Annotated in this window: 49 protein-coding genes (2 of these 49 only partly in view); 35 read left to right on the plus strand and 14 right to left on the minus strand. The window is 70.2% G+C overall.

What is annotated here, in order from left to right; all coding sequences use genetic code 11:
- From ASG49_RS00275 to pntB, 6 genes are all read left to right on the plus strand, one after another.
- Positions 1-150 carry the end of an SDR family NAD(P)-dependent oxidoreductase gene (locus ASG49_RS00275; protein ID WP_082533671.1) on the plus strand. It extends 615 nt beyond the left edge of the window, so only the last 150 of its 765 coding nucleotides appear in the window; its start codon lies beyond the left edge, outside the window; the stop codon is at positions 148-150.
- Positions 151-214: 64 nt separating this feature from the next.
- Positions 215-994, plus strand: a complete 780-nt coding sequence (locus ASG49_RS00280) for an SDR family oxidoreductase (RefSeq protein ID WP_200936164.1) — start codon at positions 215-217, stop codon at positions 992-994.
- A gap of 2 nt (positions 995-996) precedes the next feature.
- Positions 997-2,616: a class I adenylate-forming enzyme family protein gene (locus ASG49_RS00285; protein WP_082533672.1), complete on the plus strand. Its 1,620-nt coding sequence runs from the start codon at positions 997-999 to the stop codon at positions 2,614-2,616.
- Positions 2,606-3,412, plus strand: coding sequence for an enoyl-CoA hydratase/isomerase family protein (locus tag ASG49_RS00290; RefSeq protein ID WP_056535579.1), 807 nt, complete (start codon positions 2,606-2,608; stop codon positions 3,410-3,412). The genes ASG49_RS00285 and ASG49_RS00290 overlap by 11 nt, the downstream gene beginning before the upstream one ends.
- Complete coding sequence (locus ASG49_RS00295) at positions 3,405-5,015, plus strand: Re/Si-specific NAD(P)(+) transhydrogenase subunit alpha (protein WP_235561953.1); 1,611 nt, start codon at positions 3,405-3,407, stop codon at positions 5,013-5,015. The genes ASG49_RS00290 and ASG49_RS00295 overlap by 8 nt, the downstream gene beginning before the upstream one ends.
- Positions 5,012-6,442, plus strand: a complete 1,431-nt coding sequence (pntB, locus tag ASG49_RS00300) for a Re/Si-specific NAD(P)(+) transhydrogenase subunit beta (protein WP_056535583.1) — start codon at positions 5,012-5,014, stop codon at positions 6,440-6,442. Before ASG49_RS00295 ends, pntB begins: the two co-directional genes overlap by 4 nt.
- Positions 6,443-6,478: 36 nt before the next feature.
- Here the strand turns inward: pntB and ASG49_RS00305 are convergent, their stop codons facing one another.
- Positions 6,479-7,951, minus strand: coding sequence for a 3-hydroxyacyl-CoA dehydrogenase (locus ASG49_RS00305; protein WP_200936165.1), 1,473 nt, complete (start codon positions 7,949-7,951; stop codon positions 6,479-6,481).
- A gap of 221 nt (positions 7,952-8,172) precedes the next feature.
- Between ASG49_RS00305 and ASG49_RS00310 the strand changes: the two genes are divergently transcribed.
- From ASG49_RS00310 to ASG49_RS00350, 9 genes are all read left to right on the plus strand, one after another.
- Entirely contained in the window at positions 8,173-9,099 is a 927-nt protein-coding gene (locus tag ASG49_RS00310) for an acyl-CoA dehydrogenase family protein (protein WP_056535589.1), read from the plus strand.
- Complete coding sequence (locus ASG49_RS00315; protein ID WP_056535591.1) at positions 9,096-9,845, plus strand: FadR/GntR family transcriptional regulator; 750 nt, start codon at positions 9,096-9,098, stop codon at positions 9,843-9,845. The genes ASG49_RS00310 and ASG49_RS00315 overlap by 4 nt, the downstream gene beginning before the upstream one ends.
- Positions 9,842-11,044 carry a CaiB/BaiF CoA-transferase family protein gene (locus ASG49_RS00320; protein ID WP_056535594.1) on the plus strand — a complete coding sequence of 401 codons (1,203 nt, stop codon included), beginning with the start codon at positions 9,842-9,844 and terminating at the stop codon, positions 11,042-11,044. Before ASG49_RS00315 ends, ASG49_RS00320 begins: the two co-directional genes overlap by 4 nt.
- Positions 11,041-11,811 (plus strand): enoyl-CoA hydratase/isomerase family protein, encoded by a 771-nt coding sequence (locus ASG49_RS00325; RefSeq protein WP_200936166.1) that lies wholly within the window; start codon positions 11,041-11,043, stop codon positions 11,809-11,811. The genes ASG49_RS00320 and ASG49_RS00325 overlap by 4 nt, the downstream gene beginning before the upstream one ends.
- The gene (locus ASG49_RS00330; protein WP_056535599.1) at positions 11,808-12,977 is read left to right on the plus strand and encodes an acyl-CoA dehydrogenase family protein; all 1,170 of its coding nucleotides are present in this window, start codon (positions 11,808-11,810) and stop codon (positions 12,975-12,977) included. Before ASG49_RS00325 ends, ASG49_RS00330 begins: the two co-directional genes overlap by 4 nt.
- Positions 12,978-13,002: 25 nt before the next feature.
- A complete protein-coding gene (locus tag ASG49_RS00335; protein WP_056535604.1) occupies positions 13,003-14,490 on the plus strand; it encodes an aldehyde dehydrogenase in 1,488 nt (495 codons plus the stop codon).
- Complete coding sequence (locus tag ASG49_RS00340) at positions 14,487-15,692, plus strand: CoA transferase (RefSeq protein WP_056535612.1); 1,206 nt, start codon at positions 14,487-14,489, stop codon at positions 15,690-15,692. Before ASG49_RS00335 ends, ASG49_RS00340 begins: the two co-directional genes overlap by 4 nt.
- 28 nt (positions 15,693-15,720) lie before the next feature.
- On the plus strand, positions 15,721-16,671 hold the full coding sequence (locus ASG49_RS00345; RefSeq protein ID WP_056539407.1) for a MaoC family dehydratase: 951 nt from the start codon (positions 15,721-15,723) through the stop codon (positions 16,669-16,671).
- Positions 16,672-16,735: 64 nt separating this feature from the next.
- A complete protein-coding gene (locus tag ASG49_RS00350) occupies positions 16,736-17,674 on the plus strand; it encodes an NAD(P)-dependent oxidoreductase (protein WP_056535615.1) in 939 nt (312 codons plus the stop codon).
- A 60-nt stretch (positions 17,675-17,734) separates the two neighbouring features.
- Here ASG49_RS00350 and ASG49_RS00355 read toward each other — a convergent pair whose 3' ends face one another.
- Both ASG49_RS00355 and ASG49_RS00360 read right to left on the minus strand, forming a co-directional pair.
- The gene (locus ASG49_RS00355; protein WP_056535618.1) at positions 17,735-18,457 is read right to left on the minus strand and encodes a Crp/Fnr family transcriptional regulator; all 723 of its coding nucleotides are present in this window, start codon (positions 18,455-18,457) and stop codon (positions 17,735-17,737) included.
- Positions 18,454-19,197, minus strand: a complete 744-nt coding sequence (locus ASG49_RS00360) for an SDR family oxidoreductase (RefSeq protein ID WP_056535622.1) — start codon at positions 19,195-19,197, stop codon at positions 18,454-18,456. The genes ASG49_RS00355 and ASG49_RS00360 overlap by 4 nt, the downstream gene beginning before the upstream one ends.
- A gap of 180 nt (positions 19,198-19,377) precedes the next feature.
- Here ASG49_RS00360 and ASG49_RS00365 point away from each other — a divergent pair.
- The 10 genes from ASG49_RS00365 to ASG49_RS00410 all read left to right on the plus strand — a co-directional run.
- Positions 19,378-20,439, plus strand: a 1,062-nt coding sequence (locus ASG49_RS00365; RefSeq protein WP_235561841.1) for an acyl-CoA dehydrogenase family protein, incomplete at its 3' end; no start/stop codon positions are given.
- A 149-nt stretch (positions 20,440-20,588) separates the two neighbouring features.
- On the plus strand, positions 20,589-21,146 hold the full coding sequence (locus ASG49_RS00370) for a GNAT family N-acetyltransferase (RefSeq protein ID WP_056535625.1): 558 nt from the start codon (positions 20,589-20,591) through the stop codon (positions 21,144-21,146).
- Positions 21,143-22,114, plus strand: coding sequence for an alpha/beta fold hydrolase (locus ASG49_RS00375; RefSeq protein WP_056535628.1), 972 nt, complete (start codon positions 21,143-21,145; stop codon positions 22,112-22,114). Before ASG49_RS00370 ends, ASG49_RS00375 begins: the two co-directional genes overlap by 4 nt.
- A 1-nt stretch (position 22,115) precedes the next feature.
- The gene (locus ASG49_RS00380) at positions 22,116-22,424 is read left to right on the plus strand and encodes a hypothetical protein (RefSeq protein WP_056535631.1); all 309 of its coding nucleotides are present in this window, start codon (positions 22,116-22,118) and stop codon (positions 22,422-22,424) included.
- A complete protein-coding gene (locus ASG49_RS00385) occupies positions 22,421-23,545 on the plus strand; it encodes an alpha/beta hydrolase (protein ID WP_056535633.1) in 1,125 nt (374 codons plus the stop codon). The genes ASG49_RS00380 and ASG49_RS00385 overlap by 4 nt, the downstream gene beginning before the upstream one ends.
- A complete protein-coding gene (locus ASG49_RS00390) occupies positions 23,538-25,193 on the plus strand; it encodes an AMP-binding protein (RefSeq protein ID WP_056535636.1) in 1,656 nt (551 codons plus the stop codon). The genes ASG49_RS00385 and ASG49_RS00390 overlap by 8 nt, the downstream gene beginning before the upstream one ends.
- 13 nt (positions 25,194-25,206) lie before the next feature.
- Positions 25,207-26,604 (plus strand): wax ester/triacylglycerol synthase domain-containing protein, encoded by a 1,398-nt coding sequence (locus ASG49_RS00395; RefSeq protein ID WP_056535639.1) that lies wholly within the window; start codon positions 25,207-25,209, stop codon positions 26,602-26,604.
- 15 nt (positions 26,605-26,619) lie between these two features.
- The gene (locus tag ASG49_RS00400) at positions 26,620-28,032 is read left to right on the plus strand and encodes an MFS transporter (RefSeq protein ID WP_056539410.1); all 1,413 of its coding nucleotides are present in this window, start codon (positions 26,620-26,622) and stop codon (positions 28,030-28,032) included.
- Between the two features lie 323 nt (positions 28,033-28,355).
- Positions 28,356-29,522, plus strand: a complete 1,167-nt coding sequence (locus tag ASG49_RS00405) for an IS110 family transposase (protein ID WP_056535642.1) — start codon at positions 28,356-28,358, stop codon at positions 29,520-29,522.
- A 77-nt stretch (positions 29,523-29,599) separates the two neighbouring features.
- A complete protein-coding gene (locus tag ASG49_RS00410) occupies positions 29,600-30,451 on the plus strand; it encodes a hypothetical protein (RefSeq protein WP_056535645.1) in 852 nt (283 codons plus the stop codon).
- A 154-nt stretch (positions 30,452-30,605) separates the two neighbouring features.
- On the opposite strand, the gene ASG49_RS00415 is transcribed toward ASG49_RS00410, so the two are convergent.
- The 5 genes from ASG49_RS00415 to ASG49_RS00435 all read right to left on the minus strand — a co-directional run bounded on the left by ASG49_RS00415 (position 30,606) and on the right by ASG49_RS00435 (position 37,890).
- Positions 30,606-34,376, minus strand: a complete 3,771-nt coding sequence (locus ASG49_RS00415) for a hypothetical protein (protein WP_056535647.1) — start codon at positions 34,374-34,376, stop codon at positions 30,606-30,608.
- A gap of 238 nt (positions 34,377-34,614) precedes the next feature.
- Positions 34,615-35,010 (minus strand): cupin domain-containing protein, encoded by a 396-nt coding sequence (locus ASG49_RS00420; RefSeq protein ID WP_056535650.1) that lies wholly within the window; start codon positions 35,008-35,010, stop codon positions 34,615-34,617.
- Between the two features lie 14 nt (positions 35,011-35,024).
- Positions 35,025-36,071 (minus strand): alcohol dehydrogenase catalytic domain-containing protein, encoded by a 1,047-nt coding sequence (locus tag ASG49_RS00425; RefSeq protein WP_056535653.1) that lies wholly within the window; start codon positions 36,069-36,071, stop codon positions 35,025-35,027.
- Between the two features lie 68 nt (positions 36,072-36,139).
- Complete coding sequence (locus ASG49_RS18100; protein ID WP_082533677.1) at positions 36,140-36,493, minus strand: cyclophilin-like fold protein; 354 nt, start codon at positions 36,491-36,493, stop codon at positions 36,140-36,142.
- Between the two features lie 200 nt (positions 36,494-36,693).
- Positions 36,694-37,890 (minus strand): multidrug effflux MFS transporter, encoded by a 1,197-nt coding sequence (locus ASG49_RS00435; RefSeq protein WP_056535659.1) that lies wholly within the window; start codon positions 37,888-37,890, stop codon positions 36,694-36,696.
- A gap of 218 nt (positions 37,891-38,108) precedes the next feature.
- Here ASG49_RS00435 and ASG49_RS00440 point away from each other — a divergent pair, with 218 nt between their 5' ends.
- The 5 genes from ASG49_RS00440 (at position 38,109) to ASG49_RS00460 (ending at position 42,476) form a co-directional block, all read left to right on the plus strand.
- Positions 38,109-38,996 carry a helix-turn-helix transcriptional regulator gene (locus ASG49_RS00440; protein ID WP_056535663.1) on the plus strand — a complete coding sequence of 296 codons (888 nt, stop codon included), beginning with the start codon at positions 38,109-38,111 and terminating at the stop codon, positions 38,994-38,996.
- Positions 38,997-39,090: 94 nt separating this feature from the next.
- Positions 39,091-39,879 carry an enoyl-CoA hydratase/isomerase family protein gene (locus ASG49_RS00445; protein ID WP_056535667.1) on the plus strand — a complete coding sequence of 263 codons (789 nt, stop codon included), beginning with the start codon at positions 39,091-39,093 and terminating at the stop codon, positions 39,877-39,879.
- 45 nt (positions 39,880-39,924) lie between these two features.
- Entirely contained in the window at positions 39,925-41,166 is a 1,242-nt protein-coding gene (locus ASG49_RS00450) for an MFS transporter (RefSeq protein ID WP_200936167.1), read from the plus strand.
- A gap of 120 nt (positions 41,167-41,286) precedes the next feature.
- Entirely contained in the window at positions 41,287-41,982 is a 696-nt protein-coding gene (locus ASG49_RS00455; protein ID WP_156384133.1) for a DUF6152 family protein, read from the plus strand.
- A gap of 11 nt (positions 41,983-41,993) precedes the next feature.
- The gene (locus ASG49_RS00460; protein WP_056535670.1) at positions 41,994-42,476 is read left to right on the plus strand and encodes a DUF6644 family protein; all 483 of its coding nucleotides are present in this window, start codon (positions 41,994-41,996) and stop codon (positions 42,474-42,476) included.
- Here the strand turns inward: ASG49_RS00460 and ASG49_RS00465 are convergent, their stop codons facing one another.
- Positions 42,477-43,118: a TetR/AcrR family transcriptional regulator gene (locus ASG49_RS00465; RefSeq protein WP_056535673.1), complete on the minus strand. Its 642-nt coding sequence runs from the start codon at positions 43,116-43,118 to the stop codon at positions 42,477-42,479.
- Positions 43,119-43,245: 127 nt separating this feature from the next.
- On the opposite strand from ASG49_RS00465, the gene ASG49_RS00470 reads away from it, so the two are divergent.
- Entirely contained in the window at positions 43,246-44,145 is a 900-nt protein-coding gene (locus tag ASG49_RS00470; RefSeq protein WP_056535676.1) for an aldo/keto reductase, read from the plus strand.
- Positions 44,146-44,180: 35 nt separating this feature from the next.
- Complete coding sequence (locus ASG49_RS00475; RefSeq protein ID WP_369814191.1) at positions 44,181-45,053, plus strand: aldo/keto reductase; 873 nt, start codon at positions 44,181-44,183, stop codon at positions 45,051-45,053.
- Positions 45,054-45,072: 19 nt separating this feature from the next.
- Here the strand turns inward: ASG49_RS00475 and ASG49_RS00480 are convergent, their stop codons facing one another.
- Positions 45,073-46,140, minus strand: coding sequence for a helix-turn-helix domain-containing protein (locus ASG49_RS00480; protein WP_056535679.1), 1,068 nt, complete (start codon positions 46,138-46,140; stop codon positions 45,073-45,075).
- A gap of 9 nt (positions 46,141-46,149) precedes the next feature.
- Positions 46,150-47,112, minus strand: a complete 963-nt coding sequence (locus ASG49_RS00485) for an alpha/beta hydrolase (RefSeq protein WP_200936168.1) — start codon at positions 47,110-47,112, stop codon at positions 46,150-46,152.
- Between the two features lie 249 nt (positions 47,113-47,361).
- Between ASG49_RS00485 and ASG49_RS00490 the strand changes: the two genes are divergently transcribed.
- The gene (locus ASG49_RS00490; protein ID WP_056535681.1) at positions 47,362-48,540 is read left to right on the plus strand and encodes a serine hydrolase; all 1,179 of its coding nucleotides are present in this window, start codon (positions 47,362-47,364) and stop codon (positions 48,538-48,540) included.
- Positions 48,541-48,757: 217 nt separating this feature from the next.
- On the opposite strand, the gene ASG49_RS00495 is transcribed toward ASG49_RS00490, so the two are convergent.
- Together ASG49_RS00495 and ASG49_RS00500 are read right to left on the minus strand one after the other, a co-directional pair.
- Entirely contained in the window at positions 48,758-50,494 is a 1,737-nt protein-coding gene (locus ASG49_RS00495; protein ID WP_056535684.1) for a hypothetical protein, read from the minus strand.
- Positions 50,495-50,799: 305 nt separating this feature from the next.
- Positions 50,800-51,399 carry a TetR/AcrR family transcriptional regulator gene (locus ASG49_RS00500; RefSeq protein ID WP_056535686.1) on the minus strand — a complete coding sequence of 200 codons (600 nt, stop codon included), beginning with the start codon at positions 51,397-51,399 and terminating at the stop codon, positions 50,800-50,802.
- Between the two features lie 81 nt (positions 51,400-51,480).
- Here ASG49_RS00500 and ASG49_RS00505 point away from each other — a divergent pair, with 81 nt between their 5' ends.
- On the plus strand, positions 51,481-52,929 hold the full coding sequence (locus ASG49_RS00505) for an MDR family MFS transporter (protein WP_082533678.1): 1,449 nt from the start codon (positions 51,481-51,483) through the stop codon (positions 52,927-52,929).
- Between the two features lie 40 nt (positions 52,930-52,969).
- Here ASG49_RS00505 and ASG49_RS00510 read toward each other — a convergent pair whose 3' ends face one another.
- Positions 52,970-53,725 (minus strand): alpha/beta fold hydrolase, encoded by a 756-nt coding sequence (locus tag ASG49_RS00510; RefSeq protein WP_235561842.1) that lies wholly within the window; start codon positions 53,723-53,725, stop codon positions 52,970-52,972.
- A gap of 296 nt (positions 53,726-54,021) precedes the next feature.
- On the opposite strand from ASG49_RS00510, the gene ASG49_RS00515 reads away from it, so the two are divergent.
- Positions 54,022-57,671, plus strand: partial view of a hypothetical protein gene (locus ASG49_RS00515; RefSeq protein WP_156384134.1) — the start only. It continues 14,452 nt past the right edge of the window; 3,650 of the gene's 18,102 nt are visible here — the first part of the coding sequence; it begins with the start codon at positions 54,022-54,024; the stop codon falls past the right edge of the window.

Raw genomic sequence — 57,671 nt, forward strand, 5'->3', positions numbered from 1 at the left:
CTTGCGAGCGTGGTGCGAGCGATCCCGCTGCGACGCGCCGGTGACCCGGCGGAGATCGCCGCGGCGATCGAGTTCATGTCGTCCCCGGCCGCCAGCTACGTCACGGGCCAGACGCTCTGCGTCGGTGGCGGTCTCACGATGAGCTCGTGACGATCCCCGATGCCCCGCACCACCACCGTTCCGACACGACCGACCGCACCACAGAGGTGAAGCCATGAGCATGCAGGACAAGACCGTCATCATCACTGGAGGCTCCCGCGGGATGGGCCAGCGTCTGGCTCTCAAGCTGGCGGCGCAGCAGGCCAACGTCGTCGTCAACTACCGGCGCGACGACCAGGCCGCCAAGGACACGGTGGCCGAGATCGAGGCCCTCGGCGGGACCGCCCTCGCGGTGCAGGCCGACGTCGCCGACACCGCGGCCGTCGAGTCCCTCGTCGCCCAGTCGGTCGAGCGCTTCGGGAGCATCGACGTCGTCGTCGCCAATGCCGCGGCGAGCGCCTTCAAGCCGCTCTCGCAGATCCACGGCCGGCACATCGACAAGACGATGAGCCTGACCGTCCAGGGGTTCCTCGACCTGGTGCGCCTGACGACCCCGCACATGAACCACGGTGGGCGGGTGATGGCGGTCTCCGGGTGGGACAGCTTCCGGGTCCTGCCGGGTCACGCGCTCCTGGGGGCGGCCAAGGCCGCGATGGAGACCTTGGTGAAGTACCTCGCCATCGAGCTCGCGCGCGACCACATCACCACGGTCGGGGTGTGCCCGGGCCCGATCGACACCGACTCGTTCCGGTACTACGCGGGCGACGCCTGGGAGGACTACGCCCAGCAGTGGCTGGCGCAGACCCCGTCCGGGGCCTACCCCACGCCCGACGAGGTCGCCGACGTCATGGCCTACCTCGTGTCGCCCCAGAGCGCGGCCATCAACGGTCAGACCATCGTCGTCGACGGCGGCCTGTCGCTGGCCACGATGCCGATCGGCTTCGGGCAGGACTGACGGTGAGCAGCGCGAATCCGGCGGTCGCTCAGACCGTCGTGCAGCTCGTGCGGCAGGTGGAGCGTCGTCCCCTCGCACAGGTTGCGGTCGAGGAGTCCGGGGGCGGTCGGGCCCTCACCATCGGCCAGCTGGCCGAGTCCTCCAACCGTCTCGCCAACGCCTTCGTGGGGATGGGTCTCGCGCGAGGAGCCCGGGTCGCCTACGTGGCTCAGAACCACCTGGAGTACGTCGTCCTGGAGTTCGCGCTCCTCAAGGCGGGGCTCGTCAAGGTGCCCCTCAACCCTCGCTTCACCCCGCACGAGCTGCGTCGCTGCCTGGAGCTCGCCGAGGTCCGCCTCGTCGTCGCCGACGAGGCCTCGGCTGCCGCGGTCGACGAGGTGTTCGACGACGGGGGACCCCTCCGGGCCGTGATCGGCACGCGTGAGGGCTGGATGGGCTTCGACGACCTCGTCGCCTCCGGCGCGGCCGGTCCGGTCGCTGTGGAGGTCGCGCCCGACGACCTGTACCACATCCGATTCAGCTCGGGCTCGACCGGAAAGCCCAAGGGAATCGCCATCTCCCATCGCGGGGCCCGCGCCGCGATCTTGGGCAACACCTGGGTGATGTCCACCAGTGGTCCGACGCTCTCGCCGCGGACCCTGCAGGTCGCCCCCCTCGTGTACGCCGGCGGGTGGAGCGTCCTGCCGACCCTCGTGTGCGGCGGCACCAACGTCGTGATGAACCGGTTCGATCCCGACGAGATGCTGCGCGTCGTCGTCGAGGAGCGCATCACCTGGATGTTCGCGGTGCCGACGATGCTCCGACGAGCGGCCGGCTCCTCGGAGCTGCCACGGCTGCGAGGGTCTGCCCTGTCCTGCCTCATGCTTGCCGGGGAGCCGGCCGCCCTCCCCGCGCTCGAGGCCGTCAGCGAGCACACCGACGCGTTGGTGCAGTGCTGGGGCCAGACGGAGGCGCCCGCGTCGACCACGTTGCTCAGCCGTGAGGAGATGGCCCGACCCGAGCTGTGGTCGTCCATCGGGCGGGCCGTGCCGGGTGTGGAGTTCTCGTTGTACGCCGACGGACACGTCCTCGACCGACCCGAACCCGGCGTCGACGGCGAGCTCGTCATCCGCACGCCCAGCATCGCCGCCACGCTGCTGGGCGGGGAGGCGGAGCACGCCGAGCGCCTGCTCCCGGACGGGTGGTGGCGCACCTCCGACCTGGGTCACCTCGACGAGGAGGGCCGCATCTACATCGTCGGACGCGCGAGCGAGACCATCATCACCGGCGGCACGAACATCCAGCCGGTGGAGATCGAGCGGGCGCTCGAGGCGCACCCCGACGTCCGGGAGGCCGTCGTCGTCGGCGTGCCCGACGAGGACTGGGGCGAGACCCCGGCGGCGTACGTCCACGTGGAGGCGCTGGATGCGTCGATGGGGGAGCGGCTCCAGGAGCACCTCCGCTCGCAGCTCGCCGGGTTCAAGCGACCGCGCCACTTGTTCCTGTCCTCCGACCCCCTGCCGCGCGCGTCGGGCGAGTCGAAGATCGCGCGCGGCGACGTCAAGCGCCTGGTGCGGTCATGGGTCGAGGACCCGTCCAGCAGACCTCAGAACGTGGAGAAGGTGGTGCGCCATGGTGGATGACATCGTCGTCGAGGTGACCGACTCGGTCGGCACGGTGCGGCTGAACCGCCCCGACCGGGGCAACTCGGTCACGCCCGACGTGGTGACCCGGCTCGCGGAGTCGGTCCTGGACCTGACGGCCAGGCACGACGTCGGGGCCGTGGTGCTCACGGGCACGGGGTCGGTCTTCTGCGCCGGCGCCGACGTGAAGGACATGTACGAGATCCAGACCGCGCACGGCGCCGACGGCCTCATGGACTACCTCGGCGAGACCTGGATGCCGGCGGTCCAGCGCACCGTGCGGGCGCTGTGGTCGGCACCGAAGCCCGTCGTCGCGGCGTACAACGGTGCCGCGACCGCAGGGGGCCTCGACTTCGGCCTGAGCTGCGACGTCCGCCTGGCCGCTCGGTCGGCACGCTTCGCCGAGAGCTACGTCAACCTCGGCATGGTGCCGGTCGCTGGAGGCGCCTACCTGCTGCCCATGCTGGTCGGGCTCGCCGACGCCACGCGGATGATCGCCTCGGGCGGCTTTGTCGACGCCGGCGAGGCGCTGCGGCTCGGGATGGTGAGCGAGGTCTGCGACGACGGGTCGCTGCTCTCACGCGCCCACGAGGTGGCGGTGGAGATGACGCACGGTCCGTCGGCGACCTTCGCCCGTGCGAAGACGGTGGCACGCGGGGCGCGGACGGCCGAGCTGCATGCCGCCCTCGACGAGAGCCTGGCCGCGAACATCGACCTCATCGCCCTGCCGGAGGTCCGGTCCAAGATCCTCGACGTCATGGAGCGCTACGCCCGGGCGCGTGCCCGTCGTGGCTGAGCCGGGACCCGTACTGACCGACGACGGCGGCCGGGTCGACCCGGGTGCCGTCGTGGGCGTCGTGGGCGAGTCGACGCCCGGGGAGCGGCGGGTAGCGGCGACCCCCGACACCGTCGCTCAGCTGGTCAGGCTCGGCTACCGGGTCCGAGTCGAGGCCGGAGCGGGCACCGGCGCCGACTTCAGCGACGCGGCCTACGCAGCGGCCGGAGCGTCAGTGGCATCACTCACGGAGGCGTGGTCGGGGGATCTGGTGCTCAAGATCAATCCGCCCGACCTTCAGGAGCTCGACCTCCTGGCGGCCGGTGCGACGCTGGTCTCGCTGCTGTCGCCGGCCTTGAGGCCCGACCTCGTCGAGGCGCTGGCCGCCCGTCCCGTGACGGCGTTGGCGATGGACGCCGTCCCGCGGATCTCGCGCGCGCAGTCGCTCGACGTGCTGTCCTCCATGGCCAACATCGCCGGCTACCGCGCCGTGATCGAGGCCTCGCACGCGTTCGGGCACTTCTTCACCGGGCAGATCACCGCGGCTGGCAAGGTCCCGCCGGCCAAGGTCCTGGTCGTGGGCGCCGGCGTCGCGGGCCTGGCGGCCATCGGGACCGCCGGCTCGCTCGGTGCCGTGGTGCGAGCGACCGACCCGAGACCGGAGGTCGCCGAGCAGGTGAGATCACTCGGCGGCACCTACCTGGCCGTGGCGGAGGAGCAGGACGAGGTCTCGTCCACCGGCTACGCCCGCGAGATGGGGGACGACTACCAGGCCCGCGAGCGACGGCTGTACGCCGAGCAGTGCGCCGACGTCGACATCGTCATCACCACCGCGCTCATCCCCGGACGACCCGCGCCGCGCCTCGTCACCGCCGACATGGTCGCCGCCATGCGGCCGGGAAGCGTCATCGTCGACATGGCGGCCGCCAACGGCGGCAACGTGGAAGGGACCGTGACCGGCGAGAGCGTCACGACCCCCCATGGCGTCACGATCATCGGCTACACCGACCTGGCCGGGCGTCTGCCCGCCCAGGCCTCCCAGCTCTTCGGCACCAACCTCCTCAACCTCGTGAAGCTGATGACCCCCGAGCGCGACGGGCGTCTCGTCGTCGACTGGGACGACGTGGTGCTGAGGTCGATGACCGTCGTGCGGCACCACGACGGGGTGACGGAGACGACCTGGCCACCCCCACCTGTGAAGGTCTCCGCGACACCCGCACCGCCTGCCCCGACTGCGACCACGCAGTCCGCCCCCGACCGCGCTCCGAGCCGGCTCCGCCGCCCGATGGCCGTCGCGGGCGCGATCGCACTGTTCGCGCTCGCCGCCCTCTCCCCGCCGCCGCTGCTCGGACACCTGACGGTCTTCGCCCTGGCCGTCGTCGTCGGCTACTACGTGATCGGTCACGTCCACCACGCGCTGCACACGCCGCTGATGTCGGTGACCAACGCCATCTCCGGGATCATCGTGGTCGGAGCCGTCCTGCAGATCGGTCACGGCGACGTCGTCGTCACCGTGCTGGCGACGGCGGCCGTCCTGCTGGCCAGCATCAACGTGTTCGGCGGGTTCGCGGTCACCACGCGGATGCTCTCCATGTTCTCCCGCAGCGGGGGCGGGTCCGCGTGAGCGACGTCGTGACGGTGGAGACGACGGCCCGTGCGGCGTACGTGGTGGCGGCGCTGCTGTTCATCCTGGCGCTGGCAGGCCTCTCCCGGCACGAGTCGGCCACGCTGGGCAACCGGCTGGGGATCACCGGCATGACCGTGGCGTTGGTCGCCACGGTGGCGTTGGCGGTGGACCGCGGGATCTCTGCGACGGGGCTGTCGTTGCTGGTGCTCGCGACCCTGGTCGGCGCAGCCATCGGACTCTGGCGTGCCCGGGTCGTGGAGATGACCGGTATGCCGGAGCTCATCGCCCTGCTGCACTCGTTCGTCGGCCTCGCCGCCGTGCTGGTCGCCTGGAACGGCTACCTCGGTGTCGAGGCGGACCCTTCCGGTGCGGAGCGCTTGGCGCTGGAGGCCCAGGGGATGGCGGGCATCCACTCGGGGGAGGTGGTCGTCGGGGTCTTCATCGGGGCCGTGACGTTCACGGGCTCGGTGGTGGCGTTCCTCAAGCTGTCCGCGAGGATCGGTTCGCGCCCCCTGGTGCTGCCCGGCAAGAACGCGCTCAACATCGGCGCCCTGGTGCTGTTCGCCGGGCTCACCGTCTGGTTCGTCGTCACCCCGGAGCTGTGGGTCCTGGGTCTGGTGACCGTGGTCGCGCTGGTCCTCGGCTGGCACCTCGTCGCCTCGATCGGCGGCGGGGACATGCCCGTCGTGGTCTCGATGCTGAACTCCTACTCCGGGTGGGCAGCAGCTGCCTCCGGGTTCCTGCTGGACAACGACCTGCTCATCATCACCGGCGCCCTCGTCGGATCGTCCGGTGCCTATCTCTCTTACATCATGTGCGCCGCCATGAACCGCTCGTTCGTCTCGGTGATCGCCGGGGGGTTCGGGATCGAGGCCCCGGCCTCGGGCGACACCGAGCACGGGGAACACCGTGAGACCACGGCGGAGGCCGTCGCGGAGCTGCTCGGCTCGGCCTCCTCCGTGGTCGTCACCCCCGGTTACGGCATGGCGGTGGCGCAGGCCCAGCACGGTGTGGCCGACCTGTGCCGGCTGCTGCGCGAACGCGGCGTCGACGTCCGCTTCGGGATCCACCCGGTGGCGGGGCGCCTGCCCGGTCACATGAACGTCCTCCTGGCCGAGGCGAAGGTTCCCTACGACGTCGTGCTGGAGATGGACGAGGTCAACGACGACCTCGCGGCCACCTCGGTCGTGCTGGTGATCGGGGCCAACGACACGGTGAACCCGGCCGCCATGGACGACCCGACCAGCCCGATCGCCGGCATGCCCGTCCTGCGCGTGTGGGAGGCGCAGGACGTGGTCGTCTTCAAGAGATCCATGGCTGCGGGCTACGCCGGTGTGCAGAACCCACTGTTCTTCCGCGACAACACCCAGATGCTGTTCGGCGACGCCAAGGACCGCGTGGAGGACATCCTCCGCGCCCTGTGAGGGGCGCGCCGCAGCAAGCGGGCCAGGCGCGAAGGCCTACGTCGGCAGCCGGAGCCGACGACTCGCCCGGTAACGGGTGTCGTGGTACGCCGACCAGAGGCCGTCGACCAGCTCGAGCACATCGGCCTGTCCCCAGCGTCGCGTCCATTCGAAGGGGCCCGACGGGTAGTTGGTGCCGAGCTGCATCGCGACGTCGATGTCGTCGGGCGACGCCACGCCGTGGAGCGCTGTCTCCCAGGCCTCGTTGATGATGACGGCCAAGGTGCGTGCGAGGACCAGGCCGGGTGCGTCCGCGACCTCGTGGACGCTCACCCCGGCGTCGCCGAGGATCGTCGCGAGCTGACCGAGGGTGTCGCCGGTGCCGGCTGAGGTGGCCACCGCGACGGCAGAGGCGTCGTCAGGACTCAGCACGCGGTCGACCAGCACCACGGGAGCTCCGCCCAGGGCTGCGGACTCCTCCTGGGCCGTGCGTCCCCGCGTGATCCGCACGACCGTGTCGTCGAGGAGCACCACGCCAGGCTCGGACTGCGGGTCGTGCTCGACCTCGACGCCGGCGCGCACCAGGAACGAGTCGAGCTGCGAGGACCCTCGGCCGGAGACCACCTGCAGCGGGCGGCCGGCGGGTGCGACGGGGGTCGACCGAGGTGGGGTCGCGCCCTCGGCGTAGGAGTAGAAGCCCTGGCCGCGCTTGCGGCCGTACCGGCCTGCGGCCACGAGCTCGTCCTGGATGCGCGACGGCTCGAACCGAGGGTCGAAGTTGAAGGCGGTCCACACCGACCGGGTGACCGCCGCGTTGACGTCGTTGCCGATGAGGTCCATCAGCTCGAAGGGGCCCATGCGGAACTGCCCCGCCCCCCGCACCACGGCGTCGATCGTCGCGGGGTCCGTGACCTGCTCCTCGACCAGGCGCAGCGCCTCGCCGTAGAACCCGCGCGCGACGCGGTTCACGATGAAACCGGGGGCGGACCGCACCCGGGCCACGTCCTTGCCCCAGGCGACGGCGAGGTCGGCGACCTCGTCGGCGACGTCCGGGTCGGTCTGCACCCCGCGCACCACCTCGACGAGTCGCATGACCGGGACGGGGTTGAAGAAGTGCATGCCCACGACCCGCTCGGGGGTCGGGGTGCCGGCGGCGATCTCGGTCACCGACAGGGAGGAGGTGTTGGTGGCGAGGATGGCTTGGGCGCCGAAGTGCTCCGCCGCGCTGCTCAGCACGTCGGTCTTCACCGCGAGGGACTCGAGCACCGCCTCGATCACCAGCGTGCGGGGGCCGACGGCTGCGTCGGCCACCGCGGTGTGGGTGTGCAGGAGCTCGCCGAGCCGGCCGGCGACGTCCGGGTGCCGGCGGGCCAGGCGGGATCCGATGTCGGTGGCGGCGGCGTGCAGCTGCGCGCTGTCGGGGTCCACCAGTGCCACCGAGTGACCCGCCGCGAGGGCGATCTGGGCTATGCCCCGGCCCATCGTCCCCGCTCCGATCACGCAGACGGTTGTCAGCTCACGGGTCGTCACAGCGTCGTCCTCGCTTGTCGGCCCGATCGAGCGGGCGGTTGCTTGCCGGTAGGTGTCAGACAATGTACGGTACTGTCAGACTTTTACCAATGGGCAATCGCCTGACCATGGCGGGGCGGAGGATTCACGGGGATGATCTGTCAGCACGCCGACGTCTCGGTCGGCAAGGGCGTGGCCACCGCCACGACGATCCGTCATCACGGGCCCGGCAGGTCCTGCCGATGAGCGGCCTCAACAGCGACCTCCGGGAGTTCCTCGACGTCGTCGACAAGGTGGCTGCCGCCGCGGCGGACGTGACCGACGACGTCGACCGCTGGGCACCGGTGGAGAGCGCCGGTCTGTGGACCCTGGCGCGCGACACCGCCGAGGAGTCCGACGCCGTCGAGTGGCTGGCGCACACCGTGCGCGTCGCCGCCGGACGATTCCCCGCCCTCGGATACGTCCTCGCAGGCAGGTACGCCGCGGACCTGGTCGTCGACACCGACGCGGTTCAGTCACCGACCTTCGCGCTGGTGTCGAGCCTCGCCAAGCCCGTCGTGGCGACCTCCCCGGCGCCGGACGCGATCGTCCTCCTCGACGTCGACGCCGGGTCGTTGCACCTGGTGACCTGGGAGGACGTCGAGGCCGAGCACGCCCCACGGACCGGTCTCGAGGCCGCACGTGCCGCGGTCCTCGCCTCGCCGACGGCTCCGTCGGCACTGGCAGCCGACCAGGCCGAGGTGCTCGCCGCGTGGGAGCTCCTGGTGGGCGCAGCACTGGTCGGCGTCGCGGAGCGGGCGGTGCAGCTGACGTCGTCGTACGTCCTGGAGCGCAAGCAGTTCGGTGTCCCGATCGGATCGTTCGCCGGCCTGCGAGCTCTCGTGGCCGGCATGTCCCTGCGGGTGGAGCCCGTGCGGGCGCAGCTCGACCTGGCGCTCCGGGGCGAGGCGCCGGGGGACGGGGTTGCGGCGTCGGCGGGGCGCGTGGCCGTCGACAACTGTCTCGACGCCATCCAGTGCCACGGCGGCTACGGCTACATCGACGAGTACCCGGTCGCCGGACTGCTGAGGGACGCGATCAGCCTGCAGGCGCGCTCGGGCGGCCGCCGGCTGCACGTCGCGCGGGTAGCGACGCGTGGCCTCGGCGAGCCTGCGGGACGGCCGTCGTGAGCGCCGATCCGGCAGCCCTCGGTGCGCCCTTCCGGGCCACCCAGATCCTGCGACCGCGGGCCCAGGTCGAGCACCAGATCCGCGAGGGCATCTTGGGCGGGGACTTCCGGCAGGGCGAGAAGCTCCCGCCGGAGACGGCGCTCGCCCAGCAGTTCGGCGTCAGCCGTCCGACGGTCCGCGAGGCGCTGGGCTCGCTGGTGGCCGCCGGGCTCATCCGCAAGGTCCCCGGCGTCGCCGGAGGAAGCTTCGTCAACAGCGTCACCCCCGACTCGCTCAGCTCGATGCTCAGCGAGTCGATGGACACCATCGTCCGCCTGGGCTCGCTCGACATCGACGAGCTCACGTCGATGCGCCGCGTGCTCGAGGTCCCAGCCGCCTCCTGGGCGGCCCGCAACCGCCAGGAGCGTCAGGTCGTCGTGCTCCAGGACATCGTGCACCGCCAGCGCACCACGACCATCGACGATCCCGACATCGCGGTCTACGACCGCGACTTCCACGTCGAGATCGCGCGCGCCTCGGGCAACAGGTTGCTGTCGGCCTTCATCGCCGCGATCCACGAGACCACCCTGCCCGCGCAGTACCTGTGCGTGACACCCGAGGTCGGCCGCGAGACGGTCCGGCAGCACATGGCCATCGTGAGCGCGATCCGCGACGGCTCGGCCGACGACGCAGGGCGGGCCATGGACCAGCACCTGGAGTACGTCCTGCGGTACTCCACCACGACCCCGAACGAGGTGGACGCATGAGCTCGACCGGACCGCTCCACGGCGTGCGCGTCGTCGACATCGCTTCGTCGTACGCCGCTCCGACCGCGTCGATGTACCTCGCCGACATGGGCGCCGACGTCATCAAGATCGAGCCGCTGCGCGGTGACGACGCGCGGGGCTGGGGGCCGCCGTTCCTCAACGGCGAGGCCGCCTGGTTCCTCTCGGTGAACCGCAACAAGCGCAGCATGTGCCTCGACCTGCGCAGCACCCGAGGGCGCGAGCTGCTCTTCGAGCTGCTGGAGTCAGCCGACGTCTTCATCGAGAACATCGTCCCGACCAAGCTCGAGAAGCACGGTCTCGGCCTGGCGGACCTGCACGCGCGGTTCCCTCGGCTGGTCATCTGCGCGTTCTCCGGGTTCGGGCTCGACGGCCCGGACGCGGGGCTGCCTGGCTACGACCTGATCGCGCAGGCACGCTCGGGGATGATGAGCGTCACCGGTGACGACGGCATCCCCCAGCGTGTGAGCACGGCGCTGTCCGACGTCGCCTCCGGGACCGTGGCCGCGTTCGCCATCGCTGCCGCCCTCGTGCGCCAGCAGCAGACCGGTGAGGGTGAGATCGTCGACATCGCCCTGCTCGAGGCCGACCTCGCCCTGATGTCGCCGCGCGTCGCGAGCTTCCTCGCCGGGGACCCCGAGCCCGCGCCGTGCGGGGGGTCGGACTCCGTCGTGGCGATCTACCAGTCCATGCGGACCGCCGACCGCACCATCGTCATCGCCCTCGGCAACGACAACCACTGGCAGCGCGCGTGCGCGGCACTGCACCTCGAACACCTCGCCGAGCGCGAGGACCTCCGCACGAACGCGGGCCGGCGGGAGTCGCGCAGCGAGGTCGTCGGGGAGTTCCAGGCCAGGCTCGAGACGATGCCGTCCGCGCACGTGCTCAAGCTGCTCCAGGAGGTGGGTGTGCCCTGCGCGCCCATCAACTACCTATCCGAGGTCGTGACGGATCCCCAGGTCGTCGCCCGAGGAGCCATCGTCGACTACGAGCACCCGGTCGCAGGGGTGTTCCGCGGCGTGGGTGCCCCCTGGCGCCTGTCCTCCGACCCGGTCGATCGTCAGGCACGTCTCCCGGCGCCGCTGCGCGGCGAGCACGGCCACGAGATCCTGGAGGAGCTGGGTCTGGACGAGCACGCCATCGCCCGGCTGGCCGAGGAGAGTGTCGTATGGGTCCCATGATCGAGACGTCACGCTCCGGGCGGGTCCTGACCATCGAGCTCTCCCGCCCCCAGCAGCTCAACGCGCTCAACTCCGAGGTCCTCACGCTGCTGCGGGAGACGATCACCGACGCCCAGCACGATGCCGCGGTCGGCTGCGTCGTGATCCGCGGCGCCGGGCCTCGCGCGTTCAGCGCCGGGGCCGACCTCGAGGAGATCCGCGGTCTCGGTGTGGAGGCGGCTCAGGAGTTCATCAACGCCGGTCACCGCACGATGAAGGCGATTGCCGCTTCCGACGTCCCCGTCATCGCTGCCGTGGACGGCTACGCCCTCGGCGGCGGCTTCGAGCTCGCCCTGGCCTGCCACCTGGTGGTTGCGTCCGACCGCAGCCAGTTCGGTCTGCCGGAGGCTCGCATCGGCTGCATGCCGGGCTTCGGCGGCACCCAACGACTTCCGCTGGCGGTCGGGGCACCCGCTGCCATGCACCTGCTGCTGACGGGTGAGCGCATCCGCGCTGACCGTGCCTGGCAGGTCGGCCTGCTCTCGGTGCCGCCGCTCGACCCCGGGTCGCTGGAGGAGGAGGTGACCCGCATCGCGGACCTGATCGCGTCGGGCAGCCGCCGCGGTGTAGCCAACATCCTGGACGCAGCGCGCCGTGCCGTCGCGCCGGCCGCGCTGGAGCACGAAGCCGCCCTGGCGGCCCTGTCCATCGCGTCCCGCGACGGCCAGGAGGGCATCACCTCCTTCGCCGAGCGACGCGCCCCCCTGTTCCACGAGGAGCTGTCATGACCCACGTCTGGCCCACGGTCGACGCCGACGTCATCAAGACCGTCGACACAATCATCGACCGGACCATCCATCCTGCTGCCGCGACCACCGACGCCGGAGGCGTGTTCCCAGCAGAGGCGATCGCCGACCTCGCCCGTGAGGGCCTCGGCGTCATGCTGGTGCCGACGGACCTCGGCGGCGCCGACACCTCGAGCTCGACGTACGCGGAGGCGCTGGCCCGGATCAGCGCTGCCTGCGGGTCGACCTCGACGGTCTACATGACGCAGATGCACTGCGCCCACCCCCTGCACCTGCAGGCGACGCGCGAACAGGCGCACACGTGGGTCCGGCGACTGTGCGACGGGAGCGCGATCGGCTCGATCGCCCTCACCGAGCCCAGCGCCGGGTCGGACGTCAGCACGATGCGGACCCTGGCGCGACGCGACGGTGACGAGTACGTCATCACGGGCGAGAAGACGTTCATCTCCAACGGCGACCGGGCCGACGTGGTCGTGCTGTTCGCCTCGGTCGACCTGGCCCAGGGCAAGCAGGGCGTGACCGCGTTCCTGCTCGAGACCGAGGGCCTGGCCGGCCTCGAGGTCGGCCGACCGATGAAGAAGCTGGGGCAGAAGGGTGCCTCGACGGTCACCCTGGCGCTGCAGGAGTGTCGGATCCCGGTGGCCAACCGCATCGGCGAGGAGGGTGGCGGCTACCCGCTGCTGCTGCGCTCGGTGGTCCGCTCGCGGATCAGCGCGGCCGCCCAGGGTCTGGGCTTCGCGGAAGGCGCCTACGACTCCACCGTCACCTGGGCCGGCGAGCACGGCCTGCTCTCGTCGCGCACGCCGGGCGCCCAGGACCTGCAGTTCGAGCTCGCACGGCTGCGAGGCGAGATCGCCGCGGCCCGCGCCATGCTGCTCTCGGTGTGCGACACCGTGGACACCAGTCCCGAGGAGCCCGTCGCCGAGGTGTCGCTGGTGAAGCTGCACTGCACCGCCCTCGGCACGCGCGTGGCAGCGGCCTGCCTCGACCTGCTCGGGCCGGCGGGTGACGACGTGGCATTGGGCGTCGAGCGACGCCTGCGCGACGCCAAGATCGCCGAGATCTACGACGGCACCAACCAGATCCAGAGCATGCTCGTCGCCCGCGACACCAACCTCGCCGCCAAGGCGGGCCGGGCAGCTCGTTGAGAACGACCACCCCCAGGAGCACACCGTGCCGAAGCTGACCTACTCCGACGTCTTCATCGGGGGCGAGCTCGTCGCCGCCGACAGCTCCGAGGAGCTCGTCCTGACCTCCCCGGTGACCGAGGAGGAGATCGGACGCGTGCCGTCCGCCTCGACCACGGACGTCGACCGGGCCGTGGCCGCAGCCAAGCAGGCGTTCCACGGGGAGTGGCGAGGAACGACGCTCGACGACCGCCTCGCGATCATCCGACGGCTCCGCGACCTCATCGTGGAGAACCGCGAGGAGCTGTCGGTCGCGATCACCCGCCAGATGGGCTGCCCCATCACCCAGTCGCGGGCGATCCAGACCGACAACACCCTCCGCGCGATCGACGCCTACCTCGACTTCGTGCCGGACTACCCGTTCCGGACCCTGCGCCGGTCCTCGACCGCCAACGCGCTGGTGACGCGCGAGCCGGTGGGTGTCGTCGCTGCTGTCTCCCCGTGGAACATGCCGTTGGCCATCAACGTGCAGAAGCTGCTCCCCGCGGTGATCGCGGGCTGCACCATGGTGCTCAAGCCGTCACCCGAGACACCCGTCGACGCCTTCATGCTGGCTGAGCTCCTCGTCCAGGCCGGGCTGCCGGCCGGGGTGTTCAACGTGGTCCCGGCCGAGCGCGACACCAGTGCCTACCTGGTCGGTCACCCGGACGTCGACAAGGTGACCTTCACGGGGTCCCCAGCGGCAGGCCGGGCCATCGCCGCGCGATGTGGTGAGGACCTCCGTCGCGTCACGCTCGAGCTGGGGGGCAAGTCGGCCGCGATCCTGCTGCCCGACGCTGACCTCGACCAGGCCGTCGAGGCGATGCGCATGGGGTCGTTCCGCAACAGCGGACAGGTCTGCAGCCTGAAGACCCGCGTGCTCGTCCACCGCGACCAGCACGACGAGGTGGTCGAGCGCATGGTCGGGCTCGTGGAGTCGATGCCGGTGGGAGACCCGATCGACGAGGCGACCCAGATCGGACCCATGGTGTCGCGTCGGCAGCGCGACGTGGTCGAGGGCTACATCGCCGCAGGGTCGCAGGAGGGCGCGCGGTTGGTGGTGGGTGGCGGGCGCCCGCGTGGCCTGGATCGGGGGTACTTCGTCGAACCCACGATCTTCACCGGCGCGACGCCTGACATGCGCATCGTCCGCGAGGAGATCTTCGGACCCGTCGTGTCGGTCCTGGCCTACGAGGACGAGGACGAGGCCGTCGCCATGGCCAACAACTCGGCGTACGGCCTCAACGGATCGGTGTTCACCGCCGACCTCGACCACGGTCTTGCTGTGGCTGGCCGGCTCCAGACCGGCACTGTCGAGCTCAACGGCAGCGGGTCCGGCTACTACGCCCCGATGGGTGGGGTGAAGACCAGCGGTCTCGGTCGCGAGAACGGCCCCGAGGGCCTCGACGCCTACCTGGAGCTGAAGTCGGTGGGTCTCTCCGTGGCCGCGGCCGAGCGCCTGGCCGGGTCCGTCGACACCCACACCTACCGGTGACCGGTCCTGCCGGTCCGCTGAGCGGCGTACGCATCGTCGAAGCGGCCTCCTTCGTCGCCGCCCCCTCCGCAGGCATGGCGCTGGGACAGCTCGGCGCCGACGTGATCCGGGTGGATCCGCCCGGTGGCGGCAGCGATGCGGGCAGGTGGCCGTTGTCGGCTGGCGGCGCCAGCCTGTTCTGGGCGAACCTGAACAAGGGCAAGCGGTCGGTCACCATCGACCACCGCCGCGAGGAGGGTCGCGAGCTGCTCCTGGAGCTGGTGACGTCCTCCGGCCCCCAGGGTGGGGTCTACGTCGACAACCTCGTGGGTGCCCGCCGGCTCCGCTACGAGCAGCTCGCCGAGCGCCGACCGGACGTCATCCACGTCCACGTCGAGGGCCGCCGCAACGGCAAGCCCGCGGTCGACTACTCGATCAACGCCGAGGTCGGGGTGCCCGTGATGACGGGACCGGCGGACGCCGCAGTTCCGGTCAACCACGTGCTGCCGGCCTGGGACCTGGTCACGGGCATGCTCACCGTCTCGGCCGTCACTGCCGCGCTCTACCGGCGGGAACGTTCCGGTGAGGGCGCCCGGATCGACGTGGCCCTGGCCGACGTGGCGCTCGCCGGCGTCGCCGGGATGGGCTGGCTGGCAGAGGCCGACGAGCTGGGCCGACCCCGCGCCCGCGTCGGCAACCACATGTACGGATCGTTCGGCGTCGACTTCGCCACCGCGGACGGTCGCCGGATCATGGTCGTGGCCCTGACCGAAGGGCAGTGGAACGCGTTGCGGCGGGTCACCGGGACCGAGGGGGTGTTCGCCGCCCTGGAGCAGTCGCTGGACGCGGACCTGGACCGTGAGGGCGACCGCTACCGGCTGCGGGAGACCATCGCCTCGATCCTCCGCCCGTGGTTCGAGGCGCGCGACTACGCCACTCTCGAGAGGCTGCTGGACGACGCGAAGGTGCTGTGGAGCCCCTACCGCGACATGGCGGAGCTGGCTGCGGAAGCCCGTGGTGCGACCGACGGCATCGTCAGCGAGATCGAGCAGCCGGGCATCGGCCCCATGCTCGCCGCCAGCGCCCCGTGGCGGTGGAACCAGGTCAGCCCTCCGGCGCTGGCGGCACCCGTGCTGTCCGCGGACACGGACACGGTGCTCACCGAGGTCCTGGGCCTGACCGGGGCCGAGATCGGACGTCTACGCACCGCCGGGATCGTGTGAGGTCGTCGTGGTGACGAACGAGACGACCGTGGTACGAGGGCCCTACTTCGACGAGCTGAGGGTCGGCACGGTGCTCCCGTCGCCACCCGCCGTGACCCTCACCTCGGGACTCCAGGCGGCCCACGCGGCCGTCGTGGGCAACCGGGTCGCGATCACGCTGGACCACGACCTGGGGCAGCGGGTTGCCGGCGGCCCGATCGCCGGCCCCGCCCTGGTGTGGGACCTGTCGATCGGGCAGTCGACGGTCGCCACGCAGCACGTCAGGGCCAACCTGTTCTACCGCGGGTTGTGGTTCCACCGGCAGCCACTCCTCGGGGACACCCTGCGCACGAGGACCGAGGTCGCCGCGCTGCGTGAGAACACCCGCCGCCCGGGTCGCCCCCCGACCGGCCTGGCCGAGCTGCGGATCACGACGGTCGACCAGCACGACCGCCTCGTCCTCGACTACCGACGCTGCGCCATGGTCCTGCTCTCACCTTCGTCCGAGCCGACGGGACGGCTCGACGAGCTGTCCACGGACGACTCCGTCGAGGCCCCGGACCCCCTGCGGTCGCTCCAGGGGTGGGACCTGGAGTCCCTGCCGTCGATGCCACGACCCGACGTAGGTGCGGTGTTCTCGGTCCTCGGTGGCGACGTCGTCTCCAGCGCCCCGGAGCTGGCCCGGCTCACCGGCAACGTGGCCCGGGTCCACCACGACCGCGACGCAGCGGGCGGAGAGCGACTGGTCTACGGCGGTCACTCGATCGGCCTCGCCCTGCACCACGTGTGCCAGGCGTTGCCCGGTCTGGTCGCCGTGGCCGGGTGGCACGGCTGCGACCACCTGGCGCCCGTGCACGAGGGCGACCTCGTCACGTCCTCGGTGGCTGTCGAGCGTTCCGAGGACCTGCATGGTGGGTCGGTGGCGCTGACGCTGCTGGTCGTCAGCAGCGTCGGTGACACCGAGGTGCTGGCGTGGCGACCCGTGGTGGTCGTGCGATGAGGCCGACGACCGAGTGGCGGACAGCCCCGGTGGCGACCGCCGTCCCCTTGAGGAGGAGAGCGACATGAGCGTGGACCGTGTGCTGGTGACGGGAGGTGCCGGGTTCGTCGGCTCTCGAGTGGTGGAGCTGCTGTCCGGCTCCGGGCGCTCCGTGCTGGGCGTGGACGTCGTGACCAACGAGCAGTCCCAGAGGCTCGCCCAGGAGCCCGGTGTCGAGTACGCGCTGGCAGACCTGCGTGACAGGGACACGGTCGACCGGCTGCTCACGGGCGTCTCGCACGTCGTGCACCTGGCGGCCGTGCGCTCGCGGTCCTCGGACGCCAACCCCCGCCTGTCGCACGAGGTGAACGTCGACGCGACCTACGACCTCATCGCCGGCGCGGCCCGACACGGCGTCCGACGGTTCGTATTCGGCTCCTCGCACACGGTCTACGGCGCGTTCGCCGACGCCGACCGTGAGCCCTACCGGGAAGACGAGACCGGGGGGACCGGTCGGGGCCTGAGCATGTACGCCGCGACCAAGCTGGCCGCCGAGGCCTACCTCGAGGCGTTCGCCGGCTCCGAGGGGTTGCACTACCTGTCGCTGCGTCTGGGCACGATCTACGGGCCGCGGGTCAGCGAGGGTTCCAACAACGCCACGATGCTCGACGTGCTGCGGGCCGTGGACGCGGGCACCACGCCGACCGTCCCCTGGACGCGCGAGTCGCGTCACGGTCTGGTGCACGTCGACGACGTCGCGCAGGCCTGCGTGCGGGCACTGGACTCCGTCGGGGTCGACATGGCCGTCAACGTGGTCGGCGAGCCGGTCACCGCTGGGCAGATCTACACCGAGCTCGTGCGCCAGCACGGCGGTGACCCGGACACGGTGGTGTTCGACCAGACCCGCGCCCGCTACCAGGCGGCCGATCGCACCCGCATGCAGCGCGTCCTCGGCATGGGGCCGGGTGTGCCCTTGGAGACCGGGGTCCGCAGCGTCGTGGACTGGTATGCCGCCACGAGGTGAGCTCGCTGCTCCGGCCGCTCGGTGACACGCCGGATGTTCCCAACGGCTCTTCCGCCCTGACTACCGCACGACGCCCGAGGGTTGGGGCCCGCTGCCCGCCCGGCGCGCGAGTGCCGCCCGGTCGACGATCCTCGTCGACCCCTTCGCCACCCGGATCCACTCCCGCGTGGCGAACGTCGAGAGGGCCTTGTTGACCGTCTCGCGCGTCGCGCCGGCGAGCTGGGCGAGCTCGGTCTGGGTGAGCCCGTGGTCGACGACGAGGGCGCCCGCCTCGTCCCGGATCCCGAACTGCTCGGCCAGGTCGAGCAGGACGGCCGCCGTCCGCGCCGGGACGTCGGAGAACACCAGCCGGGAGGCCGTGTCGGTCACCCGCCGCAGTCGACGGGCCAGCTGTCGCAGCAGCCAGGTGGCGACGTCAGGATCGGACTCGACGAGCTCGCCGAGGACGTCGCGGTGCAGGGCCCGGAGGGTCACGTCGGTCAGCGCCTGGGCGCTCGCCGACCGAGGGCCGGCATCGAACAGGGACAGCTCGCCGAACACCTCGCCCGGACCGAGGACGGCCAGGACGTTGCTGGGCCGTGCGCGGGTGTGCTGGCTGATCTTCAGTCGACCCTCCACCACGAGGTAGGCCGTGTCGCCCGGGTCGTCCTGGAGGAAGACGGCGTCGCCCGCCGCGATCTCGACCCGGCGAGCCGCCGCCAGCAGACCGCCAGGGACAGGCGTCCCGGCTGCGGCCGCCTCGGTTCCTCCCGGTCTCCTGGCCGCGGCGCCAGCGGCGCTCACCAGCCGCCGTCGACCTGGATGTTCTGCCCGGTGATCAGGTCGGCCTTGGAGGTGGAGAGGAAGACCGCGAGGTTGGCGATGTCGGAGGCCTCGATGCGCTTCTTGAGGCTCTGGTTCTCCAGCACCCACTGGTGGTACTCCTCGCGCTTGTCACCGCGGTCGCGGAACTCTGCCTCGGACAGGACCGCGCCGGGAGAGATGCCGTTGACGTTGACGAGGTGCTCGCCCAGCTCGCGGGCCATGCCCTTGATGAGGCCGTACATCGCCCCCTTCGAGGCGATGTAGGGGACATACCCGTCCCAGCGGCCCGTCAGGGTGAGGGAGGTGATGTTCACGATCTTGCCGTAGCGCTTCTTCTTCATCGCCTCCGCGCACACGCGCGAGAGCACGAAGACGGCCGAGGAGTTGATACGCACCTGGTCCTCGTACTCGGCGATGGTGAACTCGTCGTGCTGCTTGAAGATCACGAGTGCGGCGTTGTTGACCAGCACGTCGATGCCGCCTACCTCGTCCGCGAGCTCGCTGGCGCGACGCTGGAGCTCCTCGAGGTCGTTCAGGTCGCAGCCGAAGTAGCGGACTCCGCTCGCGATCCCGTCCAGCGTCTGCTGGGCGTCTGGAGCGTCCGGGCGGTCGAGAGCGATGACGTGGGCCCCTTCGGCGGCGTACGCCTCGACGAGGGCCTGACCGATCGTGCCGAGTGCACCGGTGATGAGGACGTTCTTCCCGGCAAGCTCCGGCATGGTGACTCCTGGGTTCGAGGTGAGGTGAAGCTTTCGTCTGACATTTTGCTGTATGACGGCCAGTCTGGCAATCCCTCGCAGGTTCAAGTCGGGTTCGAGCATGGGCTAGCCTAAATGTCAGTCACTTGCACTCCTGGTAGTTGCCGACACCAGTGCTCCCACACGACGAAGGACACAGCCATGCCACGCCTCTGCGAGACCGAGGGTCTCTCCGACATCCAGACCGAGATCCTCAAGGCCGTGCGGTCGTTCGTGGAGACCAAGATCATCCCGGTCGCGACCGAGCTCGAGCACGCTGATGAGTACCCCACCGAGATCGTCGAGGGCCTCAAGGAGCTCGGCATCTTCGGGCTGATGATCCCCGAGGAGTACGGCGGCCTCGGGGAGTCGCTGCTGACCTACGCCCTGGCCGTGGAGGAGATCGCCCGCGGCTGGATGAGCGTCTCGGGCGTCATCAACACCCACTTCATCGTGGCGTACATGCTGATGCACCACGGCACGGAAGAGCAGAAGCAGAAGTACCTCCCGCGGATGGCGACCGGCGAGGTGCGCGGCTCGTTCTCGATGTCGGAGCCCGGGCTGGGCTCGGACGTCTCGGCGATCTCGACCAAGGCGGTCAAGGACGCCGAGGGCGGCTACTCGATCACGGGCCAGAAGATGTGGCTGACCAACGGCGGCTCGTCGAACCTGATCGCGGTGCTGGTGAAGACCGACGAGGGCTCGGACTCGGTCTACAAGAACATGACGACGTTCCTGGTGGAGAAGGAGCCCGGCTTCGGCGAGACCGCGCCGGGCCTGACGATCCCCGGGAAGATCGACAAGATGGGCTACAAGGGCGTCGACACCACCGAGGCGATCTTCGAGAACCACCCGATCGCCGCCGAGCAGATCCTGGGCGGCGAGGCTGGTCGTGGCTTCTACCAGATGATGGACGGCGTCGAGGTGGGCCGCGTCAACGTCGCGGCCCGTGCCTGCGGCATCGCCAACCGGGCCTTCGAGCTCGGCATCTCCTACGCCCAGCAGCGCGAGACCTTCGGCAAGCCGATCGCGCAGCACCAGGCGATCCTGTTCCGGCTCGCGGAGATGGCGACCAAGGTCGAGGCCGGCCACGCGATGATGGTCAAGGCCGCCCGCCTCAAGGACAAGGGCGAGCGCAACGACGTCGAGGCCGGGATGGCCAAGTACCTCGCCGCGGAGTACTGCAACGAGGTCGTCGAGGCCTCGTTCCGGATCCACGGCGGCNTCGCGAGTCGGCGTTCATGCTGATCGGCGAGGGCACGGCCGACATCCAGAAGATGATCATCGGCCGCAGCCTGCTCAAGGACTACAAGCTCAAGGGCTGACTACAAAAAGTTTGACTTTTTCGAACTTGTGAACTTACTCTCACCGGCATGCTCGAGCCGGAGTCCCCCGACCGCAACATCGTCGTGCGCCCGCTCACCCCGGAGGACGCCCACGAGTTCGTGCGCTTCGCCGAGGCAGTACCGGAGGGTGAGCGGCGCTTCGTCAAGGAGACCCTGGAGACCTCCGGGGTCGGCTTCGCTGCCATGGTCACGCAGCCCGGGGTGCGTCGGTTGGTCGCCCACCTGCCGAGCGGCGAGATCATCGGCATGGCCGGGGTCTTCCTCGGCCGCGGCTGGTCCTCGCACGTCGCGGAGCTGCGCGTCCTGGTCTCCTCGGATCACCGGCGCCGGGGCGTCGGCCAGCAGCTGGCACGCGCCGCATTGCTGAAGGCGTTGCAGGAGGGATGCACCCACTCCTACATCGAGGTCGTGGCCGAGCAGGACGCCCTGGTGGCGATGTTCCAGGACCTGGGGTTCGAGCCCGAGGCGCTGCTCGTGGACTTCGTGCGCGACGGCGCCGGCGACTTCCACGACCTGATGATGCTGACGTACCGCGCGGCCGAACAGCACGCGCAGCACCTCCTCCTCGACGAGGGGGCCGCATGAGCACCGCTCCCGTCTCGCACACCGAGCACGTCGTCGACGTCGCCGGCCGCAGCGTCCGGGTCCAGGTGCAGGGTGACGGGCCACCCCTCCTGCTGATCAACGGGCTCGGCGCCAACATCTCGATGTGGGCCCCGCTGCTGCCCGAGCTCGCCGACTTCACGGTCATCAGCTTCGACGCACCCGGCACCGGACGCTCGCCGGCACCGTTCCGGCCCTACACGCTCGCCCACGTCGCCAACGTGGCCGTGCGAGTGCTGGACGCCCTCGGCCTCGACGCTGTCGACGTGCTGGGCTACTCGCTGGGTGGGGGCGTGGCCCAGCAGCTGGCCCACGACCACCCCGACCGCGTCCGTCGCCTGGTGCTGGTCAGCACGTCGTGCGGTGCCGGGTCGGTGCCGGGGTCGTTGGTGGCGCTCATGGCCGTCATGACCCCCGCGCGCCACCACGCCAGGGCCGGCTACCGCGTGGCCATGAACATGGTCAACCTGGCGCCGGCGGAGAAGGAGAGCGACTTCCTGCGCCGCCAGACCGATGGCTGGCACCACGGGTCTCCGCCGTCGACGCGTGGCTACATGCTGCAGATGACCGCGTTCTCACTGTTCAACAGCTTGCCGTGGCTGCACCGGGTGAAGCAGCCCACGCTGCTGTTGTCCGGGTCGCACGACCGCATCATCCCGATGGCCAACTCGGCCGTCCTGGCCGCCTACCTGCCGCGCGCGCGGCTGCGCATCGTCGACAGGTGGGGCCACTACCTCCTGCACGACGCCGCGTCGGGCGCGGGCCGGCACATCGCCGACTTCCTCTCGGCGGAGGACCACACGACCAGCGAGGCGTGGACCGGTGCGCGGAGCGTGGACCAGGAGGAGATGCGCAAGCTCGTGCGCGCCTCGCCGCGGAGTGCGCACTACACGCAGTACACCAACGGGTTCGTGCGTCGGATGTACCCCATCCAGGACGAGGGCGAGTGAGATGCCCAGGGAGCACCCCCCGCTGTGGCGTCGTGTCTTCGACGACGTCGAGCGTCGTGTGGGCGAACCGCTCGCGCACCTGACCAGCTCGACCGAGTTCCAGTCGGCCACCGTCAAGGTCGGCCGCCTGAAGCGGGCCGTCGCCAGGCCGGTGCACGCGGTCGCCGGTCTCGGCTTCCACCTGGTCGGCGTACCGACGAACGCGGAGGTGCGCCGCCTCCGCAGCGAGCTGCACGCGGTGCAGCGCGAGCTGTCCGCGATGCGGCGCTCCCGTGCCGAGGCCGAGCGCCACCAGGAGAAGCAGCCGTGAAACCGGTCGGGTCGGCGATCGACGCCGCTCGGGGGATCCGGCGTGAGGTCGAGCGCACCCAGCTGCGCGCGCGACGGGGGATCGGGCTGATCGCTCGCAAGCCGCCACCGGGTGTCAGCCTCACTCCCAAGGACCAGGTCTGGTCCCTCGGCAAGGCCACGTTGTGGCGATTCCGCAGCGATGACGTACGCCACGGACCGCCGGTGCTGCTGTTCCTCGGGCTCATGGGCGATTCCGCGATCTTCGACCTGCACCCGGGCAACTCCTGGGCCGAGCTCCTGGTCTCCCGCGGGTTCGACGTCTTCCTCTTCGACTGGGGGCGGCCCGAGGCGGCCGAGGGTGACCACACCCTCGAGACCTACCTCGACGGCTACTTCGTGCATGCCGTCGATGCCGTGTGCCGCGTCGCTCGCGCTGCGGAGGTCTCGTTGGGTGCCTACTGCATGGGCTCGCTCATGGCCGTGCTCGCGCTGGGCAGCAGGAACGACATCCCGGCCCGCAACCTGGTGCTGTTCACACCGCCGTGCGACTACAAGCACGCCCCGCCCTTCATGGAGCGCTACCGCGACGGGAGGATGCGGGCCGAGGACGCCATCGACGAGATGACAGGGCTGGTTCCCGCGGAAGCGGTACGGGCCATGTTCCGTCTGCTGGCTCCCACCTCGGACCTCGTGCAGTACGTGACGTTGTGGGAGCACCTGTGGCGTGAGGACTACGTCGAGGCGCACCGCGCGGTGAACCACTGGGCGTGGAACCACCGCGCCATGGCGGGCCCGGCCTTCCTCCAGATGGTCACCCACTACGTCCAGGAGAACCGGCTTGTGGCCGGACGTGCGCAGCTCGCCGGTCGCCCGGTCCGACTGGACACCGTCACGACCTCCACCCTGCTCGTCATCGCCGAGCGTGACGAGTTCGTCCCGCCGGCCAACTCAGAACCCCTGGCGCACCTGCTCGGGAGCGACGACCTGGAGATCCTGCGGGTGCCCGGGGGTCACGCAGGCGCGCTGATGGGCTCGGCGGCCCGACGCACGACCATGCCGGGTGTCGTCTCCTGGCTGGAGCAACGCTCGACGCCCCCTGGCGGGGCGCCCGCCCACACGAACGGAGACCACGATGGGTGAGACCTCGTACGCCCCGGGTAGCGATGACCTCGACCTCGGGCTCGGCGACACCCTCTTCGAATCGCTGCAACGGGCCGCTGCGTCCGTCGAACCCGGACGTCGCGCACTGGTCGGCATCCGTGACGCCGCGGAGTGGGTCGAGCTCGACTACGCGGCGCTGGTCTCGACCGTGGTCGACGCCAGCTCGTACCTGGCCGGCCTCGGTCTCGGAGCCGGCGACGTGCTCTGCGTCCAGCTCCCCAACTGGACCGAAGCCGTCGTCTACACCTACGCGGCGGCACGCCTGGGGGCGGTGGTCTGCCCGATCACCACGATCTACCGCGAGCGCGAGCTGGCCTTCATCCTCGAACGCACCGAGTGCAAGGTCCTGGTCGTGCCAGCGCGCTACCGACGCTTCGACTACGCGTCCATGGCCAGCCGGCTCCGCGACCGGCTGCCGCTGCTGCGGCACGTGATCGTGGTGGGCGACTCCGAGCGTGCAGCGGGAACACTGCCGAGCAGCGAGGTCCTCGCCGGGTCGCGAGACACCGTGCCGGCTGCGGCTGTCGACCCGGACGCGCCGGCCGTCCTGGCCTTCACCTCCGGAACGACGGGGGAGTCGAAGGGGGTCGTGCACTCGCACGCCTCCATGCACGCAGCGATCGACGACCTCGTCTCCCACGCGGAGTACGGCGCCGGTCTGACCTCCCTGGTGATCTCGCCGTTCGGTCACCTGACCGGTTTCACCTGGGGGATCCTGATGCCCCTGCGTGGTGCGGGCGACGTGGTGCTGCTCGAGACCTGGGACGCCGAGCGGGCCCTGGACCTCGTGGAGCGCTACGACGTCTCCTTCGCGATGGGAGCGACGCCCTTCCTGAGCGACCTGCTCGACGCCGCCGCCTCGCGTCCGGAGCCGGTCTTCCCCGGCATCTTCGTCTGCGGTGGGGCGCCCATCCCCCCAGGGCTCGTGCAGCGGGCGGTGCGGGAGCACCGGTCGCGAGTGGTGGCGGTCTGGGGCATGAGCGAGTACCCGGTCGGCACCGCCACGACGGTGTCGGACGACCCGGGTCTCGCGAGCTCCAGCGACGGCCGACCGATCAGGCGCGCAAAGGTCCTCGTGGTCGATCCCTCGGGAACACGGGCCGCGACGGGAGAGGAGGGCGACCTCCTGATCCGGGGACCCGGCCTCTTCCGCGGCTACTACAAACGCCCCGACCTGGATGCGGAGAGCCTGACCAGCGAGGGGTTCCTGAGGACCGGAGACCGAGCGCGAGTCCTCGACGACCAGGGGAACATCAGGATCTGTGGCCGCACCAAGGACATCATCATCCGGGGCGGGGAGAACATCCCGGTCGTCGAGATCGAGAACCTCCTGCTGACCCACCCCGCCATCAGGGAGGTCGCCCTGGTGCCGGTGCCGCACGAGCGTCTCGGTGAGACCGCGTGCGCATGCATCGTGCCGTCCCCCGGGTCCGAGGTCCCGTCGGTCGCGGAGCTCGGCACCTTCCTGGGCGAGCACGGTGTGGCCACGCAGTTCTTCCCCGAGGCCGTGCGCCTACGCGAGGAGCTGCCCCGGACTCCGAGCGGCAAGATCCAGAAGTTCGTGCTGCGGGACCAGGTCCTCGGCCACACGGACGACGCCGGCCGCGACCCGGCGACCAGGCTCTGACGAGGAGCGAGACGTGACCCACTACCTGGCCGAGCTCGTGGCTCCGCTCGACGCCCTCCTCCTCAAGGGCGACGGCGATCCCGAGACCCGGGCGATCATGAGCGCCGCACTCGTCCTCGACGGCACACCCGACCTCAGCGTGCTCGCGCAGACCTTCGAGCGGGCTTCCCGGAGCGTCCCGCGCATGCGACAGCGTGTGACGAGCGGCGGCTGGGCCCGCAACCGACAGAGCTGGGTGCCGGACGAGGCATTCGACGCGGCCGACCACATCAGGCAGGTCGGGGCTCCCGGTGACGCCTCCCTCGGCGCCGTGCTGGAGCTGGCCTCCAGTGCCGCGACGGCGCCCTTCGACCCGGCGAAGCCGCTGTGGGACGCAACCGTGGTCACAGGTGTCGAGGGTGGCCAGACCGTGCTCGTGCTCCGGGTGCACCACGCCATCGCCGATGGTGTGCGGGCACTTCACATGATGGCGAACCTGCTCGACCTGGAGCCCGATCCGGCGCGTGAGGAGCTCGCGGCGCTCGAGCAGCGGGGGTCGAGGATCCGGATCGCGGGAGAGCGGTGGGTCCGCACCACGTCGCAGGTGCTGGCCACCCGCCAGCGGCGTACGGACTCGGTGGTGCGGTTCATGGTGGACGCCAGCTGGCGGCCCGCTGGCGCCGTGTCCCGGGCGAGCAGGTACGCGCGCTCCGTCATCAGGACGTACGGGTCTGGCGGCGCGCAGGGGTCCCCGCTGCTGCGCTCCCGCAGTCGTGCGCGGCGCTTCGCCACCATCGAGATGCCACTGGATCAGGTCCGGACGGTCGGCGCCGATCACGGGGCCACCGTCAACGACGTGTTCATCGCAGGGCTGATCGGGGGGCTGCGCACCTACCAGAGGACCTTGGGGGAGGAGGCCGTCGACCTTCCCGTAGCCTTTCCCATCAACATCGCGGCCGACGAGTCCGCCGAGAGCGGCAACTACTTCAGCGCGGGCGTGATCCCTGGTCCTTGCTCGGTCGACGATCCTTTCCAGCGTCTGACCGCGGTGCACGACCTGGTGGCAGCGCGACGCGACGAGCCCGGCGTCGACGCGCCCCTGCGTCTCGCCCCGCTGCTGCACCAGGTTCCCCCTCGGCTGGCGACGACCGCGCTCAACGCCTACGCCGCTCGCGTTGACCTGCAGGCCAGCAACATCATTGGCCCGGACTGTGCGGTCTACCTGGCTGGTGCTCACGTCAGCCGCTTCTACGCCTTCGGCCCGCTTCCCGGGATCCCGGTCATGGTCGTGCTCGTGTCCTACGAGGGTGTGTGCACCCTCGGATTCACCATCGACCCGGCCGCCGTCAGCGACCGGGCACTGCTGCTGAGCTCCGTCGTCGACGCCTTGGTGGAGCTCGGGGTCGCCGACGCCGTCCTCTCGGGAGGTTGAGTGCCGGGGGCTGCGGTGGGCGCTTCGCAGGGGTCGGAGTCCTCGGCTCGGTCGACCGTCGCCGTCGCAGTCGTCGCCTTCTTCGTCGTCACCCTGGACGCCGTCGTGGTCAACGTGGCGTTGCCCTCGGTCCGTCAGGACCTCGGCGGTGGGGTCCGCGGCCTGCAGTGGGTGGTGGACGGCTACACCCTCGTCTTCGCCGCCCTGCTCCTGTCAGCCGGTGCGCTGTCGGACCGGATGGGCGCGTGCCGGGCGATCGGCGTCGGCACCGCCCTCTTCGTGGTGACGTCGGCTGGCTGCGGGCTCGCGCCCACGTTGTCACTTCTCGTGGTCTTCCGGCTGCTGCAGGGGGCTGCAGCTGCCGCGATGATGCCGGCCTCGCTCGCCCTGGTCCGTCAGGCGCACGAGGACCCCGTGCGACGAGCCCGCGCAGTCGCGGTCTGGGCGATGGGGGGAGCGGTGGCCTCCTCGTCCGGACCGGTCGTCGGTGGGGCCCTGTCCCTGGTCGACTGGCGACTGGTGTTCCTGGTGAACGTGCCCGTCGGGGTGGTCTGCCTGGTGCTGTTGCGTCGCGCCGAGCGCTCGCCTCGGCGTACGACACCCTTCGACCCAGCGGGCCAGGTGACGGCGGTGCTCGCGATGGGCGGTCTCACCTACGGTGCCATCGAGTCGGGTGCGGTGGGCCTCCTCGCGCCGGAGGTGCTCGGCGCGTTCACCGTCGCGTCGGTGGCGTCGATCTGCTTCGTGGTGAGCCAGGCGCGTGGCCGGCACCCGATGGTGCCGCCGAGCCTGGTGGCGGCGCGCGGTGTCCCGATCGCCATGCTGATCGGCTTCGCCTTCATGGTGGGCTTCTACGGCGTGCCCTTCCTGTACAGCTTGTACTTCCAGGAGCTGCGCGGCCTGAGCTCCCTGGGTGCCGGTCTCGCCTTCGTGCCCATGATGGCGGTCGGACTGGTGCTCACGCCCCTGTCGGCTCGGATCGTCGAACGCACCGGACCGAGGCTGCCGATCACCGGCGGGCTGGCCCTGATGACCGCCGGTCTCGTCGCGCTCAGCACCCTGCCCCACGACGTGCCCATCGGGGTGCCTTCGGTCCTGATGGTGCTGGTCGGGCTGGGGGGACCCCTCGTGATGCCCCCTACGATCGCGGTGCTGCTGTCGGCTGTCCCCGGGGACCTCGCCGGGACGGCGAGCGGCGTGCTGAACACGAGCCGACAGGTGGGCGGCGCGCTCGCCATCGCCGTCTTCGGCTCCCTCGTCGCGGGCCCCGGAGGGCTGGAGGACGGACTGCGATGGAGCCTCCTCCTGGGCAGCGCGGTGCTGCTCGTCGCCACGGTCGCGTCCCTACGAGTGGCGTCTAGTCGAGGCTCCGAACGGCGGAGGTGGGTGGTGTCGCGAGCGTCGGCTGACGATCGGCCGCCCTGGTAAGGGTGACGAGGCGGTGAGCTCACCCTGACCGCGCTGGAAGCCGCCGTGGGCTCTCTGAGGGCGAGATGTGGCCGGGCCCCATCGCCGCGGGCTCTGGCGGCTACTAGACGATTCCGTTACGACCGGTGTCTGGCCAGACTCGGTCGAGGTGATCGGCGGGAAGCTCTCCATGCGGCTGCCCACCTGATTGAGGGTGTGGCTCTCTTCCGGTCTGCGTCCCGTCGGTCACCGTGACGAGGCGTGGCTCAAGAAGGGACTGCCCTGCTCGTAGTAGCAATGCCCACCTCGCCGTCCACCGGATCGCACAGAGGCGGGAGAAGCGCATGGAGCAGGTCATCATCGGGGTCGATCCCCACAAGCTCTCGGCCACCATCGAGGTCGTCGACCAGCACGAGAAGCTACTTGGCTCGGGTCGGTTCACCACCGACCGGGCCGGCTACGCAGCGATGCGCAAGTACGCCGCCACCTGGCCGACCCGACTCTGGGCCGTCGAAGGCAGCAACGGCGCCGGCCGACCGTTGGCGCAGCGACTGCTCGAGGACGGCGAACAGGTGGTCGATGTTCCAGCGAAGCTGGCAGCCCGGGTGCGGTTGTTCGACACCGGCCACAACCGCAAGACCGACGCCCACGACGCACACGCAGTCGCCGCGGTCGCGGTCCGCACCAAGACCCTGCGGGTGCTCCAGCTCGACGGCGAGCTCGAGGCGCTGCGGATGCTCACCGACCGACGCGAAGCCCTCACCAGGCGCCGGGTCCAGACCGTCGACCGACTCCAAGCCCTGCTCGCAGAACTCCTGCCTGGACAGGCGAAACGCGACATCACCACCGGCCAAGCCAAGGCCATGCTCGCTTCTGTTCGCCCGCGTGACATCGCCGGGAAGACCCGCCGACGCATCGCCGCAGAGGAGCTCGCGGAACTGGTCGCGGTCGAGGCCAAGATCAAGAAGTCCACCGCCGAGCTCAAAGCCATCGTGCTCGCCCGCGGCTCACACCTGATGGACCTCCACGGCGTCGGACCCGTCGTCGCAGCGCGCGTCCTGGCCGACGTCGGCGACGTCACCCGCTTCGCCGACCGCAACCGGTTCGCGTCCTGGACCGGCACCGCACCCCTGGACGCCTCGTCCGGTGAGCAGAACCGGCACCGGCTCTCACGGGCCGGGAACCGACGGATGAACCACATGATCCACATCGCCGCGATCAGCCAGATCCGCCTGGACACCGACGGCCGCGCCTACTACCGACGCAAGCGAGCCGAGGGCAAGAAGCCCCTCGAGGCGATCCGGTGCCTCAAGCGCAGGATCTCCGATGCCATCTACCGCCAGCTCCTCGACGACGCCCAGAGAGACGCCACGCGGGATCCTGGAGCGGGTCCGGGAGGGCACTGCGGGGCGACTGTTCAGTCCAGCGCGGTCGACCTGCCCCCGCATGTCGACACTTCGGATCAGCCACTTCCCGGACCCGCGCGAAAGACGCTACGCCCGACCGGTTGACAACAGAAGGGAGCCGGAATGTCGCGCATCGCAAGAGTCCGGCACCCAGGCAGGCACACCAGATACCGTGACGCATTGTGCCCTTCTCCGCGAACGTGCTCCGTGTCCTGATCGCTTCGCCTTCCGACACTGCCGAGCTGCGGGACGCCGTCGAACAGGCGCTTCATGGGTGGAACGGCGATAGGGCGGCCTCGTCGTCCGTCGTGCTGTTGCCGCGCAGGTGGGAAACCAACGCGGTTCCAGAATTGACCGGCGAGGACGGCCAAACGGTCATCAACCGGCAGTTGGTCGATGAGGCCGACGTCGTCATCGGAATCTTCCACTCGAAGCTCGGCCAAGAGACGCCGCGGTACGCGTCAGGCACTGCGGAGGAACTCCATGAAGCCAAGGACGCCGGCAAACGGGTCCACGTCTATTTCTCGTCTATGCCCATCGACCGTGCGCAGGTTAACTCGGAGGCGCTTGCGACGCTCGAAGCGTTCAAGAAGGAGGTCGAGAACCTCGGTCTGTACGGGTCGTTCGACACTCCAGGGTCGTTGAAGGACCAGGTGAGGCGAGCAATCGAGGCCGACATTGTGGTGCTCGAACTGGGTGCACCAATCGACGCGCGAAAGCCGGTGAGAGAAGGCGCTGCGCTTCAGGCTCGTGCCGTCAAGGCGGGATCCTCGTACCGTCTGATCCTCAAGAACACTGGAGACGTCGATGCAGAGGACATCTCGTTCGTGCTCACGCCGGCTGGAGATGACCGCGACTCCGAGGCGCCGATGATGCTGGCCGATCCCGGTCAGTTTACTCTTCCACGGCACGGTGGGGAGATCTCGGTCCCGGTCGTCTTGTCGTGGGGGATGGCTTCGCACGTGACGATCTCGTTCAACTGGTCCGAAGCCGGCTTTGCGAAGGCGTCGTCGCACACCGTGTCGTTCTTCTAAGGTGCGGAGGTACAGATTCGCCGAACGTGCATTGCGCTGTTCCTAGACTCGGTTCAACGAGCAAAACTAGACGAACTTCGCATCTCAGCGTTGCGCTAACCCGAGTCACCTGACACGAAACCGGAAATGCCCGCGGTGTCGGCCTGAGTTCGCGCTATCGGTCAAGCCCCTCCAGATATCGCCTGACCTCTTCGTCGTTGCGCCGACCTTCTTCGCGATAGCTCTCCGCCATGTCTCGCAGCACCGAGGCTGTCCGCGGGTGGGCAGCTTGCACAGCGTTAGCCCACCATTCGTACTTGGTAGCCAGGTCGTACTCCTGCTTCCCACCTTCCGTCAGGCCACGAGATGTGATGCCCCTCTTGTTGAAGAGGCCGACGCTGAAGCCGCGTTCCAGCCGGTTGCTGCCAGCTGCTTCCAGAGCGTTGCGGACCGGGAGTGTCGGGAAGGTTCCATCTGGATCCTCTGGAGCATGCGCGAGAACCTCTCCGATCTGGAGTTCGCCGATGTCCCGTCGATCAACATCGGAGAGAAGGCGGCTCGCCTCGGCGAGCCATTCATTGAGGGCGTCCCCGTCGACGGTGCCATCTTCCCGAGTTCCGGGAACGACTTTCCACTCGCGTAGGAGTCGATACGCGTTTGATGCGAGGGCCGGATTGTCGTTCCGTGGTTCAGCATCCTCGTCCTCGTTAGCACGCCGGAAGACAAGCTCCACTACGTCGACAAACGTCTTAGGACTGCGAGCGAGCAGCGATTCCAGCGCCAGCGTGCGTGACTCGTCATGGAGGAGGGGAAGGTATCTCCACTCCAGGAGGGCGATCGTTTCCTCATCGATGCCCTGTTCCTTGAGGTACTCCAGCAACCTCGTGATGTTGTAATCCGATACACGAGCGGCTTCAGGGTCTTCCCTCGTTCCGAACGCCTCCAGAGCTTCGATGACTACATCGGTCTCCACGCCAGACTGCCGCGCTGCATACATGCTCAGCGCGTGCAGGGCCATCGCTGCTCGGCCATGCCCAACCAGCTGACGCGCGACATCGTTGACGAGCGGGAAGTCGGGTCCCCGCCCGTAGGGCACGAACTCCGACCAGTAGGCCGAATCGACCTCCGCCCCATACTCATCCAGCAGTCGCCAGGCTGCCTCGACGTCAGGGCTCAACTGGAGCAGTCGGGCCTGAAGCAAGGGGCGCCCTGGGAACCGCGCCACCCACTCTCGAATGCCGTCATGGTCACCCGCTAGACGTGCCCGCGCGTACCCCTCCGCGAACTGAACCTGTGAGCGATCTGAGCTGTCGAGAAGAGCGAGCGCGGCCTCATCGTTACGGCTACTTACGCGAGAGATTGAGGACCCAACTGCCCAAGGGAGCTCCACGGTGCGCGCTAGAGCAACAGTCGCGTCCCAACCCTCTCCCTCGAAGACTTCTCGGATCGCGATCTGACGAGCCGTATCGAGCGCGGTGTCGTATCCCTCCAAATCGTCTGTAGGAGCAACTCCGATGCTCGGGTGCCACTCGTCGAATAGCCATCTGTGTACGTCGCTGGGCCGATTGGGCCTCACTCGACCGCGGACGTCAGAGAGCGCAGTCAACGTCTCTTCGTTCATGGACCATTCGGCGTCTTCATGATCTCTATGCCTCCGCACAAGGCGATCGATCGCCTCCCATAGCGCCAATCGATCGTGGGAGTTGAGGTTCGCTGGATCGAGCCTTCCGAGGGCGTCCAAAGCCTGGTGGCGCGACTCAGCAGGCATGCGGCCAAGCTTCGGCAGGACCGAAACCCATCGGTCCGGCTTCTCACTCGCGAGCTTCAGCACCCGATCAGCCGCCGCCGTGACCATCTCGTTGAATTCCACGCGCGTGACGCTCGGCTCGCTCGGGCCACCCCAATCACGGAACTGAGGATGATGGGCCTGACTGGCGAACCCCGATGGCTCGGGGATCAGTTCGAGCAGCAGTCTCCAGGCGACTTCAACGTGGCGTCGAATTAGAGCGTCGAGTGTTTGTATGCGAGTCTGCAGCGGTGCCGAGGTCTGGGGATGCCAGGGCTTGAAGATTGCCTCGAGGCTGGCAGACGGACGGTTGCTGAGTCGGCCTCCAGGGTCAAGTTCTGCGAGCTGAGCAAGCACCTCGGCGGCGTAGCCCATGTGCTGCTCGGACCACGCGAGTCCCTCCAGCGCCCACAGAAACCCGGTGTGCGGACTGCCCGCATTCCAGTCGGCATCAACGTCCTGGAAGAGTTTCCTCGCGAGCGGTTCGGTGCCGCTGGCGCTCTGGGACAACGCACGCAGGAATGCATCCGGCGCAGCCTCAGCCAGTAATGGCACTACATCTTCCATGGACGTCCACAGTTGGGCCGACCGGTCTTGGGTCGCGCGCTCGAACAGATTCCAAGCGACTCGCTCAGCCCATTGGCGGGCACTCCGTCCCGCAGTCAGCCACAGGTCATCCCCGCGAGCACCCATGAGCGCGAGAGAGCGCCCGAGTCCCTTTCGCAGATCACTGGAGTGAATGCGGCTCTTGCCGTGGATATCCGCGAGCCAGCGGTCCTTGGCCGGAAGTTCTAGCCGGGGATCCACGGCGCCCAGAACCGTTTGGATCGCATGTTCAAGAGCGGTCAGGTCGCGGTCAGAGATGACCTGTCGAGCTACTCGCCACGAGTCCTCGGGCGCAGCAACTGCCCAGGTCGAGCCAACCTTCGTAAAAAGAGGATCAGGCTGCCGAATCGCTGCCGCTAGTCGTTCTTCGAGCTCCTCCCCGCCAATTGCGGTGAGCGCGTCCATGACCTCGGCGTCGCCGCTACGCGTCTGGCTCCAGGCTCCCGCAAGCCAAGCCCGGCGAATTGGCCGGTCAATGAGGTTCGCGCGCCACGCCTCCGGGTCACGTGACTGAGTGGACACTCTGCGCAAAGCGACAAGACTCTTGTTCCCGGCCCTCATGTACCGATCTAGGTCGACTTCCGGTACCCCAGCCGCCTTGAGGGCGGAGCGAAGCGCGAGATGGTCCAGCGGCGGAAGATCGACGTCAGCGTCTCCGTCACTATCGGTAGTCACGAAGACCACATGGTGGTTGTCGATCAGATGGGCGTCTCGCTGTAGATGCTCCTCATACGGCAGGAGAATGAGCAGGCTCGACGTGCGCTCCAGCCGCCTGAGCGTGACACCGTCGTGGACGAGGAGAGACTTCGCCAACATGGGCTCGGAATCATTCGCCCCCATCATCATCATCGAGCAAGCCGCGAAGGCGAGCCCGTCATCGATGCTCGCTGCGCGTATGAAGGTCCGGCCGACCTCATCGGCGAGGCGGCGAGTAAGTGCGGCTGCTTGGTCCTCTCGCCCTGCCAGCACGACTGAACTCGTCAACGATGGCCGGAAGCCCCGGGAGAACCGGTCCCACCAGTCCTCGATCGAGGTCGCACCAAACGGGTCCATGCCGAGCAGCTCGGACAACCAGATCTGGACTGCTGGGGAGACCTCCAAGGCCTGCTCGATGTCGTCCGCGTCGAGGACGCGGACGTCGCGCCATATCCTCTCGTCGCGTCGTCGCTGCTCCCAGTCTTTCTTCTTCTCCCAGCGCCTCGGGGTGACGAAGACGAACGTCGTGGTCGCTCTGTCGACTCCGTTCGGCTTGTCCGTCCGGGTCCGGTAGTCACGCTGGGCCTTCTTCTCGGGATCGCCCCCGACGCCCATCTCCCACACGCTGAACCCGTCGGGCACAAACGGCGTCGACCGAGTCGTTTCCACGAAGCCGTCGTAACCCGTCAGCCCGACCCCGTCGCCGCCACGCATCTCGACGCGTTGGACCTGGTCGTTCTCGGCTCGCACGAGCCTGCGCACAACGATCGGAAGGTCGGCCTGCGCGGACCGCGTATCGGCCCAGCGTTCAAGCTCACTGGCACCCGCCAAGTGGGGCAGGCCACCGCTCAGCGTCATGCGTTCCGTCCCCTCGTCATGTCTAGTCGACCCTAATCCGTCGATCGGAAGCTCCTAGTGGGTGCTGATCTCCAAGGGGAGTCGGGCGCCTGCTCCGCGGCCCGCGAACGGCCGCGTCATTCTGGGCGGGGTGACACGGGTCCAGCAGGGGAGTGGACAAGCCCGGCCGGCTCGTCCCCGCGGACACAACGGCGACGACCCACCGGCGGGGGCCGGTGGGTCGTCGGTTGGTCGGCCGTCAGCTGGCGTACTCCCTGTCGGTGACGTGGTCGAGCCAGGTGACGACCTCGCCCTGCTCGTCGGCTTCCTGGATGGCGACGTGGGCCATGAACCGGTCGGGGGTGGCGCCGTGCCAGTGCTCCTCGCCGGGCTCGATGTAGACCACGTCGCCGGGGCGGATCTCCTGGACACCGCCGTCGCGGGTGGCGACGAGGCCGATGCCGTCGGTGACGTAGAGGGTCTGACCTCGGGGGTGGGTGTGCCACGCGGTGCGGGCGCCGGGGGTGAATCGGACGTGGGCGCAGCCGACGGCCGACTGGTCGTCGGCGTTGCGGATGCCGTCGATGAGGACGGTGCCGGTGAACCAGTCGTCCGGGCCGGGGGCGGACTGGCCGCCGCTCTCGGTGAACTTCATGGGTGGTGCTCCTCTCAGCGTTCGCTGATCTTGATGAGTGCCTTGATGGCCCGGCGCTCGTCCATGGCGGCGTAGGCGTCGGCGATGTGGTCGAGGTCGGTGACGAGGTCGAAGACCCTGCCGGGGTGGATCTCGCCGTCGAGGACGGCCCGCATGAGCTGGGGCTGGTAGTAGCGGGCGGGGGCCGGGCCTCCGCGCATGCCGATGTTGCGGAAGAAGGTGGCCTCGCCGTCGATGGTGACGTCGTGCGGCACTCCGACGCGGCCGACGATGGCGCCGGCGGCGGCGATCGCGAAGCAGGTCTCGGTGGAGTCCTTGGTCCCGACGCACTCGAGGACGGCGTCGGCGCCGTTGCCGTCGGTGAGGTCCTTCAGTGCGGCCACGGCCTCGTCCCCGCGGACGGTGATGATCTCGTCGGCGCCCCACTCGCGGGCCAGTGCGTGGCGGTCCTCGTGGGTGCTGCCGAGGACGATGACGCGGGCGGCTCCGAGGAGCTTGGCCGACAGGACCCCGGACAGGCCCACGGCGCCGTCTCCGACGACGGCGACGGTCATGCCCTCGGTCACGCCGGCGCTGACTGCGGCGTGGTAGCCGGTGCTCATGACGTCGGTCAGGGCGAGCAGGTCGGCCATCACGTCGTCGGAGAGGTCGTCGCCGGGGACCTTGACCAGGGTGCCGGCGGCCTGGGGGACGCGGACGTACTCCGCCTGACCGCCGTCGTCCTGCCCGCCCTGGCCGAAGAAGCCGCCGTGGTCGCAGGCGGTGTGGAAACCGGCCTGGCAGTTGCGGCAGGTGCCGTCGCTCCAGGAGAACGGGGCGATGACGAAGTCACCGACCGCCAGGTCCTGGACGGCGTCACCGACCTCGTCGACGACGCCGATGAACTCGTGACCGATGGTGCCGTGTGCGAGGTCGGAGATCCCGCGGTACCACCACAGGTCGGACCCGCAGACGCAGGCCAGGACAACGCGCACCACGGCGTCGGTCGGGTCCTGCACGGTCGGCTTGGGGCGGTCCTCGAGGTCGATCTTGCCGGGGCCGTTGAAGATTGCTGCTCGCATCGTGGTTCCTCCTGAGTGGATGGGTGGCTCGTGTTCGGCGATGTGCCAAGGCGGGGTGGGGTGGTGTGTCAGCGTCCTTCGACCTGCACCCGGACGGTGCCGTCCATGTCCGCGATGCGCTCGGCGGCGTCGCCCTGCAGCCGGCCGAGCACGACGATGCCCTCGTAGTAGGACTGGTCGCCGTAGTAGAGGACGAGGTCGTTGCCCGGCGCGTAGTAGCCGACGTCACCGACGTCCGGGTCGGCCCCGGAGGGCTGGCCGTCCAGGGACAGGCGCGAGGGGAGGCGGCCGGTCTTCTCGACACCGCCGTGGTCGCTCATCTCCAGCGTCACCGGCAGCTGTGCGAGCAGGTCGCGGTTGGCGGCGCTGTCGCGCAGGTCGGCGGTGAACTGCTGGTCGCCGATCGTGATCTCGAGCTGCATCTGGTCCTCCTGACCATCGGTGGGTGGGGTGGGGCTGGACGACGTGGTCTGTGTCGGGGTCGGGTCCGTCGAGCTCGACCCGGTCGAGGAAGAGCCGGTGGAAGCGGGTGGCGACCCGTCAGCACCGCAGGCGCTGAGCACCAGGGCGACCAGCGGGATCGTCACCGACGCGCGTGAGGCGGGCCGGAAGGACATGGGTTTCACGGTGCTCCCTCGGAGTGACGCGGAGGCAGGGGGCGGGATGCCGAGCGGAGTGCGGCGGCGGAGACGAGGACCATCACGAGGACCGTCAGCGCCATGGGGACGGCGGTCGCGGCGCCCCCCGCCCCTGCGACGGGAGCGACCAGGCCCGCCGTGGACCACTGCACGAAACCGAGCAGCGCCGAGCCGGTGCCGGGGTCGTCGGGGACGGCCTCCGAGGCGAGGGCTCCGGCGTTGGGGCCGATCAGGCCCTGGGCGGTCATGAGCACGAAGAAGCCCGGCACAGCGGCCCACAGGGGCATGTCGAACCACACAGCGCCGACGAGAAGGAGCAGCCCGGCCGCCCCGGTGGCAGCCAGACCGACGGCGACGACGAGCGCCGTGCGCACCCGACCGGCGAGCCGGGCCGAGAGCAGCGTCGCGCCGACGAGGCCGACGGCGTTGGCGGCGAAGACGAGGGAGTACTGGACGGGCGTGAGCCCGTTCATGGACTGCAGCACGAAGGCCGAGGCGGCGACGTAGGCGAAGATCACGCCCATCGACAGCGACATCACGACCAGGTGTGTGGTGAAGTGCCGGGTCCGCAGGACGCGAGCCCCTGCGTCGCGGAGGTGGTGGAGACCGCCACTGCTGCGGTGCTCGTTCGGGAGGGTCTCCGGCAGCACGAAGCGGACCACGACGATCATGACCGCGCTCCAGGCCACCAGCAGCCAGAAGGACATGCGCCAGCCCGAGTGCTCGAGCAGGGCGGCGCCGAGCAGCGGCCCGAGGACGGGGGCGACGCCTGCGACGCCTTGCACGAGGTTCAGCGAGCGCACCAGCGTGGGTCCGGAGGCGATGTCGACCACGACCGAGCGGGCGATCACCATGGCCCAGCCGCCGGCGAAGCCCTGCACGAAACGGGCGGTCGTCAGCACGGCCATGGTCGGACTCACCGCGCACCCGAGCGAGGCCACCACCATCAGCGCGAGGGCGGTGAACAGGGGGCGGCGGCGTCCCAGCTGGTCGGACAGCGGACCGCCCAGCAGCTGCCCGAGGGCCATGCCCACGAAGTACGTCGTCAATGTGAGCTGGAGGGAGGTCGCCGTGGTCCCCAGGTCCTGCAGCACCAGCGGGAAGGCGGGGACGTACATGTCGGTGGCGAGCGGGGCGATCATGGTGAGCGCCGTGACGCTGACCAGGACGCCGACAGGCACGTGTGCCGGACGGTCGCCGGGCGTCGCCGCCCGGGGGCGACCGTCCCCGCGGACGGGAGGGGTCGGGGAGGTTTCGGGTCGGGGCGTGGTTCTCGTGGTCATCTCGTCGTCCACTACACCCGCTCCGGCGCTCGGGTGGGAGTCCCGCTCATGAGGTGTACTGACAGGGCACCCTTCGCCCCTCGGCAGGGATCCGCGCCGCGACCTACTCTCGTCCGGTGGACAACCGTCATGAGGTTCGAGAGTTCCTGACGTCCCGGCGTGCTCGCCTGACGCCCGGGGACGTCGGTCTGCCCGACATCGGCACCCGTCGGGTCGCGGGGCTGCGGCGCAGCGAGGTCGCGACCATTGCCGGACTGAGCGTCGAGTACTACGCCCGGCTCGAGCGCGGTCACATCGCAGGCGCCTCGACGCCCGTGCTCGACGCGCTGGCCCGGGCGCTCCGGCTGGACGACACCGAGCGCGCGCACCTGTTCGACCTGGCGCGAGCCGCCGACGGCATCCCCACCTCGGGACGACCCCGTCGACGCAGCACCTCCCGGGCGACCGCCAGGCCCAGCCTGGCGTGGGCCCTGGACGCCATCACCGAGGGCGTCGCCTTCATCCGCGATCCGCAGCAGAACCTGCTGGCGACCAATGCCCTGGGCCGGGCCTTCTACTCACCCGTGATCGGTGACGGGGGTCGTACGCCGAACCTGGCCCGGTTCCAGTTCCTGGACCCTGCCTCCCGCGACTTCTACCCGGACTGGGAGAAGTTCGCGGAGATGTGCGTGGGCATCATGCGGGCCGAGGCCGGTCGTGACCCGCACGACCGGGGCCTGCAGGAGCTCGTCGGCGAGCTGTCGACGCAGAGCGAGACGTTCCGTCGGCTGTGGGCCGACCACAACGTGCGCAACCACGGGGCGGGCACGAAGCGTTTCCACCACCCCGTCGTGGGCGAGCTCACCCTGGCGTACGAGGAGTTCGCCGTCACCGCCGAGCCCGGCCACATCGCCCTGATCTACACCGCCGAGCCGGGATCGCCCTCGGCTGAGCGCCTGCGTCTCCTTGCCTCCTGGGCAGCAGAGCTGCCCCAGGTGGAAGTTCACGGCCAGGACGCCACCTGAACACGCACGTAAACCTCTGACATTTTACAAACTGTCTAGCGTGTGCTGTGATCGCGCCGCACCCCGATCGCACGAGTGGCAGAGGCAGGCACCCATGGACTTCGACAAGTACGAGCGACTCAGCTTCGAGCGACGCGACAACGGCGTCCTGCTCGTGACCATCGACCGCCCCGAGAAGTACAACGCCGCGGACAGGGTCATGCTCAAGGAGTTCGTGACCGTCTGGCCCGACATCTCCGACGACCCCGAGACCCGGGTGGCCGTCGTGACCGGTGCGGGCAAGGCCTTCTGTGCCGGCGGAGACCTCCAGGAGGAGCTCGAGAAGGTGGGGGACTACTCCAGCGTCGTCACGTCCCTCGAGGAGGCCCGCAAGCTGGTCGAGAACATGGTGAACTGCGACAAGCCCATCATCTCGGCCATCAACGGGCCAGCCGCCGGAGCAGGACTGGTCGTCGCCCTCATGGCCGACATCAGCATCATCGGTGAGGACATCGAGTTCACCGACGGTCACATCAACATCGGTCTGGTGGCGGGTGACCACGCAGCGCTGATCTGGCCGCTGCTGTGCGGCATGGCCAAGGCGAAGTACTACCTGCTCACCGCCGATCGGATGACCGGGAAGACCGCCGACGAGATCGGTCTGGTCAGCAAGGCCGTGCCGCGGGAGGCCGTCCTGGACGAGGCGCTGAGCGTGGCCAACCGGCTGGCGACGGGGCCGCAGCAGGCCATCAAGTGGACCCGGCGCTCGCTCAACAGCTGGCTGCGGATGGCCATGCCCGCCTTCGAGGCGAGCCTGGCCATGGAGATGATCACGCTGTTCTCCCCGGACGTCCGCGAGGGTATCTCCTCCTTCCTCGAGCGGCGCGACGCGGCCTTCGAGTAGCGAAGCGACGCCGGTCCCACGACCGCCCTCGCTGACAGGAACCCGATGTCGCCACCGTCTCCCCGCACCGACCGCACGCCACGCGCCGCCGACCCTGCGGACGCGGCCGCCGCCGTCGGCGCCTCGGCCCCCGGGAACCGCTTTCCCCTGGCGGCCCTGCTGGTGATGGCCCTGATGGGGTTCCTCCTCATCGCCACGGAGACCATGCCCGCGGGGCTGCTCCCGCAGATCGCGGCCGGCATGAGCGTCGGCGAGGGAACCGTGGGTCAGTTCGTCAGCGTCTTCGCCCTGGGCACCGTCGTCGCGGCGATCCCCCTGGTCGCCCTGACCCGGGGGATGCGGCGCAGGCCCGTCTTCGTCGCGGGCATCCTCGCCGTCCTGCTGGCCAACGCCGTCACGGCTGTCTCCGACCACCTCGCGCTCTCGCTGGTGGCCCGCTTCGTCGGCGGGGCCGCTGCCGGCCTGGTCTGGGGCGTCACGGCCGGCTACGCGCGTCGTATCAGCGCCCCCGCCCACGCCGGCAGGGCGCTGGCGATCGCCTCGCTCGGGGTCCCGTTGGGTCTGGCCGTCGGTACGCCGTTCGGTTCATGGCTCGGGACGACCCTGGACTGGCGGTGGTCCTTCGTGACCCTGGCGGCCCTGACCCTCGTCGCCGCGGTGCTCGCCCTCACCGTCGTCCCCGACGCACCCGGTCAGGCTCCGGAGTCACGGGCCTCCGTGACCGAGATCCTGCGAACCCCGGGAGTCGGGGTCATCCTCGCCGTGATCGTGGCCTGGATGCTCGCGCACAACATCGTCTACACCTACATCTCGACCTACCTCGCCGACGGGGACCTACGCCTCTCCGTCGACGTCGCACTGGTCGTCTTCGGCGTCGCCGCGCTGGCAGGCGTCGGCATCACCGGCGCCGTCATCGACCACACCCTGCGGCCGCTCGTGCTCACCAGCATCGCGATGTTCGTCGTCGCCGGCGCCGTCCTGGTGGTCGGTCACCAGTCGGTGGTGGCTGTGCTTGTCGCCATCGTCGTCTGGGGGCTCTCTTTCGGTGGCGCGGCGACCCAGCTGCTCACCGCGATCAGCATCGCTGCCGGCGAGAACGCCGACGTCGCGAACTCGATGCTCGGCGTGGCTTTCAACCTCGCCATCTTCGCCGCCGGGGTGATCGGCGCGATCGTCATCGGGCACCTCGACGGCGTCGCCCTCCCCGTCGTCATGGTCGGACTCGCGTCCACCGCGCTCGCGCTGGCCGTCGCGGGGCGACGTGCGGCCTTCCCGACGAGGCCCTGAGCTCCACCGCGGCGGGCAGGGGTGGTCTGCCAGTACACCTCACGACAGGGACTCCCTCGCCTGCCGCGAGTCGAGTTGGCTGGTGCCGACCCGCACCAGCTCTCGGAGAGGCCCGACCTCATGCGCCTGCCCACCATCCCCGCACGCCCGGCCCCGACCCGGGTCCGTGCAGTCGTGCTCGCGATCGCCTCCCTGGTCACGGCCGCCCTGCTCACGGGGGCGGTCGCCGGACCCGCCCAGGCGCACCACGGGTTCGACGACTACGACACCGATCGGCTCTACTACGTCTCCGGCACGGTCTCCGAGGTGCGCTGGGGCGACCCCCACTCCTACTTCACCCTGACGGTCGACGGCGACCTTCCCGCTGACACGCCCGACCTAGAGCTGCCCGAGCAGCTGCAGGCTCCGGAGGACAGCGACCCGGTCGAGGCGGCTCCGTCGTACCCGGGCTCACGCGACGAGCTCGCGGTCACGATCGCCCCGCCGACGTACACCGGGATGTGGGGTCTGGACCGGCCGCTCGAGGACGACGAGCGGGTCGAGGCGGTCGGTTACATCGGCAGGAGCCACGACGAGGAGTTCCGGCCCGTCGTCTTCTGGTACGACGAGGGCCAGCCGGTCAACCAGGTCCTCGGAAGCGAGCTGCCTGCCCGTCCGCTGCCGGTTCCGTACGCCGATGACGCATCCTCCGAGGGGGCCGCTTTCCCTGCCTCGGACACGAACCCGGCGGTCGTGTGGGGCGCGACGGGGTTGGTGCTGCTGGTCGCCGTCGTCGGCGGGGTCGCCTACGTGCGATCCCGCGCCAACCGGGTGTGAGGGCGGGCGGGGTGAACGAGCTCCTGTCCTGGTTGGAGGACGGCTGGCTGGCCGAGGCGGTGCGCGGGACGCCGTACATGTATCCGATGCTGGAGAGCATCCACATCATCGGCATCGCGCTCCTCATCGGGCCGGCCGCGGCCTTCGACCTCCGACTCCTCGGCGTGGCCCGTCAGTGGCTGCCGGTCACCGCGGCGGCGAACTACCTGCTCCCGCTGTCCCGCGTGGGGTTCGTCGTCGCGGCCGTCACCGGGGTCCTGCTGTTCATGCCCGGAGCGAGCCTCATCGTCGACCGGGGCAGTGCGCCGTGGAAGCTCGGTCTCATCCTGGTCGGCGGGCTGAACATCGTGGTCTTCCACCGGCGCACCTACCGCAGCGTCGCGCAGTGGGACACCGACCGGCCTTCGCCACACTCGGCCCGTGTCGCCGCCGTCGTGTCACTCCTGAGCTGGTCCGGGGTCACCGTCGCAGGCAGGCTCCTGGCCTACACCTGATCAGGCCGGGACGCTCGCCCTGGCCAGCACGCGCACCGCGCCCGCGGCCTCGTCGGCAACGAGCTCCTCCTCGGTGGCGAAGCCGCGCATGTCGGTCGGGAACCGACCCCCGAAACCGCCGGGCGGTCGGTAGGCGTAGCCGTGGACGACGGCGGTGAAGCTGCGCAGCAGCGGGTTGGCCGCCATCACGCCGCCCGTGACGGTGACGGCGGGCCACAGCAGCTGGTCGAACAACCCCCGGGTCACGTCACGGCGCTCGGCGTCGTGGAAGTCGGACAGCTCGTTGGCCAGGACCAGCTCGAAGGCGGCCCCGTGGGCCAGGGCGTAGCGGACGTACGCCGCCGCGAGGGCGGCCAGCGTCTCCACCGCGTGCCCGACCTCGTCGGCGGGAGCGGCAGGCACCGCCTCGGCCGCCGCGCGCATCTGCGCGGACAGGCGGCGGCCTGACACCGTGGCTGCCGCGGACAGCAGCTCGATCCGGCTGGCGAAGTGCCGGTAGGGGGCGGCCGTGCTCACGCCGATGCGTCGGGCGACCTCGGCGACGGACAGGCCGGCGACGCCCTTCTCGGCGATCAGCTGCAGCGCCCCGGTCACCAGGGCCTCACGCAGGTCGCCGTGGTGGTAGGTCGTACGTCGCGCCACGTGCTCTCGCTCCTCTTGTGCCCCGACGCTCGGTGTGCGTGGGTGGGCCAGCCTCGCACTTGACTCAATGTTACAGGGCTCTTACATTGGTGTCGAGAAGCCACCAGCCATTCGAGGAGTCATCCGCATGTCGTCGCCCGTCCCCACCTACGACCTCAACAACGGAGTGCAGATGCCTGCACTCGGCTTCGGTGTCTTCCAGGCCGATCCCGACCAGACGCTCGCCGCGGTGGGCGCGGCGCTGGACGTCGGCTACCGGCACGTCGACACCGCCGCCGGCTACGGCAACGAGCGCCAGGTCGGCGAGGCCGTCCGCCGCTCGGGCCTGGACCGCTCCGAGGTGTTCCTCGAGACCAAGGTGTGGGTCAGCGACTACGGCTTCGAGGAGACCCTGCACGCGTTCGACAAGAGCGCCGGCAAGCTGGGCGTCGAGCAGATCGACCTGCTGATCCTCCACCAGCCGGCTCCCCGGGAGTTCGACCGCACGCTCGAGGCCTACCGGGCGCTCGAGCGGCTGCTCGCCGACGGCCGGGTCCGCGCCATCGGCGTCAGCAACTTCATGCCCGACCACCTCGCCCGGCTGCTCGAGGAGCGGACGGTCGTGCCCGCGGTCAACCAGGTCGAGGTGCACCCTTACTTCCAGCAGCCCGACGTGCTCGCGGCCAACGCGGCGCACGGGGTCCTGACCCAGGCGTGGTCGCCCATCGGCGGCATCACGTTCTACCCCGGGTTCGGCGACCAGCACCGCAGCACCCTGTCCGACCCTGTCATCGCCGACATCGCCCGCGAGCACGACAAGACCCCCGCCCAGGTGATGCTGCGCTGGCACCTCCAGCACGGACGCCAGGTCATCCCCAAGTCGGTCACCCCGTCCCGCATCGCGGAGAACCTCGACGTCGTCGACTTCACCCTCACCGACGCGCAGATCCAGGCCATCGACGCACTGGACACCGGCGTGCGCGGCGGCCCGGAACCGGCCGAGATCACCAGCCAGAGCTTCGGCGGCGTCACCATCCCCGAGGCCTGAACCCACCCGAGCACCACCGCACGAGAGGAACCACCATGTCGACCCCGACCACACTGACGATCCCCACCGTCACCCTGAACAACGGCATCGAGATGTCGACCCTCGGGTTCGGCGTCTACGCCGTGTCTCCCGAGGAGACCGAGCGCGTCGTCAGCGACGCCCTCGCCGCCGGCTATCGCCACCTCGACACCGCCGCGGCCTACGAGAACGAGGCCGCCGTCGGTCGCGCCATCGCTGCCAGCGGGATCCCCCGCGACGAGCTGTTCGTCACCACCAAGCTGTGGATCTCCGACGCCGGTGAGGAGCCCGCGCGACGCGCGTTCGGCCGGTCGCTCGAGCGGCTCGGACTGGACCGCCTCGACCTCTACCTGATCCACCAGCCGTACGGCGACTACTACGGCTCGTGGCGTGCGATGGAGAAGCTGTACGCCGAGGGCGCGACCCGTGCCATCGGGGTCTCGAACTTCCACCCCGACCGGCTCGTCGACCTCGACGACCAGAACGAGATCACCCCCGCGGTCGACCAGGTCGAGACCCACCCGTTCTTCCAGCGCACCCTCGACCACCAGGTCATGGCCGAGCGCGGCGTGCAGCACGAGTCCTGGGGGCCCCTCGGCCAGGGTCGCAGCGACCTGTTCACCGACCCCGTGCTGACCGAGATCGCCGCCTCGCACGAGAAGACCGTCGCGCAGGTCGTCCTGCGCTGGCTGCTCCAGCGCGACATCGTCGTGATCCCCAAGTCGGCCCGTCCCGAGCGCATGCGCGAGAACCTCGACGTCCTCGACTTCGCGCTGACCGACGACGAGATGGCCCGCATCACCACGCTGGACACCGGCGCCAGCACGGCGTTCGACCACCGTGACCCCGCCGGTGTCGCCTTCCTGGGCAACGTCCGCTTCGACACCTGAGAGGCGCCGGCTCAGTCGGTCAGGTCGGGGCCGGGAGGTCCAGGACCCGCGAGTGGCGCAACCGCCAGACGAGGTACGCCGTGCCGAGGCGGGTCCGTCCGAACCCGTCGAACGGGTCCCACCCGAGCGTCTCGGTGATCGAGTCGACGCGCGACTGCATGGTGGAGTGGTGGACCCCCGCTGTCCGGGCGGCCTGACGCACCGAGGACGAGCGCAGGACGGCCTCGAGGGTGGCACGGCCCCACGGGTGCCCGGCCACGTCCTCGAGCAGGTCGGCGTCGGGCTGGTGGGCGTCGGGCGCGGCGTCGGCCAGCAGCCCGACCAGGCCCCCGTAGTCGTCGGCCCGCACGCTCGGGGTGGTCGGCGGGTCGGCCAGCTGGAGCGCGACGACGGCGGTGCGGAACGAGTGGTTCAGGTGGGCGACGTCGGTGGCGACGCCCAGGCCGGCGGGCGAGGCGTCGAGGTGACCGAACTCCTCCGGCACGACCAGAGCGTGGAGCGGTCCGTGCCGGGTCGCGACGACGTCCTCAGGACCCGAGGGATGGGTGCCCCAGACCGCGAACAGAGGCGCGGCGGCCACCCGGTAGCGGCGGTGCGGGTCCAGCCCGATGGCGGTCGCGGCGACGCAGCGCTCTTCCTCGCCCACGTCGGCGTCGACCAGCAGGCCGAGCTCGCGCCGGTGGTCGAGGTCGCGGTGACCCAGCCCCTGGCGGATCCGGACCGCGAGGGCGAGCCGCTCGAGGATGATCGCGTCGTTGGCCAGTGGTTCGCCGTCGCGCTCGAGCCACACGCACAGTCCTGGGGCCGGCTCGAAGGCGGTGGCCCCGTCCGGGTGGGCGAGGGGCGAGTCCCGTCCCGGTGTCCCCGGAGCGGCCGGGAGCACCCGGCCGCGCGGGTCGACGCGGACCTGGCGCGCCGGACGGTCCTGGTGGAAGCCGGCGGGGCACCCGGCCAGCGACGCGGCCGCGGCGAGGAGGGCGCGCGTGTTCACGCGCCCCACCACCAGCTCGTCGAAGCACGCGATCACGCGCAGGCCGAGGCTCGCGCTCGGGTCGAGGCGCGCGATCCGTCCCAGCAGCTCCTGCATCCCGGGTCCTCAGTCGCCCAGGACCTTGGCGACCCAGGCGTCCCGGGCCGCGATCATGCTCTGCCCCACGACGGTGTGCGGCGCGAAGATGTCGCAGGCGTGGAAGGCGCCCGACCAGACGTGCAGCTCGGCATCGCCCCCGGCGCGCCACAGGGCGTCGGCGTAGGCGATCGCCTCGTCGCGGAAGATCTCCGCAGCGCCCACGTCGACGAAGGCCGGCGGCAGCCCGGTGAGGTCGCTCGCCCGCGCAGGTGCGGCGTACGGCGAGACGTCGGATCCGCCGCGGGCGTCCCCGAGCAGGGCGTCCCACCCGGTCTCGTTGCTGATCCGGTCCCAGACGCCGACGCCGTCGAACTGGCCGGTCGACGGGGTGGTGCCACGGTCGTCCAGCATGGGGTAGTCGAGGACCTGCCCGCACAGCGGCGGGCCGCCTCGGTCACGGGCCGCCAGCGCCAGCCCTGCGGCCAGACCACCGCCGGCGCTCGCGCCGGCCACGAGGAGCCGGTCGGCGCGGAGGCCGAGCTCGTCGGCGTGGTCGGCGGTCCACGTCAAGGCGGCGTACATGTCCTCGCGCGGGTAGGGGTCGGGGTGCTCGGGGGCCAGCCGGTACTCCACGGTCACCATCACCACGCCCAGCTGGTCGACCCAGTCCAGGACGAGGTCGAGGCCGCTGAAGCGGTCGCCGAACATCAGGCCCCCGGAGTGCGCGTAGAGCACGCCGGGACGGGGGCCGACGGCCGTCCTCGACCGGAGCACGGAGACCTCGATCGGGTCGCCGAGGTGGCCCGGGACCACGACGTCCTGGCGCTCGATGCCTCGCTGCTCGAGCAGCTCGTCGATCGGCTGCGACGCGTACGACGTGCGCATGAACGGGATCAGGTCAGGGGTGATCGTGGGCGGGAACATGCCCCCGACGACGGCCAGTCCCGCCTTGAGCTCGGCGTCGAACTCGGGTCGCAGCACGCCGGTCATGGCACGCCGTCCTCCCGTCCGTCGGACCTCCGCAGCGGATGCCGCGGGGTGGCTCACGCTAGCCGCGAAACGGGTCCGCGACGAGGCCTCGGAGCCTGAGTGGCGGGCAAGCGGCCTCCTACCCGCCATGTGGCGGGCGTCACAGCCTCGACTGCGTCGCACTGTCGGTTCCGCAGGCGCCTCGGGAAGGTCAGGGTGGGCTGACCGCGAGGTGGCAGCGGCGCCACCCGCCTGGCAGCTGGAGGAACCATGACCCGGACCATCGACGGAACGAGGATCGACGAGGTGCTGCAGGCGGCGGTCGCACGCGGGGCGGTGCCCCACGTGGCCGCCATCGCGGCCGACGCCGACGGCGTCTTCTACGAGGGAGGTGCCGGGGTGCGCGTCGCAGGGGAGAGCGACGACCCCGTCGGCACCTCGACCCAGTTCCGGATCATGTCGATGACCAAGATGGTGTGCACCACGACAGCGCTGCAGGCCGTGGAGCGGGGCGACCTCGACCTCGACGCCCCGGTCGAGGAGTACTGCCCCGAGTTCGCCCAGGTGCAGGTCCTCGACGGGTGGGACGGCGACCAGCCCCGGCTCCGGGCGCCCGCGACCAGGGCGACCGTGCACCAGCTCGTCACGCACACCTCCGGGCTGGGGTACTGGTTCTGGAACGAGGACCTCGTGCGCTTCGAGGCCGCCACCGGGGTTCCCAACGTGGTGCCTGGCTCCGCCGACGCCTTCAAGGCCCCGATGGTGGCCGACCCCGGCACCGCCTTCGTGTACGGGATCAACACCGACTGGCTCGGCAAGGTCGTGGAGGCCGTCAACGGGGGCAAGGGGCTCGACCAGGTGGTGCGCGACGGTGTGACCGGACCGCTCGGCATGGACGACACGATGTTCCGCCTCGACGAGCAGCGACTGGCCAACTGCGTCACGGTGCACGTGCCGGGCGAGGACGGCACGTGGACCTCGGCCGGCGAGATCCTCAACCAGGAGCCCGACTGGTGGGCCGGCGGTCACGGCCTCTACTCCACGCCGCGCGACTACATCCGCTTCGAGCGCGCCCTGCTCCGCGGCGGCGAGCTCGACGGCGTCCGCATCCTGGCCGAGGACACCGTGGAGCGGGCCTTCAGCCACCAGCTGGGCGACCTGTCCTTCCCCGAGGAGATCCCCACCGCCGACCCGCCCATCACCGACACGATGTACGCCGGCCCGGGCTGGACCTGGGGCCACGGGCTGATGATCAACCGCGAGGACGTGCCGGGTGGACGTCGCGCCGGGTCGGGCGCCTGGGCGGGCCTGTTCAACACCCACTTCTTCATCGACCGCACCACCGGCGTCTGCGCCTCGATCTACACCAACTCGCTTCCCTTCATCACCAAGGACGACGCCTGGAAGACCTACCAGGAGTTCGAGCAGGCGCTGTACGCCGCGCTCTGATCGGACCGGGACGTCGTCGGAGGCGGCGAGGTGGTGCCAGTCGCGCCACCTCGTCGCCCTGCGGCCTCGTCGTTCGTGCGGCGGTGGGGCAGCGGGGCCACGTTCGATCACCTGTCGCGGGTCCCAACAAGTCCTATTAATCGCTGTGGTCGTCACCGCCGACGGGGGGGGCTGTCCGCGTCGAAGGGTCAGCCAAGGCTCAACTGATGGGCGCGGACTAGGAGGGACCACCGGAGTGGACAGCGCCCGAAAGGTGTTCCTCCGCCAGTGATCGCGGTAACCAGCGGAACGGGTGTTCAGTCGCCTCGAACTTTGCCTCGATGTCTGCCGTCGAACCGGAGATTCTCGCTGCATCAAGATCGGGTCGGTTGAGTAGCCGGGGGGACGGGGCCCAGAAGGCTGCAGCACCGAAATTCAAGGTGAGGTCACCCACGGTCAGTTCCATGGAGTCCGTCGCGTGCAGGAACCCTCCTGGGAGTTGATCTTTAGGCGTCTGATCTAGTGCGTCGAGGAAGTCGCCCACGGCCTCGCCGCGAACGGTGAGCGTCAGGGTTCCGGGTTGCTCCACCTCCTCGCCGTCCAGTTGGCGTACGGCCGACCGCAGGGCTGATGCGTCCTCGCGGGTGATGCCCGCCGGATAGCGAAGGACTCGCCCGGTGAGCTGTTCCATACGATGCAAGTCCTCCACCACCTGAACGTTGTCGGATGCCCAAGGAAACTGGTGCGTGTCGAATGGCGGACCTTCGACCAGGCCCAACTCCGGCAAGCTGATCCGAAGCCGGCGGCCTGGTGTTGCAGCCGCAAGTGTCCGGATGACTGGTCTGAGCGACGTGACGTCCAGGCCCACCAAGGTGTCGGGAAGGCTCAGGTGGAAACGCGCGTCGTTCACAACCACGGGCTGCGCCTCTTGGTCGGGCTGCTTCGGGTACGGCAATCCGAGGGTGATCGTGATCATCGACATTGCGTCGCCGCCGATAACCGTCACACCACGACGCCCGCTGGTCCTCTCTCTCAAGTAGACGGAGACGTCGGACACGACGCCTGACTCATCGATGACTTGAAAGACGCACCGGATGGGCTGGTCCAGCGCTTCTCGAGTGCTGGCGACTGCGAACTCGCTCTCTCTGGGGTCGTCCGCTGGAAAGAGCCGCCTGGCCTCAGGAGAGGCGTCGATATCGAAACCGGTTACGACTCCCGCGGGTAGCTCGATCTCACCTCCAAAGTCGAGGACGTCGACGAGCTTGTCGCGAAGCTTCCTCTCTGTGGCGTCCTCGCGGTCGAAGGTGAAGGTCGAGCGGATCTTGATGGGGTCGACCTCATGGGCCTCCGGTGTCTTGCCGCGGAGCGTCGATGTGATGGAGCCGTTCATGACCGAGAAGTCGAGAGTCCAGTACGGGGAGACCTCGTCGATCCTGTTGCGAAGAACGTCGAGCCGCTGGGTCAGGTCCACGGCGCCGTTCGAAAGTGCGGCCCGTTCCAGGTTGAGCTCGCTGGCACGCTGGAGTAGTTCGGAGTCCGCGCCCTCGATGTATCTCTGCACGTCAACGTTGCCGACGAGCTGATCGTCGAGCCAGTCTTGTCCCCACCAGTCGAGTTCGACCCCAGGCGCATGTCTGGGGAGCGTCTCCATGAACCACGCTTGCTCGCTGCTCTTACCTCCGGGCCGGATCGGTGTCATGCGCATGGGGATCACGAGAACCCATCGCGTCATGGTGGGCGTAGACGCGTGAGCCTTTGCGAGCGACCGCTGCACCTGACGCCTGCGAGACGCGTCCAGCCGTCCGAAGGACTTGATTTCGAAGACGGTCAGCCCGTCGGTGGTTGCGAGTTGCGCGTCGCGGCCACCGTCACCCCCGGCACCGTCGAGAGATATCAGGCCCGGGTGCAGTCGCTTCAACAGCAACTGAATGCCGCGCTCGAGTCGTTCCGGATCGAGTGACTCCCAACGCATCATGCCCCGATCCTCCTATGGGCCGCCCATCTGCCATGTGCCGAACCGAACGCGCCGGCCCGTCACTTGATGCGTCGAGCCCGCAGGCATGCCTGCACTCCCAACAAACTCCCAATAAAGTCCCAACAAACGTCGCGTAGGCGTGCGTAGCGATACGCATCGACGCGTGCCCAACTGACACGAAACCCCAGGTCAGTGAGCTGGGCAAAGCCGCTGAACAGGGCCGATGGGTGTCATTACTCGTAATGAGAAGGGCGTCGGTTCGAGTCCCGCAGGCGGCTCCGCGGGCTAGCGGACCAGCGTGCCGCTCACGGCGGACCGAGCTGGTCGCGCAGGGCCCGGCAGGCCGCGTCGTACGTCGACACGAGGCCGTGCGTCCCGGGGTCGCAGGCCCACCGGTCGAGGACGACCCGGACCACGGCCGCGGTCGACTCCAAGGAGACCCGGACGGCGAGCGGGTCGAGGTCGAGGCGGTCGACGAGCTGGGACTGCACGCGGGTCAGCCGTTCCTCGTCCTGGGCGATGGCCGCCAGCATGAGTCGGGGTTCGCGTGCCGCCAGGCGCCAGAGCCGCAGTGCCTGCGACCCCGGCCCGCTCCGGCCGTCGTCGAACGCGGCCAGCACGTCGCGCCAGAGCTCCACGAGCTGCGGCACGAGGGGCCGATCGGCCTGCAGGTCGTCGAGCGCCCGGTCGACCTGGGTCTCGACCTCGTGGTCGGCGATGAGCGCGGCGCGCTCCTTGGTGGTCGCGTAGCGGAACACCGTGCGGGCCGAGACTCCGGCGACCCGGGCGATGTCGTCGACCGTGGTGCCGTCGACCCCGCGCTCCTCGAACAGACCCAGGGCGGCCAGCGCGATGTCCCGCTCGGTCCGGTGGCGCCGTCGGTCCAGCAGGGGCTCGATGCTCACGGATCCAGGCTAGCGGGAATGGTGGCAGCGTCTGACGAGTTGGCAGTGACTGCCAGACGACGTTGACCCAGGAGAACTTCCGTGACCGCCACCGCCTCCACCACCGCGCCGGACCCCGTCCGCCCGTCCGTGCCTCCGGGCGTCCGGGTCGGGCCGCTCGTGGCCCTGCTCGTCGGCTCCGCCTTCGTGGTGATCCTCAACGAGACGATCATGGGCGTCGCGCTGCCCGAGCTGATGCGGGAGTTCGACGTCCCGGCCAGCAGCGCCCAGTGGCTGACCACGGCCTTCCTGCTCACGATGGCGGTGGTCATCCCCGTGACGGGCTGGCTGCTCCGCCGCTTCACGCTCCGCCAGGTCTTCCTGGCGGCGATGGTCTCGTTCTCGATCGGCACCGCAGTGGCCGGCATGGCGCCGACGTTCGCCGTCCTCGTCCTCGCTCGCGTCGTCCAGGCGGTCGGCACCGCGCTGATGATGCCGCTGCTGATGACCACCATCCTCACCGTCGTCGCACCGGAGCGCCGCGGCCGGATGATGGGCACCATCTCGATCGTCATCTCCGTGGCGCCGGCCGTGGGGCCGACCATCTCCGGCCTCGTCCTGGACCAGCTCAGCTGGCGCTGGATGTTCTGGCTGGTGCTGCCGATCGCGCTGCTGTCCCTCGGGCTGGGCGCACTGTGGGTCCGCAACATCGGCGAGCCGGTGAGGTCGTCCCTGGACGTCGCGTCCGTCGTGCTCTCGGCCCTGGCCTTCGGTGGGCTGGTCTACGGGCTCAGCAGCATCGGTGAGTCGGCGTCCGGCCACAGCCCGGTCCCGCCGTGGCTGCCGCTGGTCGTCGGCGCGACGGCGCTGGCGGGCTTCGTCGTCCGGCAGCTGCGGCTCCAGGACCGCGCGCTGCTCGACCTGCGCACCTTCGCCAGCCGCACCTTCTCCGTGGCCGCGCTGCTCATCGCGGTGAGCATGATGGCGCTGTTCGGCACCCTGATCCTGCTGCCGATCTACCTGCAGTCCGTGCTCGGCCTGTCCACCCTCGAGACCGGTCTCGTGCTGCTCCCGGGCGGGCTCGTCATGGGGCTGCTGGCTCCGGTCGTCGGTCGGCTGTTCGACCGCGTCGGTCCGCGACCCCTGATCGCACCGGGCGCCGCCGTCACCTCCGCCGCGCTCTGGCTGATGACGAGCTTCGACCAGACCACGGCCCAGGGCCCGGTCGTCGCCGTCCACGTGCTGCTGAGCGTCGGGCTCGCCCTGATGTTCACCCCGCTGCTGACCTCGGCGCTCGGGTCGCTCCCCCCGCAGCTCTACTCCCACGGCAGCGCCACCGTCTCCACGCTCCAGCAGGTCGCGGGCGCCGCGGGCACGGCGCTGTTCGTCACGGTGCTGACCCGACAGCAGGTCTCCGGCCAGGAGGCCGGCGCCAGCCTCGTCCAGGCCACGGCCGACGGGGTCCACACCGCCTTCACGTACGGCGGCGTGATCTCGGCCGTCGCCGTGCTGGTGGCGCTCGCGGTGCGTCACCAGAGGACCGACGCCTGAGCGGCCCCCGGGCCGGCGGGTCGGGTCTCGGCCCCGGGGGTCAACCCGCGCGACCGGCCCACCAGGACCCGACCACGTCCACCACGGGCCCGGGGGAGCGGACCCAGGTGATGTGGTCGTTGGAACCGCCGGTGGGCACGTCGACGTCGCGGTAGTGCCACCGGGTGACGGCCTCGGGCTCGAACAGTCGTCGTGCGAACGCGTCGACGGCGCGGGCCGGCGCGAGGTCGTCCCCGGCGAGGCTGATCGCCAGCGTCGGGGTCGCGATGCGCCCCTCGACGGGGTACGGCGGCCGGCCGGTGAGGGCCATCCGCCCCCATTCCCGCATCAGGGTGCGCGCTCCCGGGCCCCCGAAGGCCGGCCGGGGAAGGTAGCCGAACGCGGTGGTCAGCGTGGGTACGACGAGGGCTCCCATGGCGGCGATGTGCAGTCCGGCGTACGGGTAGTCGCGGAAGTGCGGCAGGCAACCACCTACGGTGACCAGCCCGTCGACCGGTGGTCGGGTGAGCTCGTGCCCGGCGGCGAGCTGGCCGCCCAGGCTGTGCCCCAGCAGCAGCACCGGTCTCCGGGGCCGCTCCGCGCGGGCCCGCGCGACCGCGGCGGCGATGTCCTCGATCTCGTCGAGGTAGGACCAGTCGTGGGCCCGACCCGCCCGGGGCTGGCCGGGCTCGAAGCCGCGCCGGGGCAGCGCGCGCGCCTCCCACCCGCGCGCCTCGAGCGCCTCGACGAGCGGCCGGTAGTACGCCGACCCGATGGCCATCGCGGGCGCCACCAGCACGGTCGGGGCGGGTCTCACCGGGCTGCCTCCTGCTGTCGCAGCACCCACCAGGTCACCGCTCTCTCGTCGTCGGCTCGCGCCGCCAGTCGCGCGCTGGAGCATGCCCATAGCCATTTGTGACTAGAGCTGGGTAGTCCCTCTGACCAGCGAAGAGGGCGAACACGGGCCTGTTCGTCCACGGCTGGATCGTTGGAGAATGCCAGACGTGGCCGTCCCGCCTGGGGCGACTCGGGGCGCGGGGTCATCCTCGCGCGTACTCAGGGAGAGTCGTGTCAGGTGTCGCGGTGAACGTCGCGTGCGGGTCGGGGACCCGCGTGCGCGCTGCCGTGCGTGACGCTGGGTCCCTCCTCCTCCTGCTCGTGCTCTCGGTCGCCTGGTCCGGTGGCAACCTCGTCCTCGCGTTCGCGAGCGGCGCGGGACACGGCCCGGAGCTCCTCGTCGCGAGCAGCGCGCCCGGCGAACCCGTCGGACCTGAGGCCTCCCTGGGCGAAGGTCAGCTCGCCGGTGCCGTCTCGCAGGCCAAGGCCGACTGGCTCGCCGTCAGGCCCTCGGCCGACCTCTCCTCGGTCTCCGTCGCGATCGCCGACCTCCCCGGGCTGACGCTCGGCGCGCAGGGCGGCAGCAGCGTGACGATCGACGCCGACGCCGCCGGGTGGGGGTGGCAGGCCATGGACCTCACCACCGTGGTCCGCCACGAGATCGGTCACGTCCTGGGACTCGGGCACGGCGGCGGCCTGATGAGTCCGTCGCTGGCGCCGGGTGCCTCGCACTCCGTCGGCCCCGAGTACGCCGAGCCGGAGACCGCGGTCACCCCGCCGGCCGACGTCGAGCCCTCGACCCCGGAGACCGAGCACAGCACCGGGTCGACCGGGACGGTCGACGCCCCGGCACCGGACTCCAGCACGGGTGCCGGGTCCACCGGGACCGGCCCCTCGACCGGCCCCTCGACCGGCCCCTCGACCGGCTCGTCGGAGCCGACGAGCGGCGCCGAGCCCGCGCCCGCGCCTGTCGCGCCGATGACCATGCCGGAGCCGGTGAAGGTCCCGGTCAGCTCGGGGCTCTCCACCGCCGGTCTCGACACCACCGGGTTGTCGACCGGGTCGCTCGGCTTCCTCGACGAGCCCGTGACGGTGACCTCGGTGACCTCGGGGGCCGCCGGCCTCGGGATCCTGGCGACCGGGGCGACGGCCGGTGACGACGTCATCACGGTCGTCGCGACCGGTGGCGGCAGCTACGACGTCCTGGTCGGTGGGGACGTCGTGGGCTCGGTCTCCGGATCGGGGACCTTCACGCTCGACGGCCTGGGTGGGATGGACGTGCTGGTCGGGCCGGACGTGGCCAGCACCTGGACGATCACCGGCGTGAACGCCGGGATCCTCGAGCTCGTGGGTGGCGCCAGGATCGCCTTCTCCGACGTCGAAGGCCTCACGGGCGCGGCCACGGCCGCCGACGAGTTCCGGTTCGAGGAGCACGCCGGCCTCGGCGGACTGGTGGACGACGGAGCGGGACAGCTGACCGTCACGGTCGCCGGGTTCGTGCGCGTCCGCGGCGACTACGGCTTCGAGCGCGAGGACTACTCCGCGACCACCAACCAGGGCGGCACCGTCGCCGCCAGCCTGCTGAAGCTCGCGGGCACCTCGGGTTCTGGCTTCGTCGGGACCCAGGTCCTGGGCGTCGACCTGGGCATGAGCGGCACCCTGACGAACTTCCTCCTGGCCGTCATCACCGCGGCCGACCAGGCCTGGCACGCCTTCTCCGGAACGCTGACCAGCCCCACCGCCGCTCTCGGGTTCACCGACCTCGAGCTGGGGCTCGACTCGGTCACGGTCTCGGTCAACACGAGGTCGGCCGACGACTCGTGGTTGAACCTCCTCGCCGACCCGATCACCTCCACCGGTGCCACGACCGCTGTTCTCGACATGAACAGCGCATTCGTCTCGGCGACCGCCCCGGTCCGCATGAGCCTCGGCGACTTCCTCTTCGTGTCCGGCAACATCACGATGACCAGGGGAGGCCCCGACAAGGTCGACATCAGCACGGGCCTGGACGGTGTCACAGGCATCCCCCAGGCCCTCCAGGACGTCGCGGTGTACGCCGACAAGGCTGCGGCTGCTGGCCGGCTCGGACGGAGCGCAGACCACACCGAGCTCTGGAACGTCAGCGTCACCTCCATCCAGTTCGCCTTCACGAACGCCACGGCGTTCATCGGGAGCGGCTTCCCGGGCGACACGGACGGGGTCATCAGCAAGGCGGAGGTCACGGCAGCCGGGGCCCTGGGCATCTTCGCCGGCGGGGTCAACCTCGCCTTCGTCCTGCTGACGCCGCTCGGCGGCATGCCCCTGACGACTCGCTTCCTGGGCATGAAGGGTCAGGTCGGCAGCTTCGACCTGGTCGGATTGGGTGACTTCTTCAGCCTGTCCCTCAGCGACCTCGAGATCCAGGCGAACCACGGCACCCGGATCGTCAGCGGCCAGGGCCAGGCTGCGGTCGTCGACTGGGTCTCCTCGTTCCCGGCCGCGGAGGCGGCGGAGGACCCGGAGGCAGTCACCGAGGGCGACCCGGCTCCGCAGGGCTACCAGATCTTCATCGGCGGGACCGACCCGCCGGTCCTCTTCCTCGACTCCACCAGCTCCACCATCGGCATCTCAGCAGACAAGGCCGTGCTGTCCATCGGCAGCTTCGTCCACATCGCCGGCCGCTTCGCCCTCGAGCAGGGCGCCGTCCACAAGGTCGACATCGAGGTCGAGGACCTCGAACAGTCCCTGATCGACGAGATCCGCGGCCAGATCACCGACAACACCGCCAGCGCGGACCCCGATGACGGGACCCTGGCCACCAACGACGACGTCTCCTTCATCTGGAACGTCCCGGTGAGCACGATGCTCCTCGGCATCTCCGACGGCAGCGTGTTCGTCGGGTACAACCCCGGCGGCTTCCCCGAGGCCGACGACCTCGAGCTCCCGCTGTCGGCGGACGACCTGGCCGAGGGCGCGATCGGACTCCTCGGCAGCGGGATCACCATGGGCCTGGTGCTCGCCACCCCGCTCACCGGGACGGGCAGCTTCGCCGCCGCCTCCAAGCTCCCCAGCTTCCTCGCGGTCCGCGTGGACGTCGCGTCGTTCACCTTCCCCGGCCTGCCCACCGACGTCATCGACTTCTACCTCGAGGGCATCCGGGTCGAGGTCAACCGGGGCGGCAAGGTCGGCACCGACACGACCTCGAACGCGACGGTCGACTGGGCCGCCTCCTTCCCCGACGGCGACCCCGGACTCGCCATCGAGACCGGCGGCGACGCCGTCGTCATCGACTTCGAGGACCCGGTCATCGCGGTCCGCGCCGACCTGGTGGTCCTCTCCATCTCCAACTTCGTCCACATCTCCGGCGGCTTCTCGCTCGAGGTGGGCGGCGACGAGGACGTGGTCGTCAAGACCGGCGGCCTGACCCCTGGGCAGGGCACCGCGCTCGGCACGGCGATCAACGACGCCGGTGCCGGCACCGCCGCGGCCGACGGCTCGGAGATCGTCGGCCTGAGCGTCGGCACGATCCTGGTCGGCATCTCCCACGCCAACGTCTTCGTCGGCTACGAGCCGACGCACGACGACGGCACCAGGTTCGCGCTGGACGAGGACGGGACGCTCGTCCTGTCCCCCGACGCGGTCGGTCTGGTCGCCACCGGGATCGACGTCGGCCTCGTCCTGGCCAGCGTCCCGGGCCCGATCGGGAACGCTGCCAGCGGTTACCGCTTCTCGACCTTCTACGCCCTGCGCGCCGAGGTCGGCCTGCTCCAGCCGGTCGGCATCCCCGAGGACGTGTTCACGCTGTCCTTCGAGGACGTCCTGCTCGAGGTCAACGGCGGCGGCGTGATCCGCAAGGCCGGCGTGCCGCTGAGCCAGGCCGTCACCGGTCGGGCGACGTCCACCGCGTGGATCGACTGGGAGGCCAGCTTCCCGGACGAGAACGGCGA

The organism is Marmoricola sp. Leaf446 (assembly GCF_001424755.1).
Classification (GTDB): Bacteria; Actinomycetota; Actinomycetes; order Propionibacteriales; family Nocardioidaceae; genus Marmoricola.

What these genes read in the sequence shown, in the direction of transcription:
- ASG49_RS00350 (WP_056535615.1), top strand. Translation starts at nt 16,736, where the DNA reads ATGAGCGTGGACCGTGTGCTGGTGACGGGAGGTGCCGGGTTCGTCGGC.
- ASG49_RS00450 (WP_200936167.1), top strand. Translation starts at nt 39,925, where the DNA reads ATGTCGCCACCGTCTCCCCGCACCGACCGCACGCCACGCGCCGCCGAC.
- ASG49_RS00375 (WP_056535628.1), top strand. Translation starts at nt 21,143, where the DNA reads ATGAGCACCGCTCCCGTCTCGCACACCGAGCACGTCGTCGACGTCGCC.
- ASG49_RS00380 (WP_056535631.1), top strand. Translation starts at nt 22,116, where the DNA reads ATGCCCAGGGAGCACCCCCCGCTGTGGCGTCGTGTCTTCGACGACGTC.
- ASG49_RS00310 (WP_056535589.1), top strand. Translation starts at nt 8,173, where the DNA reads ATGAGCGGCCTCAACAGCGACCTCCGGGAGTTCCTCGACGTCGTCGAC.
- ASG49_RS00425 (WP_056535653.1), bottom strand. Translation starts at nt 36,071, where the DNA reads ATGCGAGCAGCAATCTTCAACGGCCCCGGCAAGATCGACCTCGAGGAC.
- ASG49_RS00480 (WP_056535679.1), bottom strand. Translation starts at nt 46,140, where the DNA reads ATGCAGGAGCTGCTGGGACGGATCGCGCGCCTCGACCCGAGCGCGAGC.
- ASG49_RS00455 (WP_156384133.1), top strand. Translation starts at nt 41,287, where the DNA reads ATGCGCCTGCCCACCATCCCCGCACGCCCGGCCCCGACCCGGGTCCGT.
- ASG49_RS00390 (WP_056535636.1), top strand. Translation starts at nt 23,538, where the DNA reads ATGGGTGAGACCTCGTACGCCCCGGGTAGCGATGACCTCGACCTCGGG.
- ASG49_RS00320 (WP_056535594.1), top strand. Translation starts at nt 9,842, where the DNA reads ATGAGCTCGACCGGACCGCTCCACGGCGTGCGCGTCGTCGACATCGCT.
- ASG49_RS00370 (WP_056535625.1), top strand. Translation starts at nt 20,589, where the DNA reads ATGCTCGAGCCGGAGTCCCCCGACCGCAACATCGTCGTGCGCCCGCTC.
- ASG49_RS00415 (WP_056535647.1), bottom strand. Translation starts at nt 34,376, where the DNA reads ATGACGCTGAGCGGTGGCCTGCCCCACTTGGCGGGTGCCAGTGAGCTT.
- ASG49_RS00445 (WP_056535667.1), top strand. Translation starts at nt 39,091, where the DNA reads ATGGACTTCGACAAGTACGAGCGACTCAGCTTCGAGCGACGCGACAAC.
- ASG49_RS00490 (WP_056535681.1), top strand. Translation starts at nt 47,362, where the DNA reads ATGACCCGGACCATCGACGGAACGAGGATCGACGAGGTGCTGCAGGCG.
- ASG49_RS00280 (WP_200936164.1), top strand. Translation starts at nt 215, where the DNA reads ATGAGCATGCAGGACAAGACCGTCATCATCACTGGAGGCTCCCGCGGG.
- ASG49_RS00495 (WP_056535684.1), bottom strand. Translation starts at nt 50,494, where the DNA reads ATGATGCGTTGGGAGTCACTCGATCCGGAACGACTCGAGCGCGGCATT.
- ASG49_RS00360 (WP_056535622.1), bottom strand. Translation starts at nt 19,197, where the DNA reads ATGCCGGAGCTTGCCGGGAAGAACGTCCTCATCACCGGTGCACTCGGC.
- ASG49_RS00420 (WP_056535650.1), bottom strand. Translation starts at nt 35,010, where the DNA reads ATGAAGTTCACCGAGAGCGGCGGCCAGTCCGCCCCCGGCCCGGACGAC.
- ASG49_RS00485 (WP_200936168.1), bottom strand. Translation starts at nt 47,112, where the DNA reads ATGACCGGCGTGCTGCGACCCGAGTTCGACGCCGAGCTCAAGGCGGGA.
- ASG49_RS18100 (WP_082533677.1), bottom strand. Translation starts at nt 36,493, where the DNA reads ATGCAGCTCGAGATCACGATCGGCGACCAGCAGTTCACCGCCGACCTG.
- ASG49_RS00290 (WP_056535579.1), top strand. Translation starts at nt 2,606, where the DNA reads ATGGTGGATGACATCGTCGTCGAGGTGACCGACTCGGTCGGCACGGTG.
- ASG49_RS00470 (WP_056535676.1), top strand. Translation starts at nt 43,246, where the DNA reads ATGTCGTCGCCCGTCCCCACCTACGACCTCAACAACGGAGTGCAGATG.
- ASG49_RS00405 (WP_056535642.1), top strand. Translation starts at nt 28,356, where the DNA reads ATGGAGCAGGTCATCATCGGGGTCGATCCCCACAAGCTCTCGGCCACC.
- ASG49_RS00330 (WP_056535599.1), top strand. Translation starts at nt 11,808, where the DNA reads ATGACCCACGTCTGGCCCACGGTCGACGCCGACGTCATCAAGACCGTC.
- ASG49_RS00475 (WP_369814191.1), top strand. Translation starts at nt 44,181, where the DNA reads ATGTCGACCCCGACCACACTGACGATCCCCACCGTCACCCTGAACAAC.
- ASG49_RS00325 (WP_200936166.1), top strand. Translation starts at nt 11,041, where the DNA reads ATGATCGAGACGTCACGCTCCGGGCGGGTCCTGACCATCGAGCTCTCC.